General features: G+C 70.7%; 46 protein-coding genes. 14 read left to right on the top strand and 32 right to left on the bottom strand.

Annotation, left to right across the window (positions count from 1 at the left end; all coding sequences use genetic code 11):
- Nucleotides 1-1285, bottom strand: a 1285-nt coding sequence (locus tag K6I33_RS01925) for a long-chain fatty acid--CoA ligase (RefSeq protein ID WP_229347885.1), incomplete at its 3' end; no start/stop codon positions are given.
- Between the two features lie 248 nt (nucleotides 1286-1533).
- Here K6I33_RS01925 and K6I33_RS01920 point away from each other — a divergent pair.
- Entirely contained in the window at nucleotides 1534-2118 is a 585-nt protein-coding gene (locus K6I33_RS01920) for a hypothetical protein (protein ID WP_229347884.1), read from the top strand.
- A gap of 106 nt (nucleotides 2119-2224) precedes the next feature.
- Here the strand turns inward: K6I33_RS01920 and K6I33_RS01915 are convergent, their stop codons facing one another.
- From K6I33_RS01915 to K6I33_RS01895, 5 genes are all read right to left on the bottom strand, one after another.
- A complete protein-coding gene (locus tag K6I33_RS01915) occupies nucleotides 2225-2863 on the bottom strand; it encodes a TetR/AcrR family transcriptional regulator (protein ID WP_229347890.1) in 639 nt (212 codons plus the stop codon).
- 263 nt (nucleotides 2864-3126) lie between these two features.
- Nucleotides 3127-4464, bottom strand: a complete 1338-nt coding sequence (locus K6I33_RS01910) for a dicarboxylate/amino acid:cation symporter (RefSeq protein ID WP_229347883.1) — start codon at nucleotides 4462-4464, stop codon at nucleotides 3127-3129.
- Nucleotides 4465-4636: 172 nt separating this feature from the next.
- On the bottom strand, nucleotides 4637-4927 hold the full coding sequence (locus K6I33_RS01905) for a DUF4229 domain-containing protein (protein WP_229347882.1): 291 nt from the start codon (nucleotides 4925-4927) through the stop codon (nucleotides 4637-4639).
- Between the two features lie 71 nt (nucleotides 4928-4998).
- Nucleotides 4999-6162 carry an aminofutalosine synthase MqnE gene (gene mqnE / locus K6I33_RS01900; RefSeq protein WP_229347881.1) on the bottom strand — a complete coding sequence of 388 codons (1164 nt, stop codon included), beginning with the start codon at nucleotides 6160-6162 and terminating at the stop codon, nucleotides 4999-5001.
- Nucleotides 6163-6221: 59 nt separating this feature from the next.
- Nucleotides 6222-6677 (bottom strand): Lrp/AsnC family transcriptional regulator, encoded by a 456-nt coding sequence (locus K6I33_RS01895; protein WP_126914801.1) that lies wholly within the window; start codon nucleotides 6675-6677, stop codon nucleotides 6222-6224.
- Between the two features lie 140 nt (nucleotides 6678-6817).
- Here K6I33_RS01895 and K6I33_RS35910 point away from each other — a divergent pair, with 140 nt between their 5' ends.
- Entirely contained in the window at nucleotides 6818-6952 is a 135-nt protein-coding gene (locus K6I33_RS35910; RefSeq protein ID WP_275126609.1) for a hypothetical protein, read from the top strand.
- Here K6I33_RS35910 and K6I33_RS01890 read toward each other — a convergent pair.
- Nucleotides 6949-7641: a UbiX family flavin prenyltransferase gene (locus K6I33_RS01890; protein ID WP_229347880.1), complete on the bottom strand. Its 693-nt coding sequence runs from the start codon at nucleotides 7639-7641 to the stop codon at nucleotides 6949-6951. The two genes, K6I33_RS35910 and K6I33_RS01890, sit on opposite strands and share 4 nt — an antisense overlap.
- A gap of 483 nt (nucleotides 7642-8124) precedes the next feature.
- Between K6I33_RS01890 and K6I33_RS01885 the strand changes: the two genes are divergently transcribed.
- A complete protein-coding gene (locus tag K6I33_RS01885; protein ID WP_229347879.1) occupies nucleotides 8125-8982 on the top strand; it encodes a hypothetical protein in 858 nt (285 codons plus the stop codon).
- Between the two features lie 66 nt (nucleotides 8983-9048).
- Here the strand turns inward: K6I33_RS01885 and mqnP are convergent, their stop codons facing one another.
- Nucleotides 9049-9945: a menaquinone biosynthesis prenyltransferase MqnP gene (mqnP, locus tag K6I33_RS01880; protein ID WP_308297017.1), complete on the bottom strand. Its 897-nt coding sequence runs from the start codon at nucleotides 9943-9945 to the stop codon at nucleotides 9049-9051.
- A complete protein-coding gene (locus tag K6I33_RS01875; RefSeq protein WP_229347878.1) occupies nucleotides 9942-11393 on the bottom strand; it encodes a menaquinone biosynthesis decarboxylase in 1452 nt (483 codons plus the stop codon). Before K6I33_RS01875 ends, mqnP begins: the two co-directional genes overlap by 4 nt.
- Before the next feature lie 87 nt (nucleotides 11394-11480).
- On the opposite strand from K6I33_RS01875, the gene K6I33_RS01870 reads away from it, so the two are divergent.
- Nucleotides 11481-11762 carry a PLD nuclease N-terminal domain-containing protein gene (locus K6I33_RS01870; RefSeq protein ID WP_229347877.1) on the top strand — a complete coding sequence of 94 codons (282 nt, stop codon included), beginning with the start codon at nucleotides 11481-11483 and terminating at the stop codon, nucleotides 11760-11762.
- Here the strand turns inward: K6I33_RS01870 and K6I33_RS01865 are convergent.
- The 10 genes from K6I33_RS01865 to K6I33_RS36230 all read right to left on the bottom strand — a co-directional run bounded on the left by K6I33_RS01865 (nucleotide 11759) and on the right by K6I33_RS36230 (nucleotide 21245).
- Nucleotides 11759-12280 carry an SRPBCC domain-containing protein gene (locus K6I33_RS01865; RefSeq protein ID WP_229347876.1) on the bottom strand — a complete coding sequence of 174 codons (522 nt, stop codon included), beginning with the start codon at nucleotides 12278-12280 and terminating at the stop codon, nucleotides 11759-11761. The genes K6I33_RS01870 and K6I33_RS01865 overlap by 4 nt on opposite strands.
- Nucleotides 12281-12299: 19 nt before the next feature.
- A complete protein-coding gene (locus K6I33_RS01860; RefSeq protein ID WP_229347875.1) occupies nucleotides 12300-12875 on the bottom strand; it encodes a Uma2 family endonuclease in 576 nt (191 codons plus the stop codon).
- 116 nt (nucleotides 12876-12991) lie between these two features.
- Entirely contained in the window at nucleotides 12992-14077 is a 1086-nt protein-coding gene (ccsB, locus tag K6I33_RS01855; protein WP_229347874.1) for a c-type cytochrome biogenesis protein CcsB, read from the bottom strand.
- Complete coding sequence (locus K6I33_RS01850) at nucleotides 14074-15882, bottom strand: cytochrome c biogenesis protein ResB (RefSeq protein WP_229347873.1); 1809 nt, start codon at nucleotides 15880-15882, stop codon at nucleotides 14074-14076. The genes ccsB and K6I33_RS01850 overlap by 4 nt, the downstream gene beginning before the upstream one ends.
- Before the next feature lie 3 nt (nucleotides 15883-15885).
- On the bottom strand, nucleotides 15886-16671 hold the full coding sequence (locus K6I33_RS01845) for a cytochrome c biogenesis CcdA family protein (RefSeq protein WP_229347872.1): 786 nt from the start codon (nucleotides 16669-16671) through the stop codon (nucleotides 15886-15888).
- 4 nt (nucleotides 16672-16675) lie between these two features.
- Nucleotides 16676-17302, bottom strand: a complete 627-nt coding sequence (locus tag K6I33_RS01840; RefSeq protein ID WP_229347871.1) for a TlpA disulfide reductase family protein — start codon at nucleotides 17300-17302, stop codon at nucleotides 16676-16678.
- A 23-nt stretch (nucleotides 17303-17325) separates the two neighbouring features.
- The gene (locus tag K6I33_RS01835) at nucleotides 17326-18738 is read right to left on the bottom strand and encodes a hypothetical protein (protein WP_229347870.1); all 1413 of its coding nucleotides are present in this window, start codon (nucleotides 18736-18738) and stop codon (nucleotides 17326-17328) included.
- A 233-nt stretch (nucleotides 18739-18971) separates the two neighbouring features.
- A complete protein-coding gene (locus K6I33_RS01830) occupies nucleotides 18972-19619 on the bottom strand; it encodes a histidine phosphatase family protein (RefSeq protein ID WP_229347888.1) in 648 nt (215 codons plus the stop codon).
- Between the two features lie 32 nt (nucleotides 19620-19651).
- On the bottom strand, nucleotides 19652-20977 hold the full coding sequence (gene hemL / locus K6I33_RS01825) for a glutamate-1-semialdehyde 2,1-aminomutase (protein ID WP_229347869.1): 1326 nt from the start codon (nucleotides 20975-20977) through the stop codon (nucleotides 19652-19654).
- A gap of 4 nt (nucleotides 20978-20981) precedes the next feature.
- The gene (locus K6I33_RS36230) at nucleotides 20982-21245 is read right to left on the bottom strand and encodes a hypothetical protein (protein WP_229347868.1); all 264 of its coding nucleotides are present in this window, start codon (nucleotides 21243-21245) and stop codon (nucleotides 20982-20984) included.
- A gap of 30 nt (nucleotides 21246-21275) precedes the next feature.
- Here K6I33_RS36230 and K6I33_RS01815 point away from each other — a divergent pair, with 30 nt between their 5' ends.
- From K6I33_RS01815 to K6I33_RS01805, 3 genes are all read left to right on the top strand, one after another.
- A complete protein-coding gene (locus K6I33_RS01815; RefSeq protein ID WP_229347866.1) occupies nucleotides 21276-21713 on the top strand; it encodes a hypothetical protein in 438 nt (145 codons plus the stop codon).
- 39 nt (nucleotides 21714-21752) lie between these two features.
- Nucleotides 21753-22103: a YnfA family protein gene (locus tag K6I33_RS01810; protein WP_229347865.1), complete on the top strand. Its 351-nt coding sequence runs from the start codon at nucleotides 21753-21755 to the stop codon at nucleotides 22101-22103.
- Nucleotides 22104-22176: 73 nt separating this feature from the next.
- Complete coding sequence (locus tag K6I33_RS01805) at nucleotides 22177-22929, top strand: SDR family NAD(P)-dependent oxidoreductase (protein WP_229347864.1); 753 nt, start codon at nucleotides 22177-22179, stop codon at nucleotides 22927-22929.
- Between the two features lie 21 nt (nucleotides 22930-22950).
- Here the strand turns inward: K6I33_RS01805 and K6I33_RS01800 are convergent, their stop codons facing one another.
- Nucleotides 22951-24144 (bottom strand): RtcB family protein, encoded by a 1194-nt coding sequence (locus K6I33_RS01800; protein WP_229347862.1) that lies wholly within the window; start codon nucleotides 24142-24144, stop codon nucleotides 22951-22953.
- A gap of 173 nt (nucleotides 24145-24317) precedes the next feature.
- Here K6I33_RS01800 and K6I33_RS01795 point away from each other — a divergent pair, with 173 nt between their 5' ends.
- Both K6I33_RS01795 and K6I33_RS01790 read left to right on the top strand, forming a co-directional pair.
- Complete coding sequence (locus K6I33_RS01795) at nucleotides 24318-25175, top strand: hypothetical protein (RefSeq protein WP_229347860.1); 858 nt, start codon at nucleotides 24318-24320, stop codon at nucleotides 25173-25175.
- Between the two features lie 142 nt (nucleotides 25176-25317).
- Entirely contained in the window at nucleotides 25318-26037 is a 720-nt protein-coding gene (locus K6I33_RS01790; RefSeq protein WP_229347858.1) for a DUF3558 domain-containing protein, read from the top strand.
- Nucleotides 26038-26121: 84 nt separating this feature from the next.
- On the opposite strand, the gene lysS is transcribed toward K6I33_RS01790, so the two are convergent.
- The gene (gene lysS / locus K6I33_RS01785) at nucleotides 26122-27840 is read right to left on the bottom strand and encodes a lysine--tRNA ligase (protein WP_229347857.1); all 1719 of its coding nucleotides are present in this window, start codon (nucleotides 27838-27840) and stop codon (nucleotides 26122-26124) included.
- A gap of 158 nt (nucleotides 27841-27998) precedes the next feature.
- On the opposite strand from lysS, the gene argS reads away from it, so the two are divergent.
- The gene (argS, locus tag K6I33_RS01780; RefSeq protein ID WP_229347856.1) at nucleotides 27999-29753 is read left to right on the top strand and encodes an arginine--tRNA ligase; all 1755 of its coding nucleotides are present in this window, start codon (nucleotides 27999-28001) and stop codon (nucleotides 29751-29753) included.
- Nucleotides 29754-29757: 4 nt separating this feature from the next.
- Here the strand turns inward: argS and K6I33_RS01775 are convergent, their stop codons facing one another.
- The 6 genes from K6I33_RS01775 to K6I33_RS01750 all read right to left on the bottom strand — a co-directional run bounded on the left by K6I33_RS01775 (nucleotide 29758) and on the right by K6I33_RS01750 (nucleotide 36248).
- Entirely contained in the window at nucleotides 29758-30189 is a 432-nt protein-coding gene (locus K6I33_RS01775; RefSeq protein ID WP_229347855.1) for an ATP-binding protein, read from the bottom strand.
- 282 nt (nucleotides 30190-30471) lie between these two features.
- Nucleotides 30472-31464 (bottom strand): porphobilinogen synthase, encoded by a 993-nt coding sequence (hemB, locus tag K6I33_RS01770; RefSeq protein WP_275126607.1) that lies wholly within the window; start codon nucleotides 31462-31464, stop codon nucleotides 30472-30474.
- The gene (locus K6I33_RS01765) at nucleotides 31461-33110 is read right to left on the bottom strand and encodes a bifunctional uroporphyrinogen-III C-methyltransferase/uroporphyrinogen-III synthase (protein ID WP_229347854.1); all 1650 of its coding nucleotides are present in this window, start codon (nucleotides 33108-33110) and stop codon (nucleotides 31461-31463) included. The genes hemB and K6I33_RS01765 overlap by 4 nt, the downstream gene beginning before the upstream one ends.
- The gene (gene hemC, locus K6I33_RS01760) at nucleotides 33107-34078 is read right to left on the bottom strand and encodes a hydroxymethylbilane synthase (RefSeq protein ID WP_229347853.1); all 972 of its coding nucleotides are present in this window, start codon (nucleotides 34076-34078) and stop codon (nucleotides 33107-33109) included. Before hemC ends, K6I33_RS01765 begins: the two co-directional genes overlap by 4 nt.
- On the bottom strand, nucleotides 34075-35472 hold the full coding sequence (locus K6I33_RS01755) for a glutamyl-tRNA reductase (RefSeq protein ID WP_229347852.1): 1398 nt from the start codon (nucleotides 35470-35472) through the stop codon (nucleotides 34075-34077). Before K6I33_RS01755 ends, hemC begins: the two co-directional genes overlap by 4 nt.
- On the bottom strand, nucleotides 35469-36248 hold the full coding sequence (locus tag K6I33_RS01750; protein ID WP_229347851.1) for a redox-sensing transcriptional repressor Rex: 780 nt from the start codon (nucleotides 36246-36248) through the stop codon (nucleotides 35469-35471). The genes K6I33_RS01755 and K6I33_RS01750 overlap by 4 nt, the downstream gene beginning before the upstream one ends.
- A 370-nt stretch (nucleotides 36249-36618) precedes the next feature.
- Here K6I33_RS01750 and K6I33_RS01745 point away from each other — a divergent pair, with 370 nt between their 5' ends.
- From K6I33_RS01745 to K6I33_RS01730, 4 genes are all read left to right on the top strand, one after another.
- Nucleotides 36619-36897 carry a glutaredoxin family protein gene (locus K6I33_RS01745; RefSeq protein WP_229347850.1) on the top strand — a complete coding sequence of 93 codons (279 nt, stop codon included), beginning with the start codon at nucleotides 36619-36621 and terminating at the stop codon, nucleotides 36895-36897.
- A 138-nt stretch (nucleotides 36898-37035) separates the two neighbouring features.
- The gene (locus K6I33_RS01740) at nucleotides 37036-37983 is read left to right on the top strand and encodes an HAD family phosphatase (protein ID WP_229347849.1); all 948 of its coding nucleotides are present in this window, start codon (nucleotides 37036-37038) and stop codon (nucleotides 37981-37983) included.
- A 461-nt stretch (nucleotides 37984-38444) separates the two neighbouring features.
- Entirely contained in the window at nucleotides 38445-39245 is an 801-nt protein-coding gene (locus K6I33_RS01735; RefSeq protein ID WP_229347848.1) for an ECF subfamily RNA polymerase sigma factor, BldN family, read from the top strand.
- Nucleotides 39246-39497: 252 nt separating this feature from the next.
- The gene (locus K6I33_RS01730; RefSeq protein WP_229347847.1) at nucleotides 39498-40688 is read left to right on the top strand and encodes a DUF5667 domain-containing protein; all 1191 of its coding nucleotides are present in this window, start codon (nucleotides 39498-39500) and stop codon (nucleotides 40686-40688) included.
- Nucleotides 40689-40738: 50 nt separating this feature from the next.
- Here the strand turns inward: K6I33_RS01730 and K6I33_RS01725 are convergent, their stop codons facing one another.
- From K6I33_RS01725 to K6I33_RS01705, 5 genes are all read right to left on the bottom strand, one after another.
- The gene (locus K6I33_RS01725) at nucleotides 40739-41797 is read right to left on the bottom strand and encodes a lysophospholipid acyltransferase family protein (RefSeq protein WP_229347846.1); all 1059 of its coding nucleotides are present in this window, start codon (nucleotides 41795-41797) and stop codon (nucleotides 40739-40741) included.
- 14 nt (nucleotides 41798-41811) lie between these two features.
- Nucleotides 41812-42858 carry an NAD-dependent epimerase/dehydratase family protein gene (locus K6I33_RS01720; RefSeq protein ID WP_229347844.1) on the bottom strand — a complete coding sequence of 349 codons (1047 nt, stop codon included), beginning with the start codon at nucleotides 42856-42858 and terminating at the stop codon, nucleotides 41812-41814.
- 214 nt (nucleotides 42859-43072) lie between these two features.
- On the bottom strand, nucleotides 43073-43171 hold the full coding sequence (locus tag K6I33_RS01715; protein ID WP_003948845.1) for a 30S ribosomal protein bS22: 99 nt from the start codon (nucleotides 43169-43171) through the stop codon (nucleotides 43073-43075).
- A 110-nt stretch (nucleotides 43172-43281) separates the two neighbouring features.
- Nucleotides 43282-43491: a helix-turn-helix domain-containing protein gene (locus K6I33_RS01710; RefSeq protein WP_067299677.1), complete on the bottom strand. Its 210-nt coding sequence runs from the start codon at nucleotides 43489-43491 to the stop codon at nucleotides 43282-43284.
- 128 nt (nucleotides 43492-43619) lie between these two features.
- Nucleotides 43620-44435 carry a phosphatase gene (locus K6I33_RS01705; protein ID WP_229347886.1) on the bottom strand — a complete coding sequence of 272 codons (816 nt, stop codon included), beginning with the start codon at nucleotides 44433-44435 and terminating at the stop codon, nucleotides 43620-43622.
- Nucleotides 44436-44491 lie beyond the last annotated feature (56 nt).

The following is a 44491-nucleotide window of genomic DNA, read 5'->3' as shown; positions in this document are numbered from 1 at the left end:
GGGGTGGGGTGAGGGTGGCGGCGGCGGTGGTCTCGGTCAGCCCGTAGCCCTCGAAGATCCCGATGCCGGCGCCGGCGTAGAAGGCGGTGAGCCGGGTGCCCAGTGGTGAGCCGCCGCTGATGACGTAGCGGACGCGGCCGCCGAGGGCGGCCCGGATCCGGCGGTAGACGAGCGGGTCGTAGAGGGCGTGGGCGGCGCGCAGCCGCGGCCCGGGGCCGGGTCCGGTGCGGGACAGCACGGCGGCCGCGGCCTCGGCGTGGTCCCGGGCCACGGCGGCCGCGCGGTCGAAGGTCCCGGCGCGGCCGAGCCGTTCCGCCGTCGCCCGGCCGGTGTTGTAGATCTTCTCCAGGACGTAGGGGATGGCGAGGAGGAACGTCGGCCGGAACCCGGCCAGATCGGCACGGAGTTCGTCGCTCCGGATGGCGTCGGTATGGCCCAGGCGCACCCGGGCGCGGATGCAGCCGACGGCGACCATGCGGCCGAAGACGTGCGCGAGCGGCAGGAAGAGCAGGGTGGAGGCGGGTTCCTTGCTGACGGACGTGAAGACGGGGTGGAGCAGCGCGATCGCGTTGTCGACCTCGGCGAAGAAGTTGGCGTGGGTGAGGACACAGCCCTTGGGGCGACCGGTGGTGCCGGAGGTGTAGATGAGGGTGGCGATGTCCTCGGGGGTGCGGGTGGCCAGGCGTTCGGTGATCACGCGGTCGGGCAGGTCCCGTCCGGCGGCGATGAAGCGCGCCACGGCTCCGGTGTCGAGCTGCCAGACGTGGGCGAGGGCGGGTAAGTCGGGGCGGGCGGCGGCGACCAGGCGGAGCTGCTCGGGGGTCTCGACGACGCACGCGGCGGCGCCGGAGTCCTGGAGGATCCAGCGGACCTGGTGGCCGGAGGAAGTGGGGTAGACGGGGACGGTGACCAGGCCGGCGGCCCAGGCGGCGAAGTCCAGGAGCGTCCACTCGTAGCGGGTGCGGGCCATGACGGCGAGCCGGTCGCCGGGCCGCAGTCCATGGGCGACGAGGCCCTTGGCGACGCCGCGCACCTCGGCGGCGAAGCGGGCGGCGGTGATGTCGCGCCAGAGGGCGGGGGCACGGCCGGGGCCGGGTTCCTTGCGGCTGACGGCGACGGCCTGGGGATCCTCGGCCGCGTTGGCGAAGGGCAGATCGCCGAGCGTTCCGTAGTGGACGCGCGGGGCGAGGGCGGGGACGGCCGCCTCGCGGACGGTCCCGGCGACGGCGGTCGTACGGGGCGGGACGAGCGGCGGGGGCGCGGCGGCGCCGGGCGTTACGGACACGTGCGGCTCCTGTTCGGGACGGCAGGCGAACGACAGGCGAAACCGGCAGGCGACATTACTCGGCAGTAGAACCCTGGCCGTAAAGGTACGCCCGCGAGCCCACGGCGGCCACCCCTTCTCTCTAGTCCTTACGGCCGGTCCACCCCTGCCCGTTTTGCCGATACATGACGCGTTGCGCCCGAAATAGCGTTTCCCGCATCGGGTCGCCGCACGGGCGGCGCCGACCCCCAGGAGAGGAGACCGATCCCATGAACACCACCACCCAGCGCACCGCGTTCCGTACCGCCGTAGCGGGCACCGTCCTCGCCGGCGCCGTCGCGGTCCCCTCCGCGGCCTTCGCCGCCGACACCGCGCCCGCGCCGACGGGCCAGGTCAAGAGCGGCGGCACCCGGCCGGCGGGGGCACGGACGGTCGACATCGGCGGCGGCGTGGAGGCCGAGATCAAGGACGGCAAGGCCTACCTGAAGGAGATCGGCAGCGGGAAGGTCTTCGCCGTGCTCGCGAAGGGCCAGAGCTACACCGACGGCATCTACGTCCACTTCGACGGCACGAACGTGACCGCGCGGACCCAGGGCGACAGCGAGCCGGAGAAGAAGGCCTGGGCGAAGCCGGGCGGCGCGAAGAAGGCCGACGCGAAGCCGGGCGGCGCGAAGCCCGACAGCGCGAAGCCGGACGGCGCGACGTTCCCCAAGGGCGGTGTCGCCGCGGGCGAGGCGCCGCGCGGACGGACGGCGGACACCGACCCCGCACTGATCGGCGGAGCGCTGGCGGCGGCCGGTGTCCTCGGCGGTGCCGGCGTCCTCGTCGCCCGCCGCCGGCGCACCGACGGCTGACCGGCCGACGGCTTCCCGGCCGACGGCTTCCCGGCCGACGGCTTCCCGGCCGGCGGCCGACGACTTCCCCGGGCCTGGGGAGGCCCCGGGGAGGAGGGGGGACGGCTCAGGGCCGGGCGGCGTGTGTCCAGCGCCGTCCGGCCCTGAGGTTCTCCAGCCCCACCCAGGCGACGTTCATCAGGGTCGCCGCGGTCTCCTTCGCCGAGGGGACGGCGCCCGTACGGGTGTTGGCCCACCCGGCGAGCGACTCGGCGGCGCCCACGAGCGCGTGCGCCAGCCCGGAGGCCTCGTGTCCGGCGAGGGCGGCGCTCCCGTCCCCGCCCGCGCCCTCGGCGGCGGTGGCGGCGATGAGCCGGGTGACGAGGCCGACCATCTCCTGCCGCAGCTCGCCCACCACGGGCGCGAACGGCTCCCCGTTCGTCCGGGCCTGGCAGCTGAGCACCGACCAGCCGTCGGGGTGCTCGGCGGTGTGGGCGAAGAAGGCACGCAGCCCGTGCCACAGCCGGTCGTCGGCGGAGGCGCCGGGCGCGATCGCGGCCCGCACCGAGGCCATCAGGGCGTCGGCCTCGCGGCGGACGCAGGCGCCGAAGAGGTCCTCCTTCGAGTTCAGGTACAGATAGACCAGCGGCTTGGAGGCACCGGCCAGTTCGGCGATCTCGTCCATGGACGCGGCGCGGTAGCCGCGCCGGGCGAAGACCTCCACCGCGGCGTCGAGCATCTGCCTCTCGCGCACCTCCCGCGGCATCCGCCGGATCTTCCCGGTGCCGCGTTTGCGCCGGGGAACCGGCTCCTGTGGCGGCGCCCCGCCCCCCGGCCCGGCGGCGCCGTCGCGCGTGGTGTTCTCCGCGGCTTCCGCTGCCCTTGCGACCTGTGCGTTACTCACGACCGTCACGACAAAGAATCCCTCCCCCCCGTCACACTACCGGCAGGTAATATCACGGGGAGGAGGGACGTCAAGGGCCGGGAACGAGCCTCCGGGGGGCCGGACGGCCCTTTCCCACCGGTCCGTCAGGCCGCGACGGGCGCGGTGCGCGCCCCGGCGACGGGCTCGTCCTCCAGGTGGGAGCCGTCGGCCGAGTCATAGGCGGCGCGGTCCAGGATCTTCTCCCGGGAGGCCACGATGATCGGGATCACCGACTGACCCGCGACGTTCGTGGCGGTGCGCATCATGTCCACGATCGGGTCGATCGCCAGCAGCAGGCCCACGCCCGCCATCGGCAGGCCCAGCGTCGAGAGCGTCAGCGTGAGCATCACGGTGGCGCCGGTGAGGCCGGCGGTCGCGGCCGAGCCGATGACGGAGACGAAGGCGATCAGGATGTAGTCCTTGACCTCCAGCGGCACGTCGAAGACCTGGGCGACGAAGATCGCGGCGATGGCCGGGTAGATCGAGGCGCAGCCGTCCATCTTGGTCGTCGAGCCGAAGGGCACCGCGAAGGACGCGTACTCCTTGGGCACGCCGAGCCGCTCGGTGACCTTCTGGGTGAGCGGCATGGTGCCGACGGAGGAGCGGGAGACGAAGGCCAGCTGGATCGCGGGCCAGGCGCCCTTGAAGAAGCGCAGCGGGTTGACCTTGGCGACGGTCGCGAGGAGCAGCGGGTAGACGCCGAACAGCACGATGGCGCAGCCGACATAGATGTCCGCGGTGAACGTCGCGTACTTGCTGAGCAGGCCCCAGCCGTAGGTGGAGATGGCGGTGCCGACCAGGCCGACCGTGCCCAGCGGGGCGAGCTTGATGACCCACCACAGGGCCTTCTGCAGCAGCTCCAGCACGGAGTGGCTGAAGGTGAGGACCGGCTGGGCCTTCTCACCGGTCTTCAGGATCGCGATGCCGACGACCACGGCCATGAAGACGATCTGGAGGACCTTGAGCTGGGTGAAGGGCGTGACGATGTCGGTGGGGATGATCCCGGTGAGGAAGTCGAGCCAGGAGCCGTGCTTCTTGGGCTCGGCGCCGTCGGCGGCGGTGAGGCCGGTGCCGGCTCCCGGGTCCGTGATCAGGCCGATCGCCAGGCCGATGACGACCGCGATCAGCGACGTGATCATGAACCACATCAGGGTGCGGGTGGCCAGCCGGGCGGCGTTGGAGACGTTCCGCAGATTGGTGATCGAGACCAGGATCGCGAAGAACACCAGCGGCGCGATGACCAGCATCAGCAGCTGGACGAAGGTGTCTCCGACCCTGCCCAGCGTGGAGCCGAGCCAGCCGATGTCACCGCTCTTGGCGGCCCAGCCGAGCAGGGCGCCCAGGACGAGGCCGAGGAGGATCTGGGCCCAGAAGGGCACGTTGAGGATGCGGGATATGCGCCCGCGCGAGGCGGCCGCCGTGGGGGACGGTGACGTCGACATGCCGATTACCGTAACACTCATGCTTTGAGCAACCCAAAGAACTTCTTTGAGGCGCACGGTCGCCGAAACGCGCCTGCGCCCTGCGCTGGAGCGGGAGTTCCAGGGCAGGGCGCAGGCGCGCGTATGTCGTATATGTGAGGAGTGTTACTGAGCCGCTGTTGCTGAGCGGCCGTTACTGGGCCGCGTCCTCCTGGCCCGCGTTCGCGGCCATCTTGGCCTTCGCGCGGTCCACCCGGTCCACGATCTGCTCGGACATGGCGTCCCGCTGCTTGCGCAGCAGGACCCAGCTCAGCGGCGCGGAGAGGATCAGGGCCAGCAGGATCATCCAGACCAGGTTGGAGTCGCCGACCCCGAGCGGGATGACGTGCGCGTAGCACAGCCCCCAGACCACGGCGAAGCAGGCGACCAGCAGGCCGAGCCGCAGGGCGGTGTAGCGGAGCGACGCGAACTTCTGGCTACTCACGGACGGGACCTTCTTCTCGACGACAACCGAAACGTGCAATTCCAGTAGTACAGCACGCCCAGAAGTGGATCTCAGACCCGCATCGGCTGCGGCGACTCCCGCAGCGAGGCGTCCGGGCCCGGGTACTCGCGGATGGTCTCGTAACGGGTGTTGCGCTCCACCGGGCGGAAGCCGGCCTCGCGGATGAGGTCCAGCAGGTCGTCACGGGTGAGCTTGTTCGGCGTGCCGTAGTTGTCGGCGTCGTGAGTGATCTTGTACTCGACGACCGAGCCGTCCATGTCGTCCGCGCCGTGCTGCAGCGCGAGCTGGGCGGTCTGCACACCGTGCATCACCCAGAACACCTTGACGTGCGGGACGTTGTCGAACAGCAGCCGGGAGACGGCGAAGGTCTTGAGCGCCTCGGCGCCCGTCGCCATCGAGGTCCGCGCCTGGAGCCGGTTGCGGATCTTGCCGTCCTTCATGTCCACGAAGTCGTGCTGGTAGCGCAGCGGGATGAAGACGTGGAAGCCACCGGTCTCGTCCTGCAGCTCACGCAGGCGCAGCACGTGGTCCACGCGGTGGCGCGGCTCCTCGATGTGCCCGTAGAGCATGGTGCAGGGGCCCTTGAGGCCCTTGGAGTGGGCGAGGCGGTGGATGCGCGACCAGTCCTCCCAGTGGGTGTCGTGGTCGACGATGTGCTGCCGCACCTCCCAGTCGAAGATCTCCGCGCCACCGCCGGTCAGCGACTCCAGACCGGCGTCGATCAGCTCGTCGAGGATCTCGTCGGCGGGCATCCCGGAGATCTTCTCGAAGTGCTGGATCTCGGTGGCAGTGAAGGCCTTCAGGGAGACGTTCGGCAGCGCTTCCTTGAGCGCGCGCAGGGAGCGCGGGTAGTAGCGCCAGGGCAGCGTGGGGTGGAGGCCGTTGACGATGTGGAGCTCGGTGAGGTTCTCGCTCTCCATGGCCTTGGCCAGGCGCACGGCCTCCTCGATGCGCATCGTGTACGCGTCCTTCTCGCCCGGCTTGCGCTGGAACGAGCAGTACGCGCACGACGCCGTGCACACATTGGTCATGTTGAGGTGACGGTTGACGTTGAAGTGGACGACGTCACCGTTCTTCTGCGTCCGGACGTGGTGGGCGAGCCCGCCCAGCCAGGCCAGGTCGTCGGACTCGTAGAGGGCGATGCCGTCCTCGCGGGTGAGCCGCTCGCCCGCGTAGACCTTCTCCTCGAGCTCACGCTTGAGTCCAGCGTCCATGCGTCCGCCCTCTCCGATACTTCCGATTTCGCGACTTCGTCGAGCCTACTCCCCCGCGCTCACACGTCCTCGGGCAGCTCACCCACGCGGTTCTCCCACTTGGTGGAGAGCACGATCGTGGTGCGGGTGCGGCTGACGCCCTTGGTGCCGGAGAGCCGGCGGATGGTGCGCTCCAGCCCGTCCACGTCGCCGACCCGGACCTTGAGCATGTAGGAGTCGTCGCCGGCGATGAACCAGCAGTCCTCGATCTCCTCCAGGTCCCGCAGCCGGCGCGCCACGTCCTCGTGATCGGCGGCGTCCGAGAGCTGGATGCCGATCAGGGCGGTGACGCCCAGGCCCAGCGAGGCCGCGTTCACGGTCGCGCGGTAGCCCGTGATGACGCCCGCCGCCTCCAGACGGTTGATCCGGTCCGTCACGCTCGGCCCGGACAGGCCGACCAGCCTGCCCAGCTCCGCGTACGAGGCCCGGCCGTTCTCCCGCAGCGCCTGGATGAGCTGCCTGTCCACCGCGTCCATAGCCTGGCACCTTTCAATAATCAGCGAACTCGCCGGTTTCAGTGTAGAATCTAAGGCGTACGGGGCTCTAGACCCCGAAAATCTTTCACCAGATCAGCGAATCAACGACGATCCTTCGATCTCTCAGGAGTGAAGAACCCGTGTACTCGATCGAGATGGCCTACGCCCGCATGCGCGAGCTCCAGGACCTGGCCAACCGCTCGCGTGCCCACCAGCCCACCCCGGCCCCGCGCGCCGTGGCGAAGCTCCGCCTCCCGCGCGCGAAGAAGAGCTAGCCCTCCGCACGAGCGCTCGCTCCACCGAGCTCTCCTTCCCAGCGGCGGTACAGCCGGTGCGGCACTCCCGCCGCGTCCAGCACCCGCCCGGCGACGAAGTCCACCAGATCCTGGATGTGCGTCGCCCCCGCGTAGAACGCCGGCGAGGCGGGCAGCACCACGGCTCCCGCGTCGTCGAGCGCCACGAGCTGCCGGAGCGTCTGCCCGCTGAGCGGTGTTTCCCGCACCGCGACGATCAACGGCCGGCGCTCCTTCAGCGTCACGCTCGCCACGCGCTGGAGCAGATCCTTCGAGAGCCCGAGCGCCACTCCCGCCACACAGGCGGTGCTCGCCGGGACGATCAGCATCCCCTTGGCGGGGTACGAGCCGGAGGACGGCCCGGCGGCGAGATCCCCGGCCGCCCAGTGGCGGACGTCCGCCAGGGCCGCCTCGTCGACGGCGAAGTGCTCCTTGCCGTCCGCGCCCAGCGCGAGCCAGCTCGCGAGGTCCCGCTCCCAGTGCCCGTCCCGGAAGCGGATCCCGGTCTCGTCCAGCAGCGTCAGCCGGGCGGCCCGGCTGACCACCAGGTCCACCGCCTCCCCGGCCGCCAGCAGACCGCGCACCACGGCGGCCGCGTAGGGTGTCCCGGACGCGCCGGAGACCCCGACCACCCAAGGCCGGCGTCGCTTCGTGTGTTCGTACGGCTCCACGGGATCGAGCCTATCCGGACACCGCGGGCGGTCCGGCCGGTGTCCCGGACGGGGGTGGCCGGGCGCGCGTCTTGACGGCGTCTTGGCGGAATAGTCCTTTGACATGCCTATTCGTCCTGGACTTAAGTGACCTTCGTATAAACGGAACGGTCCAGGGGGAACGTCATTCACACCACGCGCAAGGGTCTGGCCGCCGCCGGCTGCGTCGCTCTCGTCGCCGCCGCGTCCGTCGCCTGCGACCCCACCGAGAAGCTGAGCCCCGAGGCGAAGGTCGAGCGGGCCTTCGACAAGCTGGGCGGCCAGAAGGCCGTCACCGCGGACTTCGGCTTCGACGCCGGCGCCGACAAGCTCTACGAGGCGCTGAAGGGCGAGGACGACTTCCAGCGCTCCGACGCCGAGACGCTGGCGGGCCTGCGGCTCTCCTTCGCGATCAGCAACGACAAGCCGCTCAAGGACGTCAAGGACGGCGACAAGAACGGCGCCGTGAGCTTCAAGCTCGCCAAGAAGGACGCCGACAAGCCGCTGGTCGAGTTCCGCGGTGTGTCGCAGAAGCTCTATGTGCGTGGCGACATCAAGGCCCTCGCCGAGTTCGGCGAGAAGAGCGAGAAGCGCAAGAGCGCCAAGGGTGCCAAGGGCAAGCAGGCCCTCGACGAGCTGCTGAAGAAGGCCGACCAGCTCCCGCCGTCCCTGGACGCCGTCAAGGGCGCCGTGAAGGGCGACTGGATATCCCTGGACACCAAGTCCTTCGAGGAGTTCGGCAAGTCCTTCGGCAAGGACAAGGGCGGCTCGAACAGCGGCTCGCTGAGCGACTCGCTCGACTCCAAGACCCAGAAGCAGGCCCTGGAGGCCATGCGCAAGGCCCTGACCGACAACGCCAAGTTCGCCGACGCGGGCTCCAAGGGCGGCGCCGACCACATCAAGGTCACCGTCAACGCGAGGACGGTCGGCAAGAAGGTCGTCGAGGGCCTCAAGCCGCTGAAGGACAAGCTCGGCGACAAGCGCTTCGACAAGTTCTCCAAGTGGGAGGACGCCCCGGACAAGGACGTCGACGTCGACGTGGCCGTCAAGGACGGCATGCTCTCCGCCCTGTCCTTCGACGCCGGCAAGCTCGACAAGGAGGCCAAGGGCGAGCTGCCGGTGACCATCGGCTTCAAGGGCGGCTCGGAGAAGATCGAGGCCCCCGCCGGCGCCAAGGAGCTCAAGCCGCAGGACCTGATGGGCGCGGCCATGTTCGTCTTCATGGGCGACGCCAAGAACGGCGGCGCGAAGAGCCCGTTCGGCTCCGACGCGAACAGCCCCTTCGCCGGGGGCGCGCAGGACCCGTTCAGCAAGTCCGTCTGACGCCTCGCGCACGCGACGAAAGGGCGGCCCACCGTGTTCGGTGGGCCGCCCTTTCCGCGTGGGTGTTCAGACCGTCAGACCGCGCACCAGCAGGTCCAGCAGGGCGCACACGAAGAGCGCGATGCCGATGAAGCCGTTCACGGTGAAGAACGCCCGGTTCAGCCGGGACAGGTCGTGCGGCTTGACGATCGTGTGCTCGTACAGGAACGCCGCCGCGACCACGACCAGGCCCACCCAGAAGAACACGCCCGCGTGCGTCGCCAGCGCGTACCAGACCAGCAGCGCCGTGGTGACGACATGACAGACCCGGGCGCCGTACAGCGCGGCCGGGATGCCGAAACGGGCCGGGGTGGACTTCACCCCGTGGGCACGGTCGGCGGCCACATCCTGGCAGGCGAAGATCAGGTCGAAGCCGCCGATCCACACGCCGACCGCCAGCCCCAGGATCACCGCGTCCCAGGACCACTCCCCCGTCACCGCCAGCCACGCGCCCACCGGGCCCATGGCCTGGGCGAGCCCCAGGATCGCGTGCGGGAAGTCGGTGAAGCGCTTGCCGTACGGGTAGACCACCATCGGGACCACCGCGATCGGCGCGAGCGCCAGGCACAGGGGATTGAGCAGCGCGGCGGCGCCGAGGAAGAAGACCACGGCCACCCCCGCCCCGGTCCACGCCGAGCGCACCGACACCGCGCCCGTGACGATCTCCCGGTTCGCCGTGCGCGGGTTACGGGCGTCGATCTCCCGGTCGATGATGCGGTTGCAGGCCATCGCGAACGTGCGCAGCCCCACCATGGCGACGGTGACCAGCAGCAGCCGCACCCAGTGGATGTTCTTGTCGAGCTGGAACATCGCCGTCAGGGCGGCGATATAGGCGAAGGGCAGCGCGAAGACCGAGTGCTCGATCATGACGAGGCGCAGGAACGCCTTCGTCCGGCCCGGCTGGGCGACGGCGGCCGTGGTCACAGCCCGTACTCCTTCCACCGGCGGTCGACCTTCGCCGCCGTCTCCGGGTCCGACTCGACCATGTGCGGCCAGCCCCCGTCGCGCGTGTAGCCCTCCTCGGGCCACTTCGCGGTCGCGTCGATGCCCGCCTTGCCGCCCCAGAACTGCTGGTAGGAGGCGTGGTCGAGATGGTCCACGGGGCCCTCGACGACGGTCAGGTCACGGGCGTAGTCCGTGTTGCCCAGCGCGCGCCAGGCCACCTCGTGGAGATCGTGGACGTCGCAGTCGGAGTCCACCACGATGATCAGCTTGGTCAGCGACATCATGTGCGCGCCCCAGATGGCGTGCATGACCTTCTGGGCGTGCTTGGGGTACTTCTTGTCGATCGAGACGATCGCGCAGTTGTGGAAGCCGCCGGCCTCCGGCAGGTGGTAGTCCACGATGTCCGGGACGATCACCTTCAGCAGCGGCAGGAAGAACCGCTCCGTGGCGCGCCCCAGCGGGCCGTCCTCGGTCGGCGGGCGGCCGACGACGATCGACTGGAGCAGCGGGCGCCGCCGCATCGTGACGCAGTCGATGGTGAGCGCCGGGAAGTCCTCCTGCGGCGTGTAGAAGCCCGTGTGGTCGCCGAACGGGCCTTCTGGCAGCATCTTGCCCGGTTCCAGCCAGCCCTCGATGACGACTTCCGCGTTCGCGGGGACCTGGAGGGGGACGGTCTTGCAGTCGACCATCTCGATCCGCTTGCCCTGGACGAAGCCCGCGAAGAGGTACTCGTCGATGTCGCCGGGCAGCGGCGCGGTGGACGCGTACGTCACGGCCGGCGGGCAGCCGAAGGCGATGGCGACCGGCAGCCGCTCACCGCGCTTGGCGGCCACCTGGTAGTGGTTGCGGCTGTCCTTGTGGATCTGCCAGTGCATGCCGATGGTGCGCTTGTCATGGCGCTGGAGGCGGTAGAGGCCGAGGTTGCGGACGCCGGTCTCGGGGTGCTTGGTGTGGGTGAGGCCCAGGTTGAAGAAGGAGCCGCCGTCCTCGGGCCAGGTGAAGAGCGCCGGGAGCTGGTCGAGGTCCACGTCGTCGCCGGTGAGGACGACCTCCTGGACGGGCGCGTCCTTGACCTTCCGCGGCGGCACGTGCGCCATCGCGCCGAGCTTGCCGAAGGCCTCGCGCATGCCGATGAAGCCCTGCGGGAGCTCCGGCTTGAGCAGCCCGCCGATCTTCTCGCTGATCTCCTCGTAGGAGGTCAGACCGAGTGCCTTGAGGAGCCGGCGGTCGGTGCCGAAGACGTTCATGGCGAGCGGCATGGCCGCGCCCTTGACGTTCTCGAAGAGCAACGCGGGCCCGCCCGCTTTGTTCACTCTGTCGACGATCTCCCCGATCTCCAGGTACGGGTCGACTTCGGCCTTGATGCGCTTGAGATCGCCATCGCGCTCCAGTGCCCGGAGGAACGAGCGAAGATCGTCGTAAGCCATACGTTCCAGTATCGAGCACGCACTACCCTGGAGCCGTCACGGGGGCCGCGAAGCGGCCCGAAGCACCGCACCCCGGGGGCCGCCGCCATGCTCAGGTATCTGCCGTTCCTGCTGATCCTGGCACTGTGGATCTACGCCTTCATCGACTGCCTCAACACGCCCGAGAACGAGGTGCGGGGCCTGCCGAAGCTGGCGTGGGTGTTCGTCATCCTGCTCTTCGGCGAGGTCCTGGTGGGCCCGGTGGCCTGGCTGGTCGCGGGGCGCCCCCGCGCCCGTACCCGCCCGGCGCCGGGGCGCTGGGTGGCGCCGGACGACAATCCCGAGTTCCTGCGCTCGCTGCGGCCCGACGAGGACGGCCCGAAGGGCTAGCCCGGCCCCTCCCGGTACCGCTCGCGCAGCTCGCGCCAGCGGTCGAGCGTCCATCGCGACCAGTCGGCGGGCTGCCCGCCGAGGGCCTGCAGCAGGTACTCGAAGTGGTGGTGCCAGCCGGCCAGGCAGTCCAGGCGCACGTCGTCGGGCCCGGCCAGCTCATTGGTGAAGTGCAGCAGCGTCCCGCCGACGCCCAGCGGCCCGGGCTCCAGCTCGAAGCGGACCCGCCCGTGGATGTCGACGGTGTACTCCACCAGCCGTTTGGGCTCCCAGGCCGTCACCCGCCCCGGGGCCACCGTGGCATGGCCCCGCTCGTCCGTGTTCTGCCAGCGCAGCGTGATCGCCCCGCCCTCGCGCGGCTCGAACGGATCGGCGACGGCCAGCCAGGTCGGCAGCCCGTCGGGCGTGGCGATCGCGTCCCACACCTCGTCGACGGGGTACGGGATCGACAGCTCGTAGCGCAGGGTGTGGACGTCGCCCTTGCTCTCGGACGCGCCGTAGGGGGAGGGGATCTCCATACGTCCACGTCTAACACGGTCAGGCGCGGGGCGCGCGGCGGTCGCGGGGCCAGAGGGACGTGTCGATGGCGGCCTTCGGGTGAGGCAGGGTGAACGTGGAGCCGAAGGTGTAGACGACCTCGTCGATGTACGTGCCTTCGCGCGGGTCGTGGTGAACGTGCACAAGCCCTGACTTCGGGTCGACAATGAGGTACGTGGGTACCCCGGCAACGGCATAGACGTTCAGCTTGGCCTCATAATCCGCGCGGCGACTGCCCCGGGAGACGACCTCGGCCACGAACTCGACGTCCCGGTAATCGTGGTTACCGGCGTCGTCCTCTTCGGCACCCTCCTTCACGAGCGCCACATCCGGCGCGAATCCGTTGAGATGCCCGGGGAAGTCGACCCGCACGTCCCAGAGAACGTTCGCGTTCCGGCCGAGCGTGTCCGCCAACGACATGGTCAGCAGCTGGATGATCCGGGCATGCACCTTGCGCTGCGGATTCATGACGATCTCCCCCTCGATGATCTCCACCCGGTAGTCCGCAGGCAGATTGAGGTTCTCGATCTCGTCAAACATCGCGTCGAGCTCAGCCGAGTCCCGTACAGCCGCCATCCGGCACCTCCCCTAGTCGCATTCGAGTCTATGGACGCATACCGGCCTCCGCTCGCACAAAGGCCCGCTTCCCCCGGACGGGGGAAGCGGGCCTTTACACACAGCGCTGTGGTGGATCAGACGCCCGCGTACGAGTGCTTGCCGCTCAGCAGGATGTTCACGCCGTAGTAGTTGAAGAGGTAGCAGGCGAAGGCCAGCAGGGCCAGGTAGGCGGCCTTGCGGCCCTTCCAGCCGGCGGTGGCGCGGGCGTGGAGGTAGCAGGCGTAGGCGACCCAGGTGATGAAGGACCAGACCTCCTTGGGGTCCCAGCCCCAGTAGCGGCCCCAGGCGGCCTCGGCCCAGATCGCGCCCGCGATGATCGTGAACGTCCACAGCGGGAAGACGGTCGCGTTGATGCGGTAGGCGAACTTGTCGAGCGTGGCGGCCGAGGGCAGGCGGGAGAGGACGTTGCCCCAGGCGCCGTCCGCGTCGCGGCCCGCCGCGAGCTTGGCCTCGTAGGAGTCGCGGAAGAGGTAGAAGAGCGAGGAGGTCGCGCCCACCCACAGCGCCGCGCCGGAGATGATCGCGCAGGAGACGTGGATCCACAGCCAGTAGGAGTGGAGCGCGGGCACCAGCTGGTCGCTGTCGGTGTAGAGCACGGACACCGCGAGGCCCAGGTCGAGGAGGATCGACGTGGTCAGCGGCAGGCCCAGCCAGCGGACGTTCTTCTTCGCGACGAGCAGGCCGAGGTAGACGGCCACGGCGGTCATGCCGAAGGTCGTGGAGAACTCGTACATGTTGCCCCACGGCGCCCGCTGCACCGACAGCGCGCGGGTGAGGACGCCGCCCGCGTGGAGCGCGAAGGCCAGCACCGTCAGCGAGACCGCGATCCGGCCGTACAGGTCGCCCTTCTCGCTGCCGCCGGCCGCGCCGGGGCCGTCGGGCACGTCACGGCTGCCGGGGGCGGCGCGCGTGACGACCTCGGGGCGCTCCAGGACGGCCGTGCCGCCGCCCTGGGCCTTCTTGACCGTGACGGTCACGGACGACGAGCGGGCGGCCTCCGCGGTGATCGCGGCGGCGGTGCGGCCGACGGTGCTGCGGCTGCCGAAGACCCACTCGGTGATGTGCGCGAGGAAGGCCAGGGTGTAGACGGCCATGGCCGAATAGATCAGCACATTGCTGATGTTGGCCAGGTTCTCGTTGGTTGCGGCGGCGAGATTCACGCGCGCGCTCCTTCGGACGGTTCGGCGGGGTCTTCGGCGGCCTCGTCCGCGGCTCCGGCGGATTCGGCCGTGGCGGGCGGGGCGTCGGGCTGGAGGGCGGCGGCGAGGGAGGCGAGCTCCTCGGGCAGCCGGGCGGACTCGCTGCGGCCGAGGCCGGCCAGCTCCACGACCGTGCGGCCGTCGGCGCCGGCCGTGGCCCGCACCCAGACCCGGCGGCGCTGGATGAACAGCGAGCCGGCCAGGCCCAGCAGCGCGGCGACGGCGCCGCTCAGGGCGAGCTCGTTGCCGGGCTTCTGGGAGACCTGGAAGGTGGCCCACTCCTTGATGGTGTCGAAGTGCAGCGTGCCGCCGTCGGGGAGCGTCATCGTGTCGCCGACCTTGAGCAGCTTGGCGAAGGGCGAGCCGTCCTTCTCCTTGAACTGCTTCATCTTGGTCACGTCGAGCTGGTAGACGTTCTGCGGCACGCCGGAGTCGGTGCCGAGGCTGCCGGTGTAGGCGGTGAGGACCAGGGCGGGGTTGTCCAGCGCGGGGAACTGGGAGGCCATCATCCCGGTCTTGAGGTCCAGGGTCGGCACGAAGTTGCCCTTGAAGCCGATCTGGGTCTTGTTGCCGTCCTTGTCCCGGTAGTCGCCGACCTTGGCGACGGTGGTCTCGGTGACGTTGCTGTCCAGCGGCAGCGAGGGCATCGGGCCCCGGAAGGCGATGTTCCCCTGGCCGTCCTTGACGGTCACCATCGGGGCGTAGCCGTGGCCGATGAGGTAGACCTTCGAGCCGCCCGTCTCCAGCGGCTCGTTCACCTTGACGGTGGCCTTGCGGGCCGGGCCGTCGGCGCCCTCGTAGTAGGTGATGTGGGCCGCGTAGTCGCGCGGGGTGCCCTTCTGGGGGCCGGTGCGCTCGTAGGACCCGGAGAAGCTGTCCAGGTAGAAGCTGAACTTGTCGAGGTCGTCCGGGCGGAAGAGGGAGCCGGACTTGAAGTCGTCGTACTGGGTGAGGGTGTTCGAGAAGCCGTCGCCCTCGACGACGAGCTTGCCGCCCTCGGACTTCCACAGCTGGCCGGAGGCGAAGGCCACCAGCAGGGCGATCAGGGAGATGTGGAAGAGGAGGTTGCCGGCCTCGCGCAGATAGCCCTTCTCGGCGCCGACGGAGCTTCCGTTCCGCTCGACGCGGAAGCGGCGGCGCTTGAGGAGCCTCTCGGCCGCCGCGACCACCTGCTCGGGCTCCGCGTCCGTGTGCCAGGTGGCGTGGGCGGGCATCCGGGTCAGGTTGCGGGGGGCGGCCGGCGGGCGGCCGCGCAGCTGGCCGACGAACTGCCAGGTGCGCGGGACGATGCAGCCGATCAGCGAGATGAACAGCAGGATGTAGATCGCGGAGAACCACACCGAGCTGTAGACGTGGAAGAGCCCCAGCTTGTCGTAGATCGACGCCAGGGTCTCGTGGTCGTCCTTCCACTGCTGGGCCTTGAGCGCGTCGACGCTGGTCTGCGGGACGAGCGAGCCGGGGATGGTGGCCAGGGAGAGCAGGAAGAGCAGGATCAGCGCGACCCGCATCGAGGTCAGCTGCCGCCAGACCCAGCGCACCCAGCCGGTGGCCTCCCGGGCGGTCCAGGCGAGCGCGCCGAGGAGGCCGGGCCTGCGGACGCCGCCGAAGGAGCCGGGCACCGCCTGGCCGTCACCGGCCTTGTCCTCGGCGGGGGCCGTGGACAGGGCCGACACCGCCGCCTCGTCCGTCACGGCGGTGTCGGTGCCGGTATCGGTGTCAGTACCGGTATCGGTGCCGGTTCCGCTGGAGTCGTTGGTCTTGGCCATTGATCAGATCCCGGGGGTGTAGCGCGACGACCACGTCTGGAGGTCCTGGACCATGCTGTCCCACAATCCTGTGACCAGGAGCAGGCCGACGGCGACGAGCATGCCGCCGCCGAGGCGCATGACCCACACGTAGTGCTTCTTGACCCAGCCGAAGGCGCCGAGCGCCCGCCGGAAGGCGATCGCGGCGAGGACGAAGGGCAGTCCCAGGCCCGCGCAGTAGGCGACGGTGAGCAGCGCGCCGCGGCCGGCGCTGGCCTGGTTGATGGCGAGCGAATTCACGGCCGCCAGCGTCGGCCCGATGCACGGGGTCCAGCCCAGGCCGAAGAGCACCCCGAGCAGGGGCGCCCCGGCCAGGCCCATCGTGGGCCGGGTGTGGAAGCGGAACTCGCGCTGGCCGAAGAGGTTGAAGGCGCCCATGAAGCCCAGGCCGAGCACGATCGTCAACCCGCCGAGGACGAGGTTGATCGTCCCTTTGTAGCTCTGCAGCGTGTTGCCGAAGAAGCCGAACAGCGCGCCGGTGGAGACGAAGACGGCCGAGAAGCCCAGGACGAACAGCGAGGACCCGGCGAGCATCCGGCCCCGCCGGGCATCGGCGAGGTCCGCGCCGCCGACCCCGGTGACATAGGAGAGGTAGCCGGGCACGAGCGGCAGCACGCACGGCGAGAAGAAGGAGACGAGACCGCCGAGCACCGCCACCGGCAGGGCCAGCAGCAGCGCTCCGGAGAGCACCGTCTGGTTCACGTCGCCGGCGGCGGCGAGCGTGGTGAGCACAGGAGTCCCGGTGGTCACGGGGTCACTTCTCCGCGACCAGCGGGTCGAGCGTCCTGCGCAGGTCGTCCTCGCTCAGCGCCTTGAGCGCGCGGGCCGCGATCTTCCCGTCCCGGTCGATGAAGACCGTGGAGGGGATGGCCTGCGGGTTGAGGCTGCCGTTGGGGAAGCGCAGCAGGAGCTTGCCGGCGGAGTCGTAGAGGCTCGGGTAGGGAACCTTGAACTCCTTCTCGAAGGCGATCGCCGGGGCCGGGTCGGGGTCGCGGGTGTCGAGGCCGACGAACTCCACGCCCTTGTCCTTGTACGCGTTGGCGACGGTGACGAGGTTCTTGGCCTCGGCCCGGCAGGGCGAGCACCACGATCCCCAGACGTTAAGGACGACGATCTTTCCCTTGTACGCCTCGGCGATGTCGAGTTCCTTGCCGTCGAGGGTCTTCCCGGACAGGTCCGGCGCCGCCCGGCGGCCGCCGCGGTCCTTGACGACGTCCACGCCGCCCTCGCCCTGGACGAACTGGGTCTGTCCCCCGCCGCCCGAGCTGCCCCCCGAGCCGCAGGCACTGAGCGTCAGCGCCGCCGCGATGGCGACGACAGCGGCCGGCACGGTGGAACGACGGCGGGAAAGTGGGCGTCGAAAGGCGCGGCGGGCACTCATGTGAAAAGTTTCGCATGGGCAGTTTAGGGATCTTCCGCACCCCCCTCGGAGTCGTCACGTCCCTTGGTGCTCGCGGGAGCCGTGGGCACGTCGCCGCCCTTGGGCCCCACGGGCACCTCTCCGGCCTTCGGCCCGACGGGCGCCTCGCCGCGCGGCGCGGGCGTGTCGCCCCGGTTCCACGGCCGGTTGCCGCTGCCGCCACCGCCACCGCCGCCCGCCCGGGAGTGCCACTTCTCGCCCACGTCGAGCCGGCGCAGCTGGTCGAGGACGGCCGGGCTCTGGACGTCGAGCCAGTCCACGAACTGCCGGAAGGACACGATCCGGACGTCCTTGCGCTTGTCGTCCGCCATGTACTTGAACGCCTCCTCCACGGCGTCCATGTAGATCCCCCCGTTCCATTCCTCGAAGTGGTTGCCGACGAAGAAGGGTGCCCTATTGGTCTCGTACGCCCGGTCGAATCCGGCGATGTACGACTCGACGGCCTGCCGCCGCCAGCCCGGGTAGTGGGCGGGCACGCCCCGCGTCGTGTTCTTCGACTGGTTGGCGAGGATGTTGTAGTCCATGGACAGGACCTCGAAGGAGTGACCCGGGAAGGGCATCTGCTGGAGCGGCAGGTCCCACAGGCCGTGCTTCTTGCGGGGCCACACCTGCTCCCCGCCCGAGGAGCTCGCGTCGTAGCGCCAGCCCAGCCGCCGGGCGGTCGGCAGCAGGCCGTCCTGGTTCAGCAGACAGGGGGTGCGGCCGCCGATGAGCTCCTTGCGGTAGTCGAAGGGCAGCGGCTCGAGATCGGTGAAGCCGGTGAGGGTGCGCCAGCGGGTGACGAAGGAGACGGCCTGGTCGATCTCCGACTCCCAGTCCTCGGGCGTCCAGTGCGCCACCGAGCCATGGCCCGAGCAGAAGTGCCCGTTGAAGTGGGTGCCGATCTCATGGCCCTCCAGCCATGCCGCGCGCAGGTTCTTCAGGGTCGCCCGGATGTGCTCGTCGGAGAGGTAGCCGATGTCGGAGGCGCCGGGCGCGTTGTTCGGCCCTTCGTACATCTTCTGCTTGGACTCCGGCAGCAGATAGATGCCGGAGAGGAAGAACGTCATCCGGGCGCCGTGGTCGTGGGCGAGCTTGCGGAAGCGGGGGAAGAGACCGTTGCCGACCTCCCCCGCCCCGTCCCACGAGAAGATCACGAACTGCGGCGGCTTCTCCCCCGGCTCCAGCGGCACCGGCCTCGCCGGCTGGTTGGGCTGCGGCCCGGTGTCGGCCGTGGAGCCGTCACCGATCAGCCGCGTCCGGGCCTTCGCCTCCGCGCTCGCCCGCGCCTTGGGGCGGGTGCCCGTGCCGGAGGTGCCGGACGGCCCGTCCGAGCAGCCGGCCATCGCGCCCAGCGCGGTGGCCGTGCCCAGGCTCACGCCCAGTCCGAGCAGGCTGCGTCGGCTCAACTCGCGCATGTCGGCTCCGTCCGTGCTCGCGGCCCCATACCATACGCCGTCCATATAAATGGACATTAGGGGTGACGGCACGGCGGATTACGACGGTTGCGCTGTTTTCCCGGTCTTTACGGGTGCATTCGGATAAAAAACGGCGCGGACGCGCCGGGGATCGCACCCCGGCGCACCCGCGCCGCCGTTCACACTCCGGATCGAGTCACGCTCCGGATCGAGTCACACTCCGGATCGAGCCCTCAGGCCCCGAACGCCTTGGACCCGCCCTTGACCGGCTTCGCACCGGCCAGCAGATGCTTCGGCACCAGATCCCGCGCCGGCTCGCTGTACCCCACCGAAACGATCTTGTCGCCCCGGTAGGTGAACGTCGTCAGGCTCGCCAGCGTGCACTGCCGCTTCCGCGGGTCGTGCCACAGCCGGCGCCGCTCCACGAAGCTCCGCACGATCCAGATCGGCAGCTGATGGCTGACCAGCACCGCCTCATGCCCGCGCGCCGCGTCCTTCGCCGCGTCCAGCGCGGCCATCATCCGCACCACCTGCTCGATGTACGGCTCGCCCCACGACGGACGGAAGGGGTTCGTCAGGTGCTTCCAGTTCGCCGGCTTGCGCAGCGCGCCGTCACCCACACCGAAGGTCTTGCCCTCGAAGACGTTCGCCGCCTCGATCAGCCGCTCGTCCGTCGCCAGGTCCAGACCGTGCGCCTTGGCGATCGGCGTCGCCGTCTCCTGCGCCCGCTCCAGCGGCGACGCGACCACGTACGTCACGTCCCGGTCCGCCAGATGCTCGGCCACCCGGTCCGCCATCCGGTGCCCCAGCTCCGACAGGTGGTACCCAGAGCGGCGCCCGTAGAGCACGCCCTCCGGGTTGTGCACCTCGCCGTGGCGCATCAGATGGACGACCGTGATGTCACCCGTACCGCTCACTTGCCCTCCTCCGTCGCCTCGGCCGCCGCGCGCGCCGCCGCCGGCAGCGCCGCCGCGACCCGCTCGATCGCCGCCGCGTCATGCGTCGTCGACACGAACCACGACTCGAACGCCGACGGCGGCAGGTACACACCCTGCGACAGCATCGAATGGAAGAAGGCGTTGAAACGGAACGCCTCCTGCGCCTTCGCCTCGGCGTAGTTCGTCACCTCGGACTCGGTGAAGAACACCGAGAACATGTTGCTCGCCGTCTGGAGCCGGTGCGCCACACCCGCCTTCGTCAGCGCCTCCGTCACCAGAGAGCCGATCTCCGCCGCGACCGCGTCCACCCGCTCGTACGCCGCGTCGTCCAGCAGCCGCAGCTGCGCCAGGCCCGCGGCCGTGGCCACCGGGTTACCGGAGAGGGTGCCCGCCTGGTACACCGGGCCCGCCGGGGCCAGGTACGCCATCACATCGGCGCGGCCGCCGAAGGCCGCGGCCGGGAAGCCGCCGCCCATCACCTTGCCGAAGGTCATCAGGTCCGGCTCGACGCCGTCGACCCCGAACCAGCCGGCCCGGCTCGTCCGGAAGCCCGTCATGACCTCGTCGGAGATGTACAGCGCGCCGTTCTCCGCGCAGGCCGCCTTCAGGCCCGCGTTGAAGCCCGGCAGCGGCGGGACCACGCCCATGTTGCCCGGCGACGCCTCCGTGATCACACAGGCGATCTCGCCCGGGTGCGCCCGGAAGGCCTCGCGCACGGCCTCCAGGTCGTTGTAGGGCAGCACGATCGTCTCGCCGGCCTGCGCGCCGGTCACGCCCGGGGTGTCCGGCAGCCCGAAGGTCGCCACACCGGACCCCGCCGCGGCCAGCAGCGCGTCCACGTGACCGTGGTAGCAGCCGGCGAACTTAATCACCTTGGCGCGGCCGGTGAAACCACGCGCCAGCCGGATGGCCGACATCGTCGCCTCGGTGCCCGAGGACACCAGCCGCACCTGCTCGACCGGCGCGACCCGCGCGACGATCTCCTCCGCCAGCGCGACCTCGCCCTCACCGGGCGTGCCGAAGGACGTGCCGCGCGCCACGGCCTCCTGCACCTTGGCGATCACCTCGGGGTGGGAATGGCCGAGAATCATCGGCCCCCACGAACACACGAGGTCCACATATTCCCGGCCATCCGCATCGGTCAGATACGGACCGGTGCCGGAGACCATGAACCGGGGCGTACCGCCCACGGCGCGGAACGCGCGCACCGGAGAGTTCACGCCACCGGGCGTCACGACCGACGCACGGTCGAAGAGCGTCTGCGAGACTGGGGCCGTATATGGGTAGCTCATGCTAGCCATGGTCTCAGAGCCCCCCGGCGAGTCGTGCCCGGGCGTTTCGCACGTCGTCTACGGGGGAGGTCTCTGAGACGATGATCGGGTTGCGCGGCGGGGGCTGTGCTGCCTCAATGTGCGGTCGGGCAATGTGCGGTCGGGTGGAGATATGCATCGCGGTGGCGGACTGGGCGAAGGCACGGACGACCTGGGCCCCGAGCGAGCCGAGCGCGCCAACAAGGGGCGGCACCGGCGCCGGGAAGAACGACGCGACGAACGGCGCGAAGAGCGACACGAAGAGAGCGGTGCGAGCAGGAGTGGCCGGGTGGGGGTGACCTACAAGTACTTCGGGGCACCGAACGGTGCGACCGCTGCCCGCGTCCCCATCTCCATGCGCCCCGAGGAGCTCGGCGGTGACGAGCTGGGCATGGGCGGGATGTTCACCAGGATCAAACCGGAGACCGTGGCCGCCATGGTCCTCACCGGCATCGAGGGCATACCCCTGCACAAGGTTCCCCCGCTCGAACTGGTCGTTCTCCACCCCGACTACGCGGTCGTCAAGCTCCCCATGACCGTCGTCGACCCGCTGCGCGGAATTGGCGAGGAATCGGTGGGCGCGGCGGCCTTCATCTGGTCCACGGTCCCCGACCGCGGCGGCCCGCGCGACGCCTTCGAGGTCTACCAACTGCTCCACGAATGGCAGGACTTCTCCCACCGGCTGCACGAGGCCGGCCACCAGCCCTACTGCCTGGTCTGGCCGTGACGGACCGGATCGCCCACAGCCACCCATAACCTGACACCCATGCTCAATCTCCGCTCCATCGCCCTGTTCGTCCTCGCCGCGCTCCTGGAGATCGGCGGCGCCTGGCTCGTCTGGCAGGGCGTCCGCGGCAGCGTTCCCGGGCATGGGCGGGGCTGGGTGTGGATCGGCGCCGGGATCGCCGCCCTGGGCGCGTACGGCTTCGTCGCCACGCTCCAGCCGGACGCCCACTTCGGCCGGATCCTCGCCGCGTACGGCGGCGTCTTCGTCGCCGGCTCGCTGGCCTGGGGCATGGTCGCCGACGGCTACCGCCCCGACCGCTACGACGTCATCGGCGCGCTGGTCTGCCTCGCCGGCGTCGCCGTGATCATGTACGCCCCTCGCGGCCGCTGACCGGCCGGGCCCGGTCCCCCATGCCCGGGCCCCTATGCTGCGGATAGACCCCAGCCGCCCCAGGAGGCCCACCATGAGCACCCGCACCGCAGTCATCACCGGCGCGAGCAGCGGCATCGGCGCCGCCACCGCCCGGCGGCTGGCCGCCGACGGCTTCCGCGTCGTGCTCACCGCCCGCCGCGAGGACCGCCTGACCGCCCTCGCCGAGGAGCTGACCGCCGCGGGCCACGACGCGCTCGTCCACGTCCTCGACGTCACCGACCGCGCCGCCGTCGACGCCTTCGCGCGCACCCTGGACCGGGTCGACGTCCTGGTGAACAACGCCGGCGGCGCCATCGGCACCGAGACCGTCGCCACCGCCGACCCCGCCGACTGGCGCACGATGTACGAGACCAACGTCCTGGGCACCCTCAACGCCACCCAGGCGCTCCTCCCCCGCCTCGTCGAGGCCGAGGGCACGATCATCGTCCTCTCCTCCACCGCGGGCCTCGCCACCTACGAGGGCGGCGGCGGCTACGTCGCCGCCAAGCACGGCGCCCACGTCATCGCCGAGACCCTCCGCCTGGAGCTGTGCGGCAAGCCCGTGCGCGTCATCGAGATCGCCCCCGGCATGGTCAAGACCGACGAGTTCGCCCTCACCCGCTTCCGCGGCGACAAGGACCGCGCCGAGTCCGTCTACGCGGGCGTCGCCGAGCCCCTGACCGCCGACGACATCGCCGACACCATCGGCTGGACCGTCTCCCGCCCCGCCCACGTCAACATCGACCTCCTGGTCGTCCGCCCCCGCGCCCAGGCGTCCAACTACAAGGTCCACCGCGAGCTGTGACCCCAACCGCGCTTGGCGGGGTCAGCCCTTCACGCAGACGATCTGCTTGAGCTTCGCCACGACCTCGACGAGATCCCGCTGCTGCTCCATGACCTGCTCGATCGGCTTGTAGGCGGCCGGGATCTCGTCCACCACGCCACGGTCCTTGCGGCATTCGACGCCCCGCGTCTGCTCCGCCAGATCCCGCTCGGTGAACAGCTTCTTCGCCTTGTTACGGCTCATCCGGCGGCCGGCGCCGTGCGAGGCGGAGTTGAACGAGGCCTCGTTGCCCAGGCCGCGCACGATGTACGAGCCGGTGCCCATGGAGCCCGGGATGATGCCGAACTCGCCGCCGCCCGCGCGGATCGCGCCCTTACGGGTGACCAGCAGGTCGACGCCCTCGTAGGTCTCCTCCGCCACATAGTTGTGGTGACAGGAGATGACCGGCTCGAACATCGGCTTGGCCTTCTTGAACTCCTTGCGGACCACGTCCTGGAAGAGGGCCATCATGATCTCGCGGTTGTGCCGCGCGTACTCCTGCGCCCAGAACAGGTCGTGCCGGTAGGCCGCCATCTGCGGGGTGTCGGCGATGAAGACCGCCAGGTCGCGGTCGACCAGGTTCTGGTTGTGCGAGAGCTTCCGCGCCTCGCCTATGTGGTACTCCGCCAGCTCCTTGCCGATGTTGCGGGAGCCGGAGTGGAGCATCAGCCAAACAGAACCTGTCTCATCCAGACAAAATTCAACAAAGTGGTTCCCCCCGCCGAGCGAACCCATCTGCTTCAGCGCCCGACTCTGACGGAATTTGACCGCTTCCGCGACCCCGTCGAACCGCCCCCAGAAGTCGTCCCACCCGGCCGTCGGCAGCCCGTGCAGCCGGCGCGGGTCCACCGGGTCGTCGTGCATCGCGAAGCCCACCGGGATGGCCTCCTCGATCTTCGAGCGCAGCCGGGAGAGGTCGCCCGGGAGATCGTTGGCGGTCAGCGAGGTCTTCACCGCCGACATGCCGCAGCCGATGTCGACGCCCACCGCCGCCGGGCACACCGCGCCCCGCATGGCGATCACCGAGCCGACCGTGGCGCCCTTGCCGAAGTGGACGTCGGGCATCACGGCGAGACCCTCGATCCACGGCAGCGTGGAAACGTTCCGCAGCTGCTGCATGGCGACGGGCTCCACCTGAGCCGGGTCGGCCCACATGCGGATCGGTACCCGGGCGCCGGGCACCTCGGTGTACGTCATAACTACCTCATTCCCCCGAAAAGTGTGGATAAAGCAAAAGCCGGACCTCTCACCTCATCCACGACAGCGGGACGGCGGGCGCGGCAGCGCTTGCGGTACACATTGTGTCCAGTCGCCACCCAGCGGCGACAACCGGTTTTCCGGTGGGTTTCGGGTGAGAGGAGCCACGGACAGTGCAGCGGAGGGCGTACGCACCGGCAGCCGCACTGGCGTCGGCGGCAGTGCTGTCGGCGGTGCTCACCGGGTGCGGCGGAGGGGCCGGGTCCGGTGGCGGGGGCGAGGATCCCAAGCCGGGGCAGGCCGGGTCGTCGGCGGGCGCGGCGGTGCCCGGGAAGTACCACAGCCTCCCCGAGCCGTGCGGCTACGTCGGCCGGGACACGCTGCGGCGGATGCTGCCCGGCGTGGGGGACGGCGACGAGGAGGAGGCCAAGCGGCTCCTCCAGGGCCAGGCGGCGATCACCTATGACACCGACCGCCGCGTGGGCTGCCGCTGGAAGCTGGAGACCGCCAACGGGACCCGCCACCTGTCGGTCGACTTCGAGCGCGTGGTCTCGTACCAGCCGGGCGTGAGCGACGAGAACCGGGCCAAGCAGCTGTACCAGCGCCAGGCCACCGCCGCGCACATCCCCAACGCCACCCCCGCCCCCACGGCGTCCGCGAGCCCCGGCGGCAGCCCCGGCGGCAGCCCGTCCGCGAGCGCCCGTACCGCCGCTCCCGGGCCCGGGCCGCAGCTGGGGGACGCCACCGTCGCGCCGATGACCCCGTCGGCCGCCCCCTCCGCCGACCCCAAGCTGGCCCCGCGCGTCCTCGACGACCTGGGGGACGACGCCTTCGTCGACGACAAGCTGGCGACGACGGGCTCGGGGGTGCACCGCGATGTGAAGGTGGTCTTCCGGGCCTCGAACGTGCTGGTCACCGTCGCCTACGACCAGTGGACGACGGACGCCCTCCACATCCCGAGCAGCCAGGACCTCCAGGGCAAGGCCCATGGCCTCGCCCGTGAACTCGACGCGGGCCACTTCGGGAACTGAGGGAACCGAGGGAACCACCGGTGGGAACCAAGGGGGCGCGTTTCGGCGTGGCAGCCGCGTGCGAGCCGCGTACCGTGCCCGTAGGCACGCCCCGAGCCCCCGCACCGCCCCCGCGTCACCGACACGAATGAGCGAAGGACCCATGCACCGACCCACAGCCCCGCGACTCGCCCGAATTCTCGCCTGCGCCGCAGTACCGGTGATGCTCGTCGCCACCGGCTGCTCGGACTCCGACTCGGGGTCCAAGAAGAAGGAGTCGGGCAAGCCCTCCGCCCCGGCCACCACCCCGAGCGCCGCCCCCTCGGTCAAGGCGGCGACGTTCGCCAAGCTGCCGGAGGTGTGCAAGACGCTCTCCGAGAAGACCATCGACAAGCTGGTGCCCAAGGCGGAGAAGAAGGAGGGCAAGGCCCTCCCGTCGAGCGACACCAACGACTCGGCGAGCTGCTTCTGGAGCGGCCTGAACGACGAGGACGTCAAGGACCTCCAGTTCCGCACGCTGACCGTCTCCCTGAAGCGGTTCGCCTCCGACCCGACGCTGGGCACGGGCGAGAAGCGGGCGCAGGACTTCGTGACGAAGCAGACCTCGGTGGCCACCACCGCGGACGGCGCCAAGGACGCGAAGACGGACAAGGCGTCGGGCATCGGCGACGAGGCCGGCGTGGTCAGCACGACCACGAAGAAGGACGACAACGACCACAAGAACGAGACCGTGGTGGCCCGCACCGCGAATGTCGTGATCACGGTCAAGTACAGCGGCGCGGGGCTCCAGGGCGCGAAGACGCCGGACGCCGACGCGCTGAAGAAGGACGCCCAGGAGGCGACGAAGGAAGTCGTGACGGCGGTCGCCGCGGCGAACAAGTAGGTCCTTCACGGGGAAGGGCCCCGGCCCGGTGACACTGAGATCACCGGGCCGGGGCCCTTTTCCGTGCGTACGGGTCCGCGCGGGCTACGCCGCCAGCAGCTTGCGCACCCGGTCCGCCCCGACCGCGAGGAGCAGCGTGGGCAGGCGCGGGCCGGTGTCGCGGCCGACGAGGAGCTGGTAGAGCAGGGCGAAGAACTCGCGCTGCGCGACCTTGAGCTCCGGCGTGGGCTTGGCGTCGGGCTCAAGGCCCGCGAGGACCTTGGGCACGCCGTAGACCAGGGTGGTCAGGCCGTCCAGGGACCAGTGCTCGTCCAGGCCGTCGAGGAGCAGCCGGAGCGAGGCGCGGGACTGCTCGTCGAGCGCGGCGAGGGTCTCGTGGTCGGGCTCGGTGCGGACGACGGTGCGGGACTCGGCGGGGACCTGGGTGTTGATCCAGTGCTCGGCCTTGTCGAGGCGCGGGCGGGTCTCGTCCAGCGAGGTGACCGGGTTCTCGGGGTCGAGGTCGCTGAGGATGCGCAGGGTCTGCTCGTCGTGGCCGGCGGTGATGTCGACGACGGAGGCCAGCGTGCGGTAGGGCAGCGGGCGGGGGGTGGTCGTCAGCTCACCGGCGGCGGTGCGGACGGCGCGGCTGTGGGCGGCGGCGTCGGCGGGCAGGACGGTGCCGTCGGCGACCTTGCCGCAGAGCTTGTCCCACTCGTCGTAGAGCCGCTGGATCTCCTGGTCGAAGGCGATCTTGAAGGACTGGTTGGGCTTGCGGCGGGCGTAGAGCCAGCGCAGCAGCGGGGCCTCCATGATCTGGAGGGCGTCGCCGGGGGTGGGGACGCCGCCCTTGGAGGAGGACATCTTGGCCATGCCGCTGATGCCGACGAAGGCGTACATGGGGCCGATGGGCTGCTCGCCGCCGAAGATCGGGCCGACGATCTGGCCGCCGACCTGGAAGGACGAGCCGGGCGAGGAGTGGTCGACGCCGGAGGGCTCGAAGATCACGCCTTCGTAGGCCCAGCGCATGGGCCAGTCGACCTTCCAGACCAGCTTGCCGTGGTCGAACTCCTTGAGGAGGACGGTCTCGGCGTGTCCGCAGGCGGTGCAGGTGTAGGCGAGCTCGGTGGTCTCGTCGTCGTACGCCGTGACCGTGGTGAGGTCCTTGTTGCAGGCGGTGCAGTACGGCTTGTACGGGAAGTAGCCCGCGTCGCCCGCGCTGCCGTCGTCCTCGGCCGCGGCACCGGAGCCCTCGGCGGCCTCGAGCTCGGCCTCGTCGAGGGGCTTCTGCTGCTTCTTGGCGGGCTTGGCCTTGGTGCGGTACTGGGCGAGGATCGCGTCGATGTCGCCGCGGTGCTTCATCGCGTGCAGGATCTGCTCGCGGTAGGCGCCGGAGGTGTACTGCTCGGTCTGGCTGATGCCGCGGTACTCGATGCCCAGCTCGTCCAGGGCCTCGATCATGGCGGCCTTGAAGTGCTCGGCCCAGCTGCCGTAGGGGCTGCCGGGGGGCGCGGGGACGGCGGTCAGCGGCTTGCCGATGTGCTCGGCCCAGGACGGGTCGATGCCCGCGGGGACCTTGCGGTACCGGTCGTAGTCGTCCCAGGAGAGGACGTGGTGGCACTCGTGGCCACGGCGGCGGATCTCGTCGGCGACCAGGTGCGGGGTCATGACCTCGCGGAGGTTGCCGAGGTGGATCGGGCCGGAGGGCGACAGGCCGGAGGCGACGACGATGGGTTTGCCGGGGGCGCGGCGCTCACCTTCGGCGATGACCTCGTCGGCGAAACGGGAGACCCAGTCGGCCTCGGTGCTCTGAGCCTGAGCCACGGCACTTCCTTCCTTACGGTCCTGGCAGGGCCATTGTCCCAGACGACCGGGAGGGCGGACGGGTTGCCCGGGGGCGGGCGAATTCCGTGGGGTCTGTGATAGGCGCGTGGGATACTCGGGGGGTTCGAAATGCCGCCTACCGGAATGGCTCCCATCCCATGGCTTCGGTTCCCTCGCTCGCTTCCACGCTCGACCAGCGCATCACGGACGCCCTCTCGGCCGCTCTGCCGGAGGCCGGTGCCGTCGATCCGCTGCTGCGACGAAGCGACCGGGCGGACTTCCAGGCCAACGGCATGCTGGCGCTGGCGAAGAAGCTGAAGGGCAATCCGCGGGAGCTGGCGGCGAAGGTCGTCGAGGGCCTGCCGGCCGGTGATGTGATCAAGGAGATCGAGGTCTCGGGCCCGGGCTTCCTCAACATCACGGTGGCCGACGGTGCGATCACGCGGACGCTGGCGGCCCGTGCGGCGGACGACCGGCTGGGTGTGCCGCTCTCGGAGAAGGCGGGCACGACGGTCATCGACTGGGCCCAGCCGAACGTGGCGAAGGAGATGCACGTCGGTCACCTGCGGTCCGCGGTGATCGGTGACGCGGCGGTGCGGATCCTGGAGTTCACCGGCGAGAAGGTGATCAGCCGCCACCACATCGGCGACTGGGGCACCCAGTTCGGCATGCTCATCCAGTACCTGATCGAGCACCCGCACGAGCTGGACCACAAGGAAGGCGCCTCCGGCGAGGAGGCCATGTCCAACCTGAACCGTCTGTACAAGGCGGCCCGGGCCCTGTTCGACGCGGACGCGGAGTTCAAGGAGCGTGCGCGTCGCCGGGTGGTGGATCTCCAGGCCGGGGACGAGGAGACGCTCGCCCTGTGGCAGAAGTTCGTGGACGAGTCGAAGATCTACTTCTACTCGGTCTTCGAGAAGCTCGACATGGAGATCCTCGACGAGAACGTCGTGGGCGAGTCGGGTTACAACGACATGCTGGCGGAGACCTGCCGGCTGCTGGAGGAGTCGGGCGTCGCCGTCCGTTCCGAGGGTGCGCTGTGCGTGTTCTTCGACGACGTGAAGGGCCCGGACGGCAATCCGGTGCCGCTGATCGTGCAGAAGTCGGACGGCGGCTACGGCTACGCGGCCACCGACCTGTCCGCGATCCGCGACCGGGTGGGGAACCTGAAGGCGGACACCCTGCTGTACGTGGTGGACGCCCGGCAGTCGCTGCACTTCAAGATGGTCTTCGAGACGGCCCGCCGGATCGGCTGGCTCAACGATGACGTCCACGCGGTGCAGCTCGCCTTCGGCACGGTGCTGGGCAAGGACGGCAAGCCGTTCAAGACCCGTGAGGGCGAGACGGTCCGGCTGGTGGACCTGCTGGACGAGGCGATCGACCGGGCGGGTGCCGTGGTCCGGGAGAAGGCCCGGGACCTGACCGAGGAGGAGATCGCCGAGCGTGCCGCGCAGGTGGGCATCGGCGCCGTGAAGTACGCGGACCTGTCGACCTCGGCGGCCCGCGACTACAAGTTCGACCTGGACCAGATGGTGTCCCTCAACGGCGACACCTCCGTGTACCTGCAGTACGCGTTCGCCCGTATCCAGTCGATCCTGCGCAAGGCGGGCGAGGCGGGCCCGGTCGCGCACCCGGAGCTGCCGCTGGCCCCGGCCGAGCGCGCCCTGGGTCTGCACCTGGACCAGTTCGCGGCGACGGTGGCGGAGGCGGCCGAGGAGTACGCGCCGCACAAGATGGCCGGGTACCTCTACCAGCTGGCCTCGCTGTACACGACGTTCTACGACCAGTGCCCGGTGCTGAAGGCCGAGTCGCCGGAGCTCGTGGAGAACCGTCTGTTCCTCTGCGACCTCACCGCCCGTACGCTCCACCGGGGCATGGCGCTGCTCGGCATCCGTACGCCCGAGCGCCTCTGAGGCCTCATCCGGCCCCGAGCTCGAACCAGATGAGCTTGCCGACCAGCCCCTGGGGCTGGTCGCGCAGGGCGAAGCCGCCCCAGCTGTCGGCGCACCACTGCACCAGGCCCAGTCCCCGGCCCTGTTCGGCGCTGTTCTCGGCGTCGGGCAGGGCGACGCCGTCGAGGGCGGGCAGTCGGGGGTTGGTGTCCCAGACGGCGACCCTGACGCGGTCGCCCTCGCGTTTGACGCGTACGGACGCGGGTCCGTCGGAGTAGCGGTAGGCGTTGGTGACCAGCTCCGAGGTGAGGAGCTCGGCGGTGTCGGCGAGTTCCAGGAAGCCGTGTTCCTCGAAGATGGTGCGCAGGGTGCGGCGCGCGATGCATGGCGCCATGGGGTCCGAGGGGACCTGAAGCGTGTACTCCCAGTCGTCCGTGAGTTCGGGGTCATGGCTCATGCACGCCTCCGGGGGATGAGCGCCGCGATAAGCGCCGGGGTAAGCGACCTGACACACACGGTAGTCATGGTCGGATCGCGTACGCCGCGCCTCCGTCATTTCGCCAAGACTCGACCTGTGTGGGTGACGATCGTGAACTATGCGCCTCCTCTCGCGTGAGCTGCGCAAATGGGAAGCGGAGGCGAGGGGTTCGCAGGCCGGGCATGCCGATGGCGGCGTTCCGGGGCCTCGTCGGCCGGGGAACGCCGCCATCGCGCTGTGTGACGGGCGGGTGGGGGGCGGCTAGAGCTGCCGCGCGACCTCCGTGGCCCAGTACGTGAGAATCATGTTCGCGCCGGCGCGCTTGATGCCGGTGAGGGTCTCCATGATGGCGCGGTCGCGGTCGATCCAGCCGTTGGCGGCGGCGGCCTCGATCATCGCGTACTCGCCGGAGATCTGGTAGGCGGCGACGGGCACGTCGACGCTCTCGGCGACCTTGGCGAGGACGTCGAGGTAGGGCAGGGCGGGCTTGACCATGACCATGTCGGCGCCCTCGGCGAGGTCGAGTTCGAGCTCGCGCATCGACTCGCGGAGGTTGGCCGGGTCCTGCTGGTAGGTCTTGCGGTCGCCCTGGAGGGAGGAGCCGACGGCCTCGCGGAACGGTCCGTAGAACGCGGACGCGTACTTGGCGGTGTAGGCGAGGATCGACACGTCCTCGTGGCCGGTCTGGTCGAGGGCGTCGCGGATGACGCCGACCTGACCGTCCATCATTCCGCTGGGGCCCACGACGTGGACGCCGGCGTCGGCCTGGACCTGGGCCATCTCGGCGTAGCGCTCGAGGGTGGCGTCGTTGTCGACACGGCCCCCGTCGTCGAGGACGCCGCAGTGGCCGTGGTCGGTGTACTCGTCCAGGCAGAGGTCGGACATGATGACGAGTTCGTCGCCGACCTCGGCCTTCACATCGCGGATGGCGACCTGGAGGATGCCGTCGGGGTCGGTGCCGGCGGTGCCGAGGGCGTCCTTCTTGGCCTCCTCGGGGACGCCGAAGAGCATGATCCCGGCGACGCCCGCCTCCAGCGCCTCGACGGCGGCCTTGCGGAGGGTGTCGCGGGTGTGCTGGACGACCCCGGGCATGGCCGAGATCGGCACCGGTTCGGCCGCGCCCTCCCGCACGAAGGCGGGAAGGATCAGGTCGGACGGGTGCAGCCGGTGCTCGGCGACCATCCGGCGCATGGCCGGGGTGGTGCGGAGCCGCCGGGGCCGGGACCCCGGGAACGTGCCGTACGTGGTGCTCAACTCCGTGCCCTTCTACGCGATCCGGGCCGCCGCTCGCTCGGGCGGGTGACCGGGTCGCCGGCCTCCAGGGCCGCGTCGCGCCGGGCCGCGCCGAACTCCGCGAGCGCCTCGGCCAGCTTGTGCACCGAGGGCTCGGGCGACAGCACGTCCACCCGCAGGCCGTGTTCCTCCGCGGTCTTCGCGGTGGCGGGGCCGATGCAGGCGATGACGGTGACATTGTGCGGCTTGCCGGCGATGCCGACGAGGTTCCGCACGGTGGAGGACGAGGTGAACAGCACGGCGTCGAAGCCGCCGCCCTTGATCGCCTCGCGGGTCTCGGCCGGCGGCGGCGAGGCCCGTACGGTCCGGTAGGCCGTGACGTCGTCGACCTCCCAGCCCAGCTCGATCAGGCCGGCCACCAGGGTCTCGGTGGCGATGTCGGCGCGGGGCAGGAAGACACGGTCGATCGGGTCGAAGACCGGGTCGTAGGGGGGCCAGTCCTCCAGGAGGCCGGCCGCCGACTGCTCGCCGGAGGGGACGAGGTCCGGCTTCACACCGAACTCGATCAGCGACTTGGCGGTCTGCTCGCCGACGGCGGCGACCTTGATGCCGGCGAAGGCGCGGGCGTCGAGGCCGTACTCCTCGAACTTCTCGCGGACGGCCTTGACGGCGTTGACGGAGGTGAAGGCGATCCACTCGTAGCGGCCGGTGACCAGGCCCTTGACCGCGCGCTCCATCTGCTGCGGGGTGCGCGGGGGCTCGACCGCGATGGTCGGGACCTCGCTGGGCACGGCGCCGTAGGAGCGCAGCTGGTCGGAGAGCGAGGCGGCCTGCTCCTTGGTGCGCGGGACGAGCACGTTCCAGCCGAAGAGCGGCTTGGACTCGAACCACGACAGCCGGTCGCGCTGCTCGGCAGCGCTGCGCTCGCCGACCACGGCTATGACGGGCTGGCCGCCATCGGCGGCGGGCAGCACCTTGGCGGCCTTCAGCGTCTGCTGGAGGGTGCCGAGGGTGGCCGTCCAGGTGCGCTGGCGGGTGGTGGTGCCGGCGACGGTGACGGTGAGCGGGGTGTCGGCCTTGCGGCCGGCGGCCACGAGCTCGCCCGCGGTGGCCACGACCGAGTCGAGGGTGGTGGAGACCACCGCCGTCACCTGGCTCGCGCCGACCTCGGCCCAGCAGGTGGCGGAGGCGGTACGGGCGTCCACGAAGCGGACGTCACCGCCCCTGCCGTCGCGCAGCGGCACACCGGCGTAGGCGGGCACGCCGACGGCGGTGGCGACGCCGGGCACGACCTCGAAGGTGATGCCCTCGGCGGCGCAGGCCAGCATCTCCTCGCCGGCGTCGCCGTCGAGGCCGGGGTCGCCGAGCACCGCACGGACGACCCGCTTGCCGCCGCGCGCGGCCGACATGACAAGATTGGCGGTGTCCCTGAGAACGGAGACGTCAGCGGTTTTTGACGCCTCGTCGGTCACCGTCTGGACAGGCATGTCCACGGTGCTGCGGGCGTGCGTACGCACCACGTCGAGCACCTGCGGGTCGGCGATCAGGACGTCCGCGGCCGCCAGCGCCTCCACGGCACGCAGCGTCAGCAGACCCGGGTCTCCGGGGCCGGCACCGAGGAAGGTGACGTGCCCGTGCGCGGGGTGGTTCGGGGCGGTGGGGTTCAAAGTGCTCGCTCCCCCATAAGACCGGCCGCACCCTTGTCGAGCATCTCGGCGGCGAGAGCGCGGCCGAGAGCAAGGGCGTCCTCGTCGGACGCGGGTACGGGACCGGTGGTGGACAGCTGCACCAGCGTGGAGCCGTCGGTCGTGCCGACGACGCCGCGCAGGCGCATTTCGGTGACAGCCTTCTCGTCGCCCTGGAAGTCGGCGAGCGCACCCACGGGTGCGCTGCATCCGGCTTCGAGCGCGGCGAGCAGGGACCGCTCGGCGGTGACGGCGAGCCGCGTGTGCGGATCGTCGAGCTCGGCGAGCGTGGCGGCGAGGGGTGCGTTGGTCACTGCGCACTCGATCGCCAGGGCCCCCTGGCCGGGGGCGGGCAAAACGGTGTCGGGCGTGAGGAACTGGGTCGCCTCGCCGATCCGGCCGATCCGGTTGAGCCCGGCGGCGGCCAGTACGACGGCGTCCAGTTCACCACTGGTGACGTAGCCGATGCGGGTGTCGATGTTGCCGCGGATCGGCACGGTCTCGATCTCCAGACCCAGCGCGCGGGCCCAGGCGTTGAGCTGGGCCATGCGGCGCGGTGAGCCGGTGCCGATCCTCGCGCCCTTGGGAAGGGTCTCGAAGGTCAGCCCGTCGCGGGCGACCAGCACGTCGCGCGGGTCCTCGCGGACCGGGATCGCGGCGAGGGCGAGGTCGTCCGGCTGGGCGGTCGGCAGGTCCTTCAGCGAGTGGACGGCGAAGTCGATCTCGCCCGCGAGCAGCGCGTCGCGCAGCGCGGAGACGAAGACGCCGGTGCCGCCGATCTGTGCGAGGGCCTCGCGCGAGACATCACCGTAGGTGGTGATCTCGACGAGCTCGACCGGGCGGCCGGTGAGCCGCCGTACGGATTCGGCCACCATCCCGGACTGGGCCATGGCCAGCTTGCTGCGCCGGGTGCCCAGTCGCAGGGGCGCCGTGGCGGTGGTGTCGTTCATGCCGACTCCCGTGCTGTGTTGGGGCGACCGTGTTGCGGGTCCGCCTTGCTGACGGCGGCGACCGCTTGCGGGTCGAGGTCGAAGAGCTCCCGCAGGGCGTCGGCGTAGCCCGCGCCGCCGGGGGTCGAGGCGAGTTCCTTGACCCGGACGGTGGGCGCGTGCAGGAGCTTGTCGACGACGCGGCGCACGGTCTGTGTGATCTCCGCGCGCTGCTTGTCGTCGAGGCCGGGCAGCCGGCCGTTGAGCCGGGCCATCTCCCCGGCCACGACATCGGCGGCCATGGTGCGCAGGGCCACCACGGTGGGCGTGATGTGCGCGGCGCGCTGGGCGGCGCCGAAGGCGGCGACCTCGTCGGAGACGATGGTGCGCACCTGGTCGACGTCGGCGGCCATGGGAGCGTCGGCGGAGGCCTCGGCCAGGGTCTCGATATCGACGAGCCGGGCGCCTTCCAGGCGGTGGACGGCGGCGTCGATGTCGCGGGGCATGGCGAGGTCGAGCAGGGCGAGGTCCTCGTCCGTGCGCGCCTGCGCGGTGGCCGGGCCGGTGCCGGCGCGGCCCGCGAGGGCCTCCCGGACGACGTCGATCGTCAGCACCAGGCCCGTCGCGCCCGTGCACGACACCACGATGTCGGCGATCGCCAGCTCCGCGGGCACGGCGGTCATCTCCACCGCCTTCGCCGTGACGGCGCCGGGGGCACCCGGGGCGGTGAGGATCTCGGCGAGCCGCTCCGCGCGCTCGACCGTGCGGTTGGCGATCGCCACGTGGACGACGCCCGCGCGCGCGAGCGTGGCGGCCGCGAGCGAGGACATCGAGCCCGCGCCGATGACCAGGGCGCGCTTGCCCGCGACCCAGTCGGCCACCGGTTCGCCGGAGGCGAGGCGTTCGAGGCCGAAGGTCACCAGGGACTGGCCGGCCTTGTCGATGCCGGTCTCGCTGTGGGCGCGCTTGCCGACCCGCAGGGCCTGCTGGAACAGGTCGTTCAGCAGCCGGCCGGCGGTGTGGAGCTCCTGGCCGAGGGCGAGGGCGTCCTTGATCTGGCCGAGGATCTGGCCCTCGCCGACGACCATCGAGTCCAGCCCGCACGCCACCGAGAAGAGGTGGTGGACGGCCCGGTCCTCGTAGTGCACATAGAGATACGGAGTGAGCTCGTCCAGGCCGACGCCCGAGTGGTGGGCGAGCAGCGTGGACAGCTCGGCCACACCGGCGTGGAACTTGTCCACGTCGGCGTAGAGCTCGATGCGGTTGCAGGTGGCCAGCACCGCCGCCTCGGTGGCGGGCTCGGCGGCCAGCGCGTCGTGCGCGAGACGGGCCTGTGTCTCGCGGGCGAGCGCGGCCCGCTCCAGCACGCTCACCGGCGCGCTGCGGTGGCTGAGGCCGACGACCAGAAGACTCATGCCGGCATCACGGCGGGGACGTCCCCCTCCGGTCCCTTTCCGCCGCCCGTGCCCGGGGCCGTGCGCGCGGGCGTCCCGGCGCGGGACGCGGCGGCGGCCGCCGGGCCGGTCTCCTCGCCCGCCTTGCGCTGCTCGTGGAAGGCGAGGATCTGCAGCTCGATGGAGAGGTCGACCTTGCGCACGTCCACGCCCTCGGGCACGGAGAGCACGGTCGGCGCGAAGTTGAGGATCGAGGTGACACCGGCGGTGACGAGCCGGTCGCAGACCTGCTGGGCGGCGCCGGCCGGGGTCGCGATGACACCGATGGAGACGCCGTTGTCACGGATGATCGACTCGAGTTCGTCGGTGTGCCGCACGGGCAGCCCGGCGACCGGCTTCCCGGCCATCGCGGGGTCGGCGTCGATCAGGGCCGCGACCCGGAAGCCGCGGGAGGCGAAGCCGCCGTAGTTGGCGAGGGCCGCGCCGAGGTTTCCGATGCCGACGATGACGACCGGCCAGTCCTGGGTGAGGCCGAGCTCGCGCGAGATCTGGTAGACGAGGTACTCCACGTCGTAGCCCACGCCGCGGGTGCCGTACGAGCCGAGGTAGCTGAAGTCCTTGCGCAGCTTGGCGGAGTTCACGCCCGCCGCGGCGGCCAGCTCCTCGGAGGAGACCGTGGGGACCGAGCGCTCGGAGAGCGCGGTCAGCGCGCGCAGATACAGCGGTAGCCGGGCGACGGTGGCCTCGGGGATCCCTCGGCTTCGGGTCGCCGGTCGGTGAGTTCGGCCAGTTGCCACGGTGCTCCTGCGGGTAGAGCGGGGCTGCGGGCAGCGCCTTGTCCCAGAACCGCCCTGTTGAACGCAGGCTATGCCTTTGTGAACGCGTGCACAAAGATGGTGTCCGATTTGCCCGGCCAAAGTGATGGGTGTCACGCGGTGATTCCCGTCAAGGCGGGAACCATGGGCGATGGCGCCACGACTGCCACTCAGGCCACTTGCGCACCAGGAGCGAGCCGACGGGGTCATGACCGCCCACTCCCTTCCCCAGCCGGGCCGTTTCCTCCCGGACGTCAACAAAACGCCCACGATGGTAGTCGACTCAGGCATCCATTCCGGCCGCGCTCCGGAGCGCCGACGCCTGCCGGAGGCGCCTGCCAGAATGGCCGGCATGAGTCCGCTCCTGCGCCGCGGCGCCCGCAAGAACCCGGCCGACAGCGTCGTCACGCTGATCGGCAAGCCCGGCTGTCACCTGTGCGACGACGCCGAGGCCGTGATCGCCGAGATCTGCGGCGAGCTGGGCGCGCGCTGGGAGAAGAAGGACATCACCGAGGACGAGGAGCTGTACCGCAAGTACTGGGAGCAGATCCCGGTGATCCTCGTCGACGGCGCCCAGCACGACTTCTGGCGGGTGAACCCGGACCGGCTGCGCAAGGCCCTCGGCGCCTGACCCGCCTTCCCCGCACCGCCCGCGCACCTCCGCGACCAGCGCGGCCACCCGCCGGGTAACCGCCCCGACGCGCAGAGTTCACGCCATCACGGCGGAGGGGACTCCGGTTACCCCGAACAAACTGGCTATGCTCGCGGCATGGCCGCACTCGGATGGCTCACTTACCGCAGGCGTTCCGCCACCGCACGCAGCGTGCTGGCAGGCGAGGCGGCGGCGGAGGCAGCCCGCAAGTCCGCCCAGGAGAACGAAGAGGCCCTGGCCGGGGGCCCCGGCGCGCCCCCGGAGCCCGAGCCCGAGTTCCCCGTCGTGGGCGACGAGAAGGCCGCCGCGTTCTTCGACCTGGACAATACGGTCATGCAGGGCGCCGCCATGTTCCACTTCGGCCGGGGCCTCTACAAGCGGCACTTCTTCGGCAAGCGCGAGCTCGCGCGCTTCGCCTGGCAGCAGACCTGGTTCCGGCTCGCGGGCATCGAGGACCCCGAGCACGTCCAGGAGGCCCGCGACAGCGTCCTGTCGATCGTGAAGGGCCACCGCGTCTCCGAGCTGATGACCATCGGCGAGGAGATCTACGACGAGTACATGGCCGAGCGCATCTGGCCCGGCACCCGCGCCCTCGCCCAGGCGCACCTGGACGCCGGCCAGAAGGTGTGGCTGGTCACCGCCGCCCCCGTCGAGACCGCGACGATCGTCGCGCGCCGGCTGGGCCTGACCGGCGCGCTGGGCACGGTCGCCGAGTCGGTCGGCGGCGTCTACACGGGCAAGCTGGTCGGCGAGCTGCTGCACGGCCCGGCCAAGGCCGAGGCCGTCCGCGCCCTGGCCGCCGCCGAGGGCCTGGACCTGGCCCACTGCGCCGCCTACAGCGACTCGGCCAACGACATCCCGATGCTCTCGCTCGTCGGCCACCCGTACGCGATCAACCCCGACGGCCGGCTGCGCAAGCACGCGCGCGAGCACGGCTGGCGGCTGCGCGACTACCGGACGGGCCGCAAGGCCGCCAAGATCGGCATCCCCGCCGCGGCGGGCCTCGGCGCGCTCGCGGGCGGCGCGGCCGCCGGCATCGCGCTGCACCGCCGCAGCCGCCGCTGAACCACCCCTGCCCCCCGGATCATCGCCGTGGAGCCGGGCCCGGATTCCGGGCCCGGCGTCCCCATGCGTCCGCCCACCACGGAGTGGGCCACCGTCACCGGTACGGGCGACGCTTCGGCGCGCCTCCTCGCCACTGCCCGTAACCGCCTTGATCGCACAGGCAATCCTTTTGTCATACCCCCACATGGCCCCCGGCAGTCCTTGCGTGTCCGGATTGCCACAACACGCTGCCCAATCGGCCACACCCTCGCCAAATCCGGTCAACTACCGCTGGCAGTTCGATATTTGATCGGCCATGAACCGTAAGAAGATCGAACGGAAACGATGATTTAGGCAACTCGGTGTAGCGCTGCCTGTACGAAGGGTTATTCTCCTCAGACGCAAGCCGGTGCCCGCTTGTCCCTACGACGAGTGAACGGCCCCGCACTGCACGTGATGGAAGCTCTGCCTCTGGGAGTCCCGTGTACCCACACGTCGGGGTTGACGCCTCGGGCCTGGCTACGCTGCGCGCAGCGGTCCTCGACCGTCTGCGCGTCTTCGTCCCCACCGCGTACGCCGTCCCCGCCTTCGCCACGCTCGGCACCGCAGCGGTGGGCGGCCATGCCGGCCCCTGCTACGCCCTCGCCGAGAGCGGTGCCGCCGTCGGCAGACGAACCCGCCGAGGAGCCGCCACCGCCACGTCCACCGCGCCCCGCCGTCCCAGCGCCGACAGCGACAGCGCCCGCATGCTCGACCTGGTCGAGCGCGCCCAGGCCGGCGAGGCCGAGGCCTTCGGCCGGCTCTACGACCAGTACGCCGACACCGTCTACCGCTACATCTACTACCGCGTCGGCGGCCGGGCCACGGCCGAGGACCTGACCAGCGAGACCTTCCTGCGCGCCCTGCGCCGCATCGGCACCTTCACCTGGCAGGGCCGCGACTTCGGCGCCTGGCTGGTGACCATCGCCCGCAATCTGGTCGCGGACCACTTCAAGTCGTCGCGCTTCCGGCTGGAGGTGACCACCGGCGAGATGCTCGACGCCAATGAGGTCGAGCGCAGCCCGGAGGACTCCGTCCTCGAATCCCTTTCCAACGCCGCCCTGTTGGAGGCGGTGCGCAAGCTCAATCCACAGCAGCAGGAGTGCGTCACCCTCCGCTTCCTCCAGGGCCTCTCGGTCGCCGAGACCGCCCGGGTGATGGGGAAGAACGAGGGAGCGATCAAGACCCTCCAGTACCGGGCCGTGCGCACCCTGGCCCGGCTCCTCCCGGACGACGCCCGCTGACCCGCACCGGACCCCTCGACCGCCCCGATCGACCGGACCCTTCACCGACCCGATGTCTGGATTCACTCACCGGCGGCCACCTCGCTCCGGCCGCGTAACCCGACTGCCGCGCCACTCGTTGTCCGGGATGCAGACTTCCCCAAGGCGCTTCGTGACCGTATTCACTCACTCCATCGAGTGGATGCGTGCACGGCGTGCAACCCTTCAGGTGCCCCGGGAAGTCGACCGTCATGACGAGAGGAGGTGCCGCCTGTGATCGCGAATGTATCGGCGCACCGGCGGGCGAACGCCTTCGCCCAGGCCCTGGAGGACCAGGAAGTCCAGGGTGCTGCGGCCGCACAGTCCGGCCCATCGCTGGAAGACACCGAGCAGTCAAGGCTGTTGGCACTGACGGGCGGCCTCGGCGCGCTGCCGGCCCCCGAGCTGGACGCCGAGGTCAAGACCGTCCAGCGAGCGCAGCTGATCGCCGCCATGGAGGCCCAGTTCGCCGGGGGCGGCGCCGTTCCGGCGCAGCGCTCCGGGCGGGGTGCCCACCGGGCGCTGAGCCGGCTCAGGCCGCGCTCCCGCTGGTCCAAAGGGCTCGCCGCGGGCGGCCTCACGGTCGGCGTGGCGGCGGGGGCCTTCGGCGGTGTGGCCGCGGCGAGCTCCGGCGCCCTGCCCGGCGACACCCTGTACGGGCTCAAGCGCGGTATGGAGGACCTCAAGCTCGGCATGGCCGACGGCGACTCCGACCGGGGCGGGCTCTTCCTCGACCAGGCGTCGACGCGGCTCCAGGAGGCCAACCGGCTGATGGAGCGCGGCCGCTCCGGGCAGCTCGACCACGAGTCGCTGTCGGAGATCCGCCGCACCCTCTCCGGGATGCAGCACGACGCCGCCGAGGGCCACCGGCTGCTGCACGGCGTCTATCAGCGCGACGGCTCGCTGGGCGCGATCCAGCGGCTCTCCTCGTTCACCGCCTCGCACCGCGAGGGCTGGAGCCGGCTGCGCGAGCGGCTCCCCGTCCAGCTCGCCGACGTCGGGAACGGCGTCTCCTCGGTGCTCGACGCCATAGACGATGAGGTCGAGCCGCTGCGCGGGCTGCTCCATGAGAAGCAGGCCAAGCACGGCGACGCCGCGGGCCCGTCCGGGGCCGCCCGCCATGGCTCCTCCGGCAGCGGTGGCCAGGACAGCCCCGCGGCGAGCCCCAAGGCCCCGGCCACGGCCGACGGCAAGCACCCCAGCGGCAAGCCCGCCCAGTCCTCCCCCAGCAGCCGGGACGAGCACGAGGGCCTGCTGGGCGGCACGGGCCTGCTCCAGCCGCCCTCCGGCACGGACGGCTCCAGCCCGGACCGGTCGGCCCACGGCAAGGACGGCAAGCCGTCCAAGCAGCCCGACATCACCATCCCCCCGCTGCTGCCGAACATCCTTCCGGGGCTCGGCATCCACGGGGAGGACGACAAGTAGCGCCTTCCGGCGGTCGGTGTTCTTCTGCCCTCGTCAGAGATCAACAGAGGTCAGAAGAACACCGACCGCCTTTGCACGAGCAGCTTGTAGAGGGTGTGCTGAATCGTTTCCCGGACCTGGTCCGTGAGGTTGAACATCAGCATCGGATCGTCCGCGGCCTCCGGCGGATAGCCGTCCGTGGGGATGGGCTCCCCGAACTGGATCGTCCACTTCGTCGGCAGCGGCACCAGCCCCAGCGGCCCCAGCCAGGGCCAGGACGGTGTGAGCGGGAAGTACGGGATGCCCAGCAGCCGCGCGACCGTCTTCGAATTGCCGAGCATCGGGTAGATCTCCTCGGCCCCGACGATCGAGCAGGGCACGATGGGCGCCCCGGCACGCAGTGCCGTCTGGACGAAGCCGCCCCGCCCGAAGCGCTGGAGCTTGTACCGCTCGGAGAACGGCTTCCCGATCCCCTTGAAGCCCTCCGGCATCACCCCCACCACCTCGCCGCGCCCCAGCAGCGTCTGGGCGTCCTCGGCGCAGGCGAGGGTGTGGCCGAGCTTCCGGGAGAGCTCGTTGATCAGCGGCAGCATGAAGACGAGGTCGGCGGCGAGCATCCGCACGTTCCGCCCGGCCGGGTGGTGGTCGTGCACGGCGACCTGGAGCATCAGGCCGTCGATGGGGAGGGTGCCGGAGTGGTTGGCGACGATCAGCGCCGCGCCCTTCTCCGGGATGTTCTCGATGCCCTTCACCTCGACCCGGAAGTACTTCTCCTTGAAGGGCCGCAGCATCGAGAGGATCACCTGATCGGTGAGCTCCTGGTCGTAGCCGAAGTCGTCGACCTCGTACTCGCCGGTGATCCGGCGGCGCAGGAAGCTCAGGCCGTGGGCCAGCTTCCGCTCCCAGCCGCCGTCCCCGGCGGCCGCGCCGCCCGTAGCCCCGGCGGCGGCACCGTCCCCGGCCTGCTCCGGACGGCCCTCCTGGCCGGTGCGGGCCCGCTCCTCCTCCCGCTGGGCGGGTACGGGCGCGAGCGCCGCCGGCACCCGGCTCGTCCGGCCGCGGGCCGTACGGCCCGGCCGCCGCTTGGCCCGGGGCTCCTCGCCGAACGGGATGACCTTCGCATCGGCCATGGTGAGTGCGCTCCTCAGTTCTGGCCGCTGCCGGCAGGCATCAGCGCGGCGATCCGGTCGACGGTACGGGCGAGGGTCTCGGGCGGCAGCAGCCCCGGGCCGCGGCTGCGGGCGAAGTCCGCGAAGGCCTCCGGAGTGGAGTACCGGGGGCGGAAGCCCAGGGTCTCGCGCATCTGCGCGGTCTCGACGACACGGCCGTGGGTGAGGAGCCGGACCTGCTCGGGCGAGAAGTCCAGGGCGCCGACCGACCGCAGCGCGGAGCCGACCCAGGTGACGGTCGGCAGGAAGAAGGGGAGCGTGGGGCGCCCGAGGCGCCTGGCGGCCTGTGAGAGCAGCAGAACGCCGTCCCCGGCGATATTGAACGTGCCGCTGTTGAGCGTGGACCTGGCGGGCTCCCCGGCGGCGATCCGGAGCACCTCGATGGCGTCGTCCTCGTGGACGAACTGGAGCCGGGGGTCGAAGCCCAGCACGGTGGGCAGCACGGGCAGCGAGAAGTACTCCGCCAGCGGCGAGTCCGCGCAGGGCCCCAGGACGTTCGCGAAGCGCAGCACGCACACCGCCACGTCCGGCCGGCGGCGGGCGAAGCCCCGGACATAGCCCTCGACCTCGACGACGTCCTTGGCGAAGCCACCGCTGGGCAGCGACTTGGGCGGCGTGGACTCGGTGAAGACCGCGGGATCCCGGGGCGCGGAACCGTACACGTTCGTGCTGGACTTGATCACCAGCCGTTTGACGGACGGGGTCTTCTGGCAGGCACCGAGCAGCTGCATGGTGCCGATGACATTGGTCTCCTTGACCGAGGCCCGGCTGCCGCGCTTGCCCAGCGGGGTGCCGTTGACGTCCATATGGACCACGGTGTCGACGGAGTGCTCCGCCAGGACCCGGCCGATCGTCGGGTGGCGGATGTCCGCCCGTAGGAAATCGGCCCCGCCGAGATGGTGCTCGGGTGGCACCGCGTCCACCCCGATGACGCGGTCGACGTCGGGCTCGCGCTGGATCCGGCGGACGAACCTGCCGCCCAGCTGCCGTGCGACTCCGGTGACGAGCACGACCTTGCCCAAGATCAGCGCCTTCCTTCCCACGTCTGTCCCATGTCAGGGGAGACGAGCGGTGCCCTGTCGCGGCCACCGTAGCGGGTCGTTGTTGCACTGTGATGACCGCCGGTCGGGCCGGGCGTCATTTCAAGCCGTAGCGAAGGCTTTACTCACCGCAACGCACCGCAGCCCTCCCACCGTGACCGGTGGAAGGGCTGCGGGTCGAGCACAGCGGCGCTGCTTACTTCTTGTTGCGACGCTGAACACGCGTGCGCTTGAGCAGCTTGCGGTGCTTCTTCTTGGCCATCCGCTTGCGCCGCTTCTTGATAACAGAGCCCACGACTACCCTCGCTTACATCGATTCACTCGGTGCGGGGCGTCCGAGCCCACACGACCTACATCGGGCCAGCCTACCCGGCACCGGGCGATCAGCGTAATCCAGGGCCCCCGTCAGGCTGTTTCCACCCCCACGTAGGACTCCCGGAGGTACTCGTGCACCGCTTGTTCTGGGACCCGGAACGACCTGCCCACCCGGATCGCCGGCAGATGACCGCTGTGCACCAGTCGGTACACGGTCATCTTGGAGACTCGCATCACCGCGGCGACCTCCGCCACGGTAAGGAACACGACCTCGTTGAGAGGCCTTTCGCCAGCAGCCATGACACACCTGAACCTTCCGCACATGACGCGCACCGGCTTCCCCTCCGGTGACTCCTCGTCGCTGCGCGCTCACTCCCCAGGTTAGGGGCGGGTGATGCGAGTGGGGAAGAGGAGCAGCCATCGGCCGCCTACTGTGACAGACACGCTCGATTGAGTACATAGCGAGTAAGCGGTCGGTAGTAATCAGACCGCACAGTGTCATCAAGCGGAACGGCGACGGACACTCGCCCCTCGGCCTCTCCGACGAACAGCGCGGGGTCGTCCGAGTCCGCCAGCCCGATGACCTCAATGCCCAGCTGACCTGCCCCGCAGACCCATCCGTGGTCCCCGATGACCAAGGCCGGCAACGGCCCGCCCGACCCCGCCACGGCGTCAAGCACGGTACGAACCGGGAGAGGTGAATGAGTATGCGCGCCGGGCTCACTTCCGGGACCCCGTGCGCCGGGTTCGCGCACCATCGCGACTCCTTGGGCGTAGTGAAGGTTGTAGGTGCGTACGCCGAACCGGGTCGTTATGTCGACACTTCGACCCTGCGCCGGAGTGAGGACATCGCATCCCGCCGCCGACAAGGCGGCGGCCAAAGCGGCGTAGAAGCCCAGGAGCGGGTGGGGGTGACCGGTGCCCAGGAGCACGGGAGCGCCCAGCGCGGCCGCCGTCGCGAGCCGATCGGCGAAGGCATCGAGTGCCACCAGCGTGCGGTCCGGATCGATCACATCCTGCCCGGAAGTGTGCTTGGGATCGGCCGAAACACCACACCTTTGGACCATCAACTGCAACAACTCGGGGAAACGCCAGTCAGATTTAGGCTCCAGCCCGATCAGCACCCGGGGATCCCGGGCGGCGAACAACCGATAGCGACTCAGGCTCCGCTCCCTGGACGTGGCGACGGTCCCCGCCAGCCGGGTGGCGAGGAGATGACCGCGGAGCGCGTGACGGTTCGGCATGTTCGGCACGAGCCCGATGCTCGCGGACCGGGAGGGCGGGGGGCGAGGATTCGGGG

The sequence above is a fragment of the Streptomyces sp. UNOB3_S3 genome (assembly GCF_020740895.1).
GTDB lineage: Bacteria > Actinomycetota > Actinomycetes > Streptomycetales > Streptomycetaceae > Streptomyces.
The sequence above is the reverse complement of the archived record's forward strand: the minus strand, read 5'-3'. Positions and strand labels throughout refer to the sequence as shown.

Coding starts and splice junctions, on each gene's coding strand:
- K6I33_RS01920 (WP_229347884.1), top strand. CDS start 1,534: ATGAACACCACCACCCAGCGCACCGCGTTCCGTACCGCCGTAGCGGGC.
- K6I33_RS01915 (WP_229347890.1), bottom strand. CDS start 2,863: ATGCCGCGGGAGGTGCGCGAGAGGCAGATGCTCGACGCCGCGGTGGAG.
- K6I33_RS01910 (WP_229347883.1), bottom strand. CDS start 4,464: ATGTCGACGTCACCGTCCCCCACGGCGGCCGCCTCGCGCGGGCGCATA.
- mqnE (WP_229347881.1), bottom strand. CDS start 6,162: ATGGACGCTGGACTCAAGCGTGAGCTCGAGGAGAAGGTCTACGCGGGC.
- K6I33_RS01895 (WP_126914801.1), bottom strand. CDS start 6,677: ATGGACGCGGTGGACAGGCAGCTCATCCAGGCGCTGCGGGAGAACGGC.
- K6I33_RS01875 (WP_229347878.1), bottom strand. CDS start 11,393: ATGGCTTACGACGATCTTCGCTCGTTCCTCCGGGCACTGGAGCGCGAT.
- K6I33_RS01870 (WP_229347877.1), top strand. CDS start 11,481: ATGCTCAGGTATCTGCCGTTCCTGCTGATCCTGGCACTGTGGATCTAC.
- K6I33_RS01865 (WP_229347876.1), bottom strand. CDS start 12,280: ATGGAGATCCCCTCCCCCTACGGCGCGTCCGAGAGCAAGGGCGACGTC.
- K6I33_RS01860 (WP_229347875.1), bottom strand. CDS start 12,875: ATGGCGGCTGTACGGGACTCGGCTGAGCTCGACGCGATGTTTGACGAG.
- K6I33_RS01850 (WP_229347873.1), bottom strand. CDS start 15,882: ATGGCCAAGACCAACGACTCCAGCGGAACCGGCACCGATACCGGTACT.
- K6I33_RS01840 (WP_229347871.1), bottom strand. CDS start 17,302: ATGAGTGCCCGCCGCGCCTTTCGACGCCCACTTTCCCGCCGTCGTTCC.
- K6I33_RS01835 (WP_229347870.1), bottom strand. CDS start 18,738: ATGCGCGAGTTGAGCCGACGCAGCCTGCTCGGACTGGGCGTGAGCCTG.
- K6I33_RS01830 (WP_229347888.1), bottom strand. CDS start 19,619: ATGCGCCACGGCGAGGTGCACAACCCGGAGGGCGTGCTCTACGGGCGC.
- hemL (WP_229347869.1), bottom strand. CDS start 20,977: ATGGCTAGCATGAGCTACCCATATACGGCCCCAGTCTCGCAGACGCTC.
- K6I33_RS01810 (WP_229347865.1), top strand. CDS start 21,753: ATGCTCAATCTCCGCTCCATCGCCCTGTTCGTCCTCGCCGCGCTCCTG.
- K6I33_RS01805 (WP_229347864.1), top strand. CDS start 22,177: ATGAGCACCCGCACCGCAGTCATCACCGGCGCGAGCAGCGGCATCGGC.
- K6I33_RS01800 (WP_229347862.1), bottom strand. CDS start 24,144: ATGACGTACACCGAGGTGCCCGGCGCCCGGGTACCGATCCGCATGTGG.
- K6I33_RS01790 (WP_229347858.1), top strand. CDS start 25,318: ATGCACCGACCCACAGCCCCGCGACTCGCCCGAATTCTCGCCTGCGCC.
- argS (WP_229347856.1), top strand. CDS start 27,999: ATGGCTTCGGTTCCCTCGCTCGCTTCCACGCTCGACCAGCGCATCACG.
- K6I33_RS01775 (WP_229347855.1), bottom strand. CDS start 30,189: ATGAGCCATGACCCCGAACTCACGGACGACTGGGAGTACACGCTTCAG.
- hemC (WP_229347853.1), bottom strand. CDS start 34,078: ATGAACGACACCACCGCCACGGCGCCCCTGCGACTGGGCACCCGGCGC.
- K6I33_RS01755 (WP_229347852.1), bottom strand. CDS start 35,472: ATGAGTCTTCTGGTCGTCGGCCTCAGCCACCGCAGCGCGCCGGTGAGC.
- K6I33_RS01745 (WP_229347850.1), top strand. CDS start 36,619: ATGAGTCCGCTCCTGCGCCGCGGCGCCCGCAAGAACCCGGCCGACAGC.
- K6I33_RS01740 (WP_229347849.1), top strand. CDS start 37,036: ATGGCCGCACTCGGATGGCTCACTTACCGCAGGCGTTCCGCCACCGCA.
- K6I33_RS01725 (WP_229347846.1), bottom strand. CDS start 41,797: ATGGCCGATGCGAAGGTCATCCCGTTCGGCGAGGAGCCCCGGGCCAAG.
- K6I33_RS01710 (WP_067299677.1), bottom strand. CDS start 43,491: ATGGCTGCTGGCGAAAGGCCTCTCAACGAGGTCGTGTTCCTTACCGTG.
- K6I33_RS01705 (WP_229347886.1), bottom strand. CDS start 44,435: ATGCCGAACCGTCACGCGCTCCGCGGTCATCTCCTCGCCACCCGGCTG.